At 38.7% G+C, this 57,671-nt stretch carries 50 protein-coding genes, 3 tRNA genes, 1 other RNA gene and 7 pseudogenes (1 of these 61 running past the window's edge); 6 read left to right on the forward strand and 55 right to left on the reverse strand.

The window, feature by feature from the left end:
* Nucleotides 1–95: 95 nt before the first annotated feature.
* The 4 genes and pseudogenes from JCM10596_RS17135 to zwf all read right to left on the reverse strand — a co-directional run bounded on the left by JCM10596_RS17135 (nt 96) and on the right by zwf (nt 2,089).
* Nucleotides 96–171, reverse strand: a tRNA-Ala gene (locus JCM10596_RS17135).
* Between the two features lie 49 nt (nt 172–220).
* Nucleotides 221–294, reverse strand: a tRNA-Gly gene (locus tag JCM10596_RS17140).
* Between the two features lie 68 nt (nt 295–362).
* Nucleotides 363–439: transfer RNA gene (locus JCM10596_RS17145), tRNA-Arg, on the reverse strand.
* Between the two features lie 115 nt (nt 440–554).
* Nucleotides 555–2,089, reverse strand: a pseudogene (zwf, locus tag JCM10596_RS26175) (glucose-6-phosphate dehydrogenase).
* A 345-nt stretch (nt 2,090–2,434) separates the two neighbouring features.
* Here zwf and JCM10596_RS17155 point away from each other — a divergent pair.
* Together JCM10596_RS17155 and speD are read left to right on the forward strand one after the other, a co-directional pair.
* Nucleotides 2,435–3,016 carry a hypothetical protein gene (locus tag JCM10596_RS17155; protein ID WP_025028185.1) on the forward strand — a complete coding sequence of 194 codons (582 nt, stop codon included), beginning with the start codon at nt 2,435–2,437 and terminating at the stop codon, nt 3,014–3,016.
* Nucleotides 3,017–3,232: 216 nt separating this feature from the next.
* Nucleotides 3,233–3,634, forward strand: a complete 402-nt coding sequence (gene speD / locus JCM10596_RS17160) for an adenosylmethionine decarboxylase (protein ID WP_025028186.1) — start codon at nt 3,233–3,235, stop codon at nt 3,632–3,634.
* Nucleotides 3,635–3,788: 154 nt separating this feature from the next.
* Here speD and rnpB read toward each other — a convergent pair.
* Nucleotides 3,789–4,205, reverse strand: an RNA gene (rnpB, locus tag JCM10596_RS28140) — RNase P RNA component class A.
* A gap of 216 nt (nt 4,206–4,421) precedes the next feature.
* Here rnpB and JCM10596_RS17165 point away from each other — a divergent pair.
* Both JCM10596_RS17165 and JCM10596_RS17170 read left to right on the forward strand, forming a co-directional pair.
* Nucleotides 4,422–5,678, forward strand: coding sequence for a hemolysin family protein (locus JCM10596_RS17165; protein ID WP_025028187.1), 1,257 nt, complete (start codon nt 4,422–4,424; stop codon nt 5,676–5,678).
* 69 nt (nt 5,679–5,747) lie between these two features.
* The gene (locus tag JCM10596_RS17170; RefSeq protein WP_025028188.1) at nt 5,748–6,695 is read left to right on the forward strand and encodes a 4-hydroxy-3-methylbut-2-enyl diphosphate reductase; all 948 of its coding nucleotides are present in this window, start codon (nt 5,748–5,750) and stop codon (nt 6,693–6,695) included.
* A 171-nt stretch (nt 6,696–6,866) separates the two neighbouring features.
* Here JCM10596_RS17170 and JCM10596_RS17175 read toward each other — a convergent pair whose 3' ends face one another.
* From JCM10596_RS17175 to JCM10596_RS17340, 31 genes and pseudogenes are all read right to left on the reverse strand, one after another.
* Nucleotides 6,867–8,261 carry an MATE family efflux transporter gene (locus JCM10596_RS17175; RefSeq protein ID WP_025028189.1) on the reverse strand — a complete coding sequence of 465 codons (1,395 nt, stop codon included), beginning with the start codon at nt 8,259–8,261 and terminating at the stop codon, nt 6,867–6,869.
* A 192-nt stretch (nt 8,262–8,453) separates the two neighbouring features.
* Nucleotides 8,454–9,569, reverse strand: a complete 1,116-nt coding sequence (locus JCM10596_RS17180) for a Nif3-like dinuclear metal center hexameric protein (RefSeq protein WP_025028190.1) — start codon at nt 9,567–9,569, stop codon at nt 8,454–8,456.
* A complete protein-coding gene (locus JCM10596_RS17185; protein ID WP_025028191.1) occupies nt 9,566–10,279 on the reverse strand; it encodes a tRNA (adenine(22)-N(1))-methyltransferase in 714 nt (237 codons plus the stop codon). Before JCM10596_RS17185 ends, JCM10596_RS17180 begins: the two co-directional genes overlap by 4 nt.
* Before the next feature lie 120 nt (nt 10,280–10,399).
* Nucleotides 10,400–10,729: a c-type cytochrome gene (locus JCM10596_RS17190; RefSeq protein ID WP_025028192.1), complete on the reverse strand. Its 330-nt coding sequence runs from the start codon at nt 10,727–10,729 to the stop codon at nt 10,400–10,402.
* A gap of 113 nt (nt 10,730–10,842) precedes the next feature.
* A complete protein-coding gene (locus tag JCM10596_RS17195) occupies nt 10,843–11,982 on the reverse strand; it encodes an acyl-CoA dehydrogenase family protein (protein ID WP_025028193.1) in 1,140 nt (379 codons plus the stop codon).
* A gap of 95 nt (nt 11,983–12,077) precedes the next feature.
* Entirely contained in the window at nt 12,078–12,803 is a 726-nt protein-coding gene (locus JCM10596_RS17200; protein WP_025028194.1) for a hypothetical protein, read from the reverse strand.
* 217 nt (nt 12,804–13,020) lie between these two features.
* Nucleotides 13,021–14,152, reverse strand: a pseudogene (rpoD, locus tag JCM10596_RS26180) (RNA polymerase sigma factor RpoD).
* Between the two features lie 41 nt (nt 14,153–14,193).
* Nucleotides 14,194–16,014 (reverse strand): DNA primase, encoded by a 1,821-nt coding sequence (gene dnaG, locus JCM10596_RS17215; protein WP_025028195.1) that lies wholly within the window; start codon nt 16,012–16,014, stop codon nt 14,194–14,196.
* Between the two features lie 439 nt (nt 16,015–16,453).
* Nucleotides 16,454–17,272, reverse strand: coding sequence for a pyruvate, water dikinase regulatory protein (locus JCM10596_RS17225; protein WP_025028197.1), 819 nt, complete (start codon nt 17,270–17,272; stop codon nt 16,454–16,456).
* Between the two features lie 17 nt (nt 17,273–17,289).
* Nucleotides 17,290–17,925 (reverse strand): transcriptional regulator CcpN, encoded by a 636-nt coding sequence (gene ccpN / locus JCM10596_RS17230; protein WP_081792088.1) that lies wholly within the window; start codon nt 17,923–17,925, stop codon nt 17,290–17,292.
* A gap of 85 nt (nt 17,926–18,010) precedes the next feature.
* Nucleotides 18,011–20,098 (reverse strand): glycine--tRNA ligase subunit beta, encoded by a 2,088-nt coding sequence (gene glyS / locus JCM10596_RS17235; protein WP_025028199.1) that lies wholly within the window; start codon nt 20,096–20,098, stop codon nt 18,011–18,013.
* Entirely contained in the window at nt 20,091–20,987 is an 897-nt protein-coding gene (gene glyQ, locus JCM10596_RS17240; protein ID WP_025028200.1) for a glycine--tRNA ligase subunit alpha, read from the reverse strand. The genes glyS and glyQ overlap by 8 nt, the downstream gene beginning before the upstream one ends.
* A gap of 235 nt (nt 20,988–21,222) precedes the next feature.
* A pseudogene (gene recO / locus JCM10596_RS26185) lies at nt 21,223–21,971 on the reverse strand (DNA repair protein RecO).
* A gap of 57 nt (nt 21,972–22,028) precedes the next feature.
* Nucleotides 22,029–22,169 carry a YqzL family protein gene (locus tag JCM10596_RS28875; protein WP_081792090.1) on the reverse strand — a complete coding sequence of 47 codons (141 nt, stop codon included), beginning with the start codon at nt 22,167–22,169 and terminating at the stop codon, nt 22,029–22,031.
* Between the two features lie 115 nt (nt 22,170–22,284).
* A complete protein-coding gene (era, locus tag JCM10596_RS17255; protein ID WP_025028201.1) occupies nt 22,285–23,187 on the reverse strand; it encodes a GTPase Era in 903 nt (300 codons plus the stop codon).
* A 15-nt stretch (nt 23,188–23,202) separates the two neighbouring features.
* The gene (locus JCM10596_RS17260) at nt 23,203–23,619 is read right to left on the reverse strand and encodes a cytidine deaminase (protein ID WP_025028202.1); all 417 of its coding nucleotides are present in this window, start codon (nt 23,617–23,619) and stop codon (nt 23,203–23,205) included.
* 7 nt (nt 23,620–23,626) lie between these two features.
* A complete protein-coding gene (locus JCM10596_RS17265; RefSeq protein WP_025028203.1) occupies nt 23,627–24,394 on the reverse strand; it encodes a DUF502 domain-containing protein in 768 nt (255 codons plus the stop codon).
* Nucleotides 24,395–24,436: 42 nt separating this feature from the next.
* Nucleotides 24,437–24,955 carry a diacylglycerol kinase family protein gene (locus JCM10596_RS26190; RefSeq protein WP_081792092.1) on the reverse strand — a complete coding sequence of 173 codons (519 nt, stop codon included), beginning with the start codon at nt 24,953–24,955 and terminating at the stop codon, nt 24,437–24,439.
* Between the two features lie 5 nt (nt 24,956–24,960).
* Nucleotides 24,961–25,389 carry an rRNA maturation RNase YbeY gene (gene ybeY / locus JCM10596_RS17275; protein WP_025028205.1) on the reverse strand — a complete coding sequence of 143 codons (429 nt, stop codon included), beginning with the start codon at nt 25,387–25,389 and terminating at the stop codon, nt 24,961–24,963.
* Between the two features lie 34 nt (nt 25,390–25,423).
* Complete coding sequence (locus tag JCM10596_RS17280) at nt 25,424–27,640, reverse strand: HD family phosphohydrolase (protein WP_025028206.1); 2,217 nt, start codon at nt 27,638–27,640, stop codon at nt 25,424–25,426.
* 31 nt (nt 27,641–27,671) lie between these two features.
* On the reverse strand, nt 27,672–28,640 hold the full coding sequence (locus tag JCM10596_RS17285; protein ID WP_025028207.1) for a PhoH family protein: 969 nt from the start codon (nt 28,638–28,640) through the stop codon (nt 27,672–27,674).
* 5 nt (nt 28,641–28,645) lie between these two features.
* Nucleotides 28,646–29,839 (reverse strand): sporulation protein YqfD, encoded by a 1,194-nt coding sequence (gene yqfD, locus JCM10596_RS17290; RefSeq protein WP_025028208.1) that lies wholly within the window; start codon nt 29,837–29,839, stop codon nt 28,646–28,648.
* A 17-nt stretch (nt 29,840–29,856) separates the two neighbouring features.
* Complete coding sequence (yqfC, locus tag JCM10596_RS17295) at nt 29,857–30,144, reverse strand: sporulation protein YqfC (protein ID WP_025028209.1); 288 nt, start codon at nt 30,142–30,144, stop codon at nt 29,857–29,859.
* 130 nt (nt 30,145–30,274) lie between these two features.
* On the reverse strand, nt 30,275–30,811 hold the full coding sequence (locus JCM10596_RS17300; protein ID WP_025028210.1) for a hypothetical protein: 537 nt from the start codon (nt 30,809–30,811) through the stop codon (nt 30,275–30,277).
* Between the two features lie 46 nt (nt 30,812–30,857).
* Nucleotides 30,858–31,861: pseudogene (floA, locus tag JCM10596_RS26195) on the reverse strand (flotillin-like protein FloA).
* Nucleotides 31,862–31,924: 63 nt separating this feature from the next.
* The gene (locus JCM10596_RS17310) at nt 31,925–33,283 is read right to left on the reverse strand and encodes an NfeD family protein (protein WP_025028211.1); all 1,359 of its coding nucleotides are present in this window, start codon (nt 33,281–33,283) and stop codon (nt 31,925–31,927) included.
* Between the two features lie 142 nt (nt 33,284–33,425).
* On the reverse strand, nt 33,426–33,869 hold the full coding sequence (locus JCM10596_RS17315) for a GatB/YqeY domain-containing protein (RefSeq protein ID WP_025028212.1): 444 nt from the start codon (nt 33,867–33,869) through the stop codon (nt 33,426–33,428).
* A 15-nt stretch (nt 33,870–33,884) separates the two neighbouring features.
* On the reverse strand, nt 33,885–34,058 hold the full coding sequence (rpsU, locus tag JCM10596_RS17320; RefSeq protein WP_025028213.1) for a 30S ribosomal protein S21: 174 nt from the start codon (nt 34,056–34,058) through the stop codon (nt 33,885–33,887).
* A 111-nt stretch (nt 34,059–34,169) separates the two neighbouring features.
* The gene (locus JCM10596_RS17325; RefSeq protein WP_025028214.1) at nt 34,170–34,484 is read right to left on the reverse strand and encodes a histidine triad nucleotide-binding protein; all 315 of its coding nucleotides are present in this window, start codon (nt 34,482–34,484) and stop codon (nt 34,170–34,172) included.
* Nucleotides 34,485–34,561: 77 nt separating this feature from the next.
* On the reverse strand, nt 34,562–35,821 hold the full coding sequence (locus tag JCM10596_RS28135; RefSeq protein WP_025028215.1) for an HD-GYP domain-containing protein: 1,260 nt from the start codon (nt 35,819–35,821) through the stop codon (nt 34,562–34,564).
* A gap of 254 nt (nt 35,822–36,075) precedes the next feature.
* On the reverse strand, nt 36,076–36,708 hold the full coding sequence (locus JCM10596_RS17340) for a hypothetical protein (RefSeq protein WP_025028216.1): 633 nt from the start codon (nt 36,706–36,708) through the stop codon (nt 36,076–36,078).
* A gap of 181 nt (nt 36,709–36,889) precedes the next feature.
* Between JCM10596_RS17340 and JCM10596_RS17345 the strand changes: the two genes are divergently transcribed.
* A complete protein-coding gene (locus JCM10596_RS17345) occupies nt 36,890–38,152 on the forward strand; it encodes an MFS transporter (RefSeq protein WP_025028217.1) in 1,263 nt (420 codons plus the stop codon).
* Between the two features lie 111 nt (nt 38,153–38,263).
* Here JCM10596_RS17345 and gnd read toward each other — a convergent pair whose 3' ends face one another.
* Nucleotides 38,264–39,160, reverse strand: a complete 897-nt coding sequence (gnd, locus tag JCM10596_RS17350; protein WP_025028218.1) for a phosphogluconate dehydrogenase (NAD(+)-dependent, decarboxylating) — start codon at nt 39,158–39,160, stop codon at nt 38,264–38,266.
* An 88-nt stretch (nt 39,161–39,248) separates the two neighbouring features.
* On the opposite strand from gnd, the gene JCM10596_RS17355 reads away from it, so the two are divergent.
* Nucleotides 39,249–40,184, forward strand: coding sequence for a Na/Pi cotransporter family protein (locus JCM10596_RS17355; protein WP_148302629.1), 936 nt, complete (start codon nt 39,249–39,251; stop codon nt 40,182–40,184).
* Nucleotides 40,185–40,241: 57 nt separating this feature from the next.
* Here JCM10596_RS17355 and deoC read toward each other — a convergent pair whose 3' ends face one another.
* From deoC to JCM10596_RS17445, 18 genes and pseudogenes are all read right to left on the reverse strand, one after another.
* The gene (gene deoC / locus JCM10596_RS17360) at nt 40,242–40,922 is read right to left on the reverse strand and encodes a deoxyribose-phosphate aldolase (RefSeq protein WP_025028220.1); all 681 of its coding nucleotides are present in this window, start codon (nt 40,920–40,922) and stop codon (nt 40,242–40,244) included.
* 44 nt (nt 40,923–40,966) lie between these two features.
* A complete protein-coding gene (locus JCM10596_RS17365) occupies nt 40,967–41,389 on the reverse strand; it encodes an NUDIX hydrolase (RefSeq protein WP_025028221.1) in 423 nt (140 codons plus the stop codon).
* 34 nt (nt 41,390–41,423) lie between these two features.
* Nucleotides 41,424–41,723, reverse strand: a complete 300-nt coding sequence (locus tag JCM10596_RS26205) for a DUF1294 domain-containing protein (protein ID WP_234410546.1) — start codon at nt 41,721–41,723, stop codon at nt 41,424–41,426.
* Nucleotides 41,724–41,778: 55 nt separating this feature from the next.
* Nucleotides 41,779–43,104, reverse strand: coding sequence for a tRNA (N(6)-L-threonylcarbamoyladenosine(37)-C(2))-methylthiotransferase MtaB (gene mtaB / locus JCM10596_RS17375; RefSeq protein WP_025028223.1), 1,326 nt, complete (start codon nt 43,102–43,104; stop codon nt 41,779–41,781).
* Complete coding sequence (locus tag JCM10596_RS17380; protein WP_025028224.1) at nt 43,101–43,868, reverse strand: 16S rRNA (uracil(1498)-N(3))-methyltransferase; 768 nt, start codon at nt 43,866–43,868, stop codon at nt 43,101–43,103. Before JCM10596_RS17380 ends, mtaB begins: the two co-directional genes overlap by 4 nt.
* Nucleotides 43,869–43,887: 19 nt before the next feature.
* Nucleotides 43,888–44,829: a 50S ribosomal protein L11 methyltransferase gene (gene prmA, locus JCM10596_RS17385; RefSeq protein ID WP_025028225.1), complete on the reverse strand. Its 942-nt coding sequence runs from the start codon at nt 44,827–44,829 to the stop codon at nt 43,888–43,890.
* 38 nt (nt 44,830–44,867) lie between these two features.
* Nucleotides 44,868–45,985 (reverse strand): annotated as a pseudogene (gene dnaJ, locus JCM10596_RS26210) (molecular chaperone DnaJ).
* Between the two features lie 96 nt (nt 45,986–46,081).
* Nucleotides 46,082–47,929, reverse strand: coding sequence for a molecular chaperone DnaK (dnaK, locus tag JCM10596_RS17395; protein ID WP_025028226.1), 1,848 nt, complete (start codon nt 47,927–47,929; stop codon nt 46,082–46,084).
* A gap of 37 nt (nt 47,930–47,966) precedes the next feature.
* Nucleotides 47,967–48,596, reverse strand: coding sequence for a nucleotide exchange factor GrpE (gene grpE, locus JCM10596_RS17400; RefSeq protein ID WP_025028227.1), 630 nt, complete (start codon nt 48,594–48,596; stop codon nt 47,967–47,969).
* A 53-nt stretch (nt 48,597–48,649) separates the two neighbouring features.
* Nucleotides 48,650–49,689: pseudogene (hrcA, locus tag JCM10596_RS26215) on the reverse strand (heat-inducible transcriptional repressor HrcA).
* Between the two features lie 139 nt (nt 49,690–49,828).
* A pseudogene (gene hemW, locus JCM10596_RS26220) lies at nt 49,829–50,976 on the reverse strand (radical SAM family heme chaperone HemW).
* A gap of 159 nt (nt 50,977–51,135) precedes the next feature.
* Nucleotides 51,136–52,023, reverse strand: coding sequence for a thiopeptide-type bacteriocin biosynthesis protein (locus tag JCM10596_RS17415; RefSeq protein ID WP_025028228.1), 888 nt, complete (start codon nt 52,021–52,023; stop codon nt 51,136–51,138).
* A gap of 34 nt (nt 52,024–52,057) precedes the next feature.
* A complete protein-coding gene (locus tag JCM10596_RS17420) occupies nt 52,058–54,022 on the reverse strand; it encodes a TOMM precursor leader peptide-binding protein (protein WP_025028229.1) in 1,965 nt (654 codons plus the stop codon).
* Nucleotides 54,019–54,492: a hypothetical protein gene (locus tag JCM10596_RS17425; protein ID WP_025028230.1), complete on the reverse strand. Its 474-nt coding sequence runs from the start codon at nt 54,490–54,492 to the stop codon at nt 54,019–54,021. The genes JCM10596_RS17420 and JCM10596_RS17425 overlap by 4 nt, the downstream gene beginning before the upstream one ends.
* Complete coding sequence (locus JCM10596_RS17430; RefSeq protein WP_025028231.1) at nt 54,447–55,652, reverse strand: hypothetical protein; 1,206 nt, start codon at nt 55,650–55,652, stop codon at nt 54,447–54,449. The genes JCM10596_RS17425 and JCM10596_RS17430 overlap by 46 nt, the downstream gene beginning before the upstream one ends.
* Before the next feature lie 62 nt (nt 55,653–55,714).
* Complete coding sequence (locus tag JCM10596_RS17435; RefSeq protein ID WP_025028232.1) at nt 55,715–56,476, reverse strand: class I SAM-dependent DNA methyltransferase; 762 nt, start codon at nt 56,474–56,476, stop codon at nt 55,715–55,717.
* Nucleotides 56,477–56,495: 19 nt separating this feature from the next.
* Nucleotides 56,496–57,647 carry a hypothetical protein gene (locus JCM10596_RS17440; protein WP_025028233.1) on the reverse strand — a complete coding sequence of 384 codons (1,152 nt, stop codon included), beginning with the start codon at nt 57,645–57,647 and terminating at the stop codon, nt 56,496–56,498.
* Nucleotides 57,641–57,671, reverse strand: partial view of a hypothetical protein gene (locus tag JCM10596_RS17445; RefSeq protein ID WP_025028234.1) — the end only. Its footprint extends 1,028 nt past the window's final position; only the last 31 of its 1,059 coding nucleotides appear in the window; its start codon lies off the right edge, out of view; it ends in the stop codon at nt 57,641–57,643. The genes JCM10596_RS17440 and JCM10596_RS17445 overlap by 7 nt, the downstream gene beginning before the upstream one ends.

Genomic DNA, 57,671 nt, shown 5'->3' on the forward strand with positions numbered 1-57,671 from the left:
GTGCTTCTTTATTTCGTCGCTCTCTTGCGGCGACAAAAACTATCTTATCATATTCTTCTTATGAAAAGCAACAACTATTTTTTGGAATTTCTTTTTGGTGGAGCCAAGCGGGATCGAACCGCTGACCTCCTGCGTGCAAGGCAGGCGCTCTCCCAGCTGAGCTATGGCCCCATAAAAAAATGGCTTCTTATTTAAAAGAACCATCTTTACAATGAGAATATGGAGCGGGTGATGGGAATCGAACCCACGCTACCAGCTTGGAAGGCTGGAGTTCTACCATTGAACTACACCCGCTTAAACATTTTACATCGTTTCTTTCTAAAAAACATTCTTTAATGAAAGAAACCGTTTCTAAAATAAAATGGCGTGTCAGGAGGGATTCGAACCCCCGACCCACAGCTTAGAAGGCTGTTGCTCTATCCAACTGAGCTACTGACACAGTTATTATTTGTTGTCCTTCTTGCGAGGGACGATTACTAATATAACATGTCCCTAAATAGAAATCAACTACTAAATAATAACTTTTCATCTTTTCATTTTCTCTTTTTCAACATTTAAAGAGAACATTCTTTTTTTCGTCTATTTGGATCTTCTCCATAAACTGGCCACCACTTAAACCCATCACGTTCTAATAATTGCTTAGCCTCAAGAGGTCCCCACTCACCTGCACGATAGTGATGAAGTGCAAAATCGCTATTGGACCATTCCTTAATAATGGGGTCCACCACTTTCCATGCAATAGAAACTTCATCCCAACGAGTGAAGAACGTAGAGTCTCCTTCTAAGGCATCTTTGATAAGTCTTTCATAAGCCTCTGGTGTACGTCCTTCCACAGTGTTCTTGTGACAAAAGTCCATGGAAATAGGAAGAATCGTTCCATCGGTCCCTGGATTCTTAGCATTCAGCTTTAAATGAATTCCTTCCTCTGGGTGAATTCGAATCACAAGTAAATTAGGCTCTAATGTCTTTTGCTTATTAAAATACAGATTGGGTAAGTTTTTAAATTCAACTATAATTTCGGTCGCTTTTTGTGGCAGTCTTTTTCCGGTTCGAATGTAGAATGGGACTCCTGACCATCTGAAATTATCAATCATAATTTTCGCTGCTACAAAAGTCTCTGTATTACTTTTCGGAGATACGTTCTCTTCTTCCCTGTACCCACTAACAGATTGCCCTTGAATTTCCCCAGAGTTATATTGACCACGGACGATATTCTGATGGATCTCTTCCGCTGATTCAAAACGGCGAATGGATCTTAACACCTTCACCTTTTCGTCTCTAATGGCCTCTGCCTTTAGTCGGCTTGGCGGTTCCATTGCATCATAGTAACCATCTGTAACATATGATTTTGAACCATATCCCTTAATGCTCCGACCTGATCGTAATAATCTCCACGCGCTTCAACTCCAACTGTTTCACTTGATGTTAGTTGAATATTAGAGATATAACGATTGTTCCATACAGGTTCAAAAAAAGCGTTAGCAAATCGAATAACCTCAATATTTTGGACCATCTCTTTACCAAGATAATGATCAATTCGATATATTTCTTCTTCATTAAAAACTTGAGTAATCTTATGATTTAAATCTTGTGCTGAATGATAATCCTTACCAAACGGCTTCTCAATAACTAACCGTTTCCATCCTTTGTTATCAAGTAAGCCTGTCTTCTTTAAATTAAACGATACTGGTTCAAACAGTTCTGGCGCAATAGCCAAATAAAAAAGTCTATTACCAGCAATGTTGTAACCTTCTTCTAAAGAAAGGGTTAGATTTAACAATTCCTGATATTCCATTGTGTTATGTATATCTACAGATAAATATTGAAAATGAGATACAAACTCATTAAACTCCTCATCAACATTGTAATCAGAAAAAAGCTCTAAAGCGTTTTTTATGTGTGCATAGAATTCTGATTTACTTAACTGCCGTCTTCCTACACCGATCACAGCGAAATTCTTGGCTAATTGTCCCTCACGAAACAAACTGTAGATAGCGGGGTAAAGTTTTCTTTTTGCTAAATCCCCTGTTGCTCCAAATAAAATTATGACAGCAGCTTCATCCTTTATCATTGACATCAAATCCTCCATGAAAAATCCTTGATTGAATAACAGACTTCTCTTTGTTTATCTTTGGATATTTTAAACTGATATATGAACTGATTTATCTACCATTCCTTATTGTAAAGAAACTATCCGAAAAAAACAAAGGAAATATTCTAAAAAGTAATAAATGAAATATTCAGTAAATAACGATCTAGATTAAGTAGCTCATTCTATATTGCAAGTCTGTTGGGTACTTAGTGTCGTAAGAAGGCGATAAATACTTTCTGTCTAGGAAACGACCTATTTTCATCTAGATTTGTTACCACTGTTTAAAAAAATCTGTTATAATAAAGAAAGAAATCAATCTTATCAAAATTAGGAGAGATATTTATGGCTCGTCGGATAGCCACAGAGTACAAATTATTGGAGTTGGATTTAAACAGTCAACAGCTACAGGAATTTATGAAGCTTTTTAGTAAAAGTGATTTTAAGACTGAAGTTCGAGTTTTTGAGAATGGTGATACTGAATTCATTCTGTTTGACGAAGGAAATGAAATCCCTCTCGCATTCCGAAATATGGGGTCCTTTTACAAGTTTGAAGGATCATACACGATTAAGAGCTGGAAACTAGCCCATATTATGCAAAAGGCTGTTAGAGAATTCAAGGGGCATGCCTATGTAGAACGTATTTATGAATTCCATAAAGTCGAATATAGGTATGAGTATGGTAATGTTGTACTAATAAAAGAAATAAACGGTGAAAATCAAAGGATTGTTTATGAATATAAGAATTTGATGAGCCAGCTACAGCAATTATTTAATGAACAAGTTATAGAGGATCATATCTCTTGGACCAAGCTACAGATCGATTTATTACTGCAGCAACGCCTGAATTCTGGAGAAGATGAAATTACTAAAATCGATGAGCAATTAAAGATGTTAAGCCAAGATCTATTTGTTTTGGAGGCATAATCACATACAGCTTATTTCGTTCAAAAGGTATAGAAAAAAATCTATATCTTTTTTTTTTGAAAAAACTATTGCGGAATAGGTCGATGCATGTTATCTTATTCTTTGTAATCAAATAGGAACCAGGATTCACTCAAGGATATTCTCCTCGATTAAAGTGAATGGCGTAGGTCCTAGCGATATTACTAACCATAATTTGCTAGGAGAGGGGGCCGAAAGATGGAATACTCTACTTTCGGAAGACACATTGCAATTGACACTTGGGGTGTAGACTTTAATTTGCTGAACAGTGCAGAAAAGCTACAGCATCACATGATTGAAGCTGCAGAAGCTTGTGGCGCTACAGTATTATCAGTACAAGCTAAACAATTTGATCCACAGGGAGCTACGGTTCTGGTTTTATTATCAGAGAGCCACCTCTCAATCCATACCTACCCAGAGAAAGGATTTGCTGCTCTCGATTGCTACACATGCGGTGAAACGGTTGATCCAGAAGTCGCCATTGATTTTATGGTAAAGGTACTTCAACCAAAGAAAGCTTACGCAAGAAAAATTATTCGCGGTGTTGGAGAATTAGAAGTAGTTACTCCTGAGATTGTAAAAGAGAAAGTAAATAATTAGTACAATTAAAGCCATCCTGAGATCGGATGGCTTTCTTTAATTATTTGGTTATTTCGTCATTTGGTTATTTGGTTTATATTTTTCTATTGTTTACTTTTGCGGGCATTGAAAAAAGCCATAGATATTGCTATCTATGGCTTTTTATAATTGAAACCAAGGGAGTAAGCCTATAAGCCGGGTTCTGTACTCCAAGTGGTTAAACGGCTCGCGCCTCCCACCATTGGAGTGACAATCATCTATCTAGGCTATACATCACTGCATAGCTCAAGCGACCAACCACGGATCACTTCGGGCAAAAGCTGTTGATCAAATCAACCGATCCTTATTAGGTCTTGCTCCAAGTGGGGTTTACCAGGTCGAAAGTTACCAGTCGACCTCGTGAGCTCTTACCTCACGCTTCCATCCTTACCTGTGAAGCTCATCATGAGCAACCATCGGCGGTCTATGTTTCTGTGGCACTATCCTTCAGCTCACGCTGACCAGCCATTAACTGGCACCCTGCCCTATGGAGCCCGGACTTTCCTCGAGTAAAGCCTTGCGGCATTTTACGCGCGATTGTCCAGCTTACTTCCTTTAAATTTTGTTATAAAAGATCAAGATCTACATGAGATCAGTCGTCAAACTAGGTGACGACATACATCAGTATACCATCTCATTCATAACACCTCAACCTATATTTTTTACCTTTGATACTAATCTGATCCAAAATGATTTCATACTAATACTTCTCACGCTGATAGTGAACACTATACGAAACATTGTGTTTTTATATTGGAGGATGATTGAGATGGAATCTGTTTCATTTGAATGGATCTTATTGCTCCTCATCTTACTATTTTTTTCAGCATACTTTTCTGCTTCTGAGACAGCGTTGTCCAGTGTTAACAGAATTAGATTGAAGCATTATGCTGACCTCAATCGTCGAGGAGCTTCAAAAGCCATTCGGTTCAGTGAAAATTTCGATCAAACATTATCGACTATCTTGGTCGGGAATAATATTGTTAATATTGCTGCGGCTGCCATCTCGACCAAAATCGCAACAGACCTTTTTGGCGGTACTGCCATGGCTCTATTTATTAGTACTGCCGTGATGACGATCCTGATCCTAACCTTCGGAGAAATCTTACCTAAATCCTTTGCGAAAGAACATTCTGAGCAATACATCATGACAACAAGCTCTTTTTTAAGTGTTATTATGTTTGTTCTTTCCCCTCTTACATGGTTTTTTGTTAGACTTAAACGCGGAACAACTCAGCTTTTTGGTTCTAAACAAAAGGAACCTTCTATTACTGATGAGGAATTGAAAGCCATGGTAGACATCGGTCAGCAGGAAGGAGTTTTTTTAGAGGGAGAAAAAAAAATCATCCACAGCGCTATTGAATTTGATGACATCTTAGTTAAAGAAATTATCAATCCAAGGACAGATATCATCGCTATTGAAAAATCCATGTCCCTAGATGAAATCAAAGATGTCTTTATTTATGAGAAATTCGCCCGAATTCCCGTCTATGATTTGACGATCGATAACATTATTGGTATTCTGTATCATCGCGATTTTTTTGCAGCTTTTGTCAATAATCAAGCATTCACTATTCAAGAAATCATGCGCAAGCCTTTTTTTGTGATCGGCACGAAAAAAATTTCCCACTTGCTAAGCGAAATGCAAAGAAATAAAGTACATATGGCTATTGTCTTGGATGAGTACGGGGGAACTGAAGGATTAGTGACGATTGAGGATATCGTTGAGGAAATTGTCGGAGAAATCTTTGATGAGCATGATGAGAATGTAACATTATATGAAGAGATTGAGGAAGACGAGTTCTTATATGATGCTATTATATCTATTGAACAGTTTGCACGCTCCTTAGATATCGAACTACCTGAAAGTGCCGCCCAAACGTTAGGTGGATTTATTATCGAGTTGCTTGGAAGATATCCCAAATTACATGATGAGGTGACTTATCACAACTTACGATTTGAGGTTTCTCAAGTGGATAAACGAAGAATAAAAAAAATAAGAGTCCAACGTCTAAGTCCTGTTTAATTCATTTCCCTTCATTCATCGTTCATGTTAGGATGTAAGTATGCTAGTACTAACAGGAGGTACGATTTTATGGAAGTGATTAAAATTTCACCTAGAGGATATTGTTATGGCGTAGTTGATGCAATGGTCATTGCAAAACAAGCTGCTGCTAACCTTAATTTACCACGACCCATCTATATTTTAGGGATGATCGTTCATAATAAACATGTTGTTGATGCTTTTGATGAAGAAGGGATTATCACGTTAGATGGTGAAAATCGCTTAGAAATTTTGGAAAAGGTTGAGAAAGGGACTGTTATTTTTACAGCACATGGGGTTTCTCCTCAAGTTCGCAAATTAGCGAAAGAAAAAGGATTAACGGTTGTAGATGCCACATGCCCCGATGTTACCAAAACGCATGACTTGATCCGTGAAAAAACAGCAGAAGGTTATAAGGTTGTTTACGTAGGAAAGAAAGGTCATCCGGAGCCTGAAGGTGCGATTGGAGTGGCACCAAATGATGTTATTTTGATTGACTCAGAGGAAGAAGCCGCTCGCCTTGAATTAACAACGGATAAAATCCTGATTACAAACCAAACAACGATGAGCCAATGGGATGTGGCTCATATTATGAACAAAGTGATTGAAATGTATCCTCATGCAGAAATCCATAACGAAATATGCCTTGCAACCCAAGTAAGACAAGAAGCTGTTGCCAATCAAGCTCAAGAAGCTGACCTGACGATTGTTGTAGGCGATCCCTTAAGCAACAATTCGAATCGCCTAGCTCAGGTATCAATGGATATAGCAGGAACTAAAGCATTTCGCGTGGGAGATGTAACTGAAATTGATTTAAAATGGTTAGAAGGAGTTAAGAAAGTAGCAGTAACCTCAGGGGCTTCAACACCAACACAAGTGACAAAAGAAGTCATTCAATTTCTAGAGGAATACGATCCTCAAAAACCTGAGACTTGGGATCCTAAAAGAACCTTAGATTTAAAACGTATTTTACCTAAAGCAAAGCAAAAGAAGAGCTAGATACATCGGAATACGATAAAATACTCCGCTTCATTCAACAAGGGTGATAAAAGATTCATAAACAAAAAACTCGGCATCTGCCGAGTTTTATTTATTGAATAAGAAAGTATAAAAGCTTCCTCTAAAGAAAAATAGACGACCTCTTCGAAAGGGCTTCGGTAGAAGCTTTTCTTATACCTTTAGACTTTTCCATTTTCCATTCTTAAACCGAGCATAGATAATAAAAGATCTAACAATCTGATCAACAGCAATCGCCAACCACGCCCCAACAATTCCCCAATCTAATACGAGTACGAATAGTAGGCATAAAGCCACACGAAAACCCCAAACACCAATAAATGTAGCGTAAAGCGGAAATTTAGTATCTCCTGCTCCCCTCAACGCACCTGATAAAATGAATTGCGTGGCTTGAGCAACTTGTACAAACCCAATGATTCTTAATGCTTTGGCACCTTGCTCTATAACTGAAGGGTCATTAGTATAGAGGATCATAATATAAGGGGCGAAAACGATAAAAAAGATCCCCAAGGTACCCGAAACGATCATTCCTATTTTTCTTGTTTCCCAGCCAAATTTCTCGGCTAATTGGGGTTTTTTAGCTCCTAAACCCTGTCCAACCAAAGTCGTAGCAGCCACAGCGAAGGCCATTCCTGGCATAAAAGTTAAGCCTAAAATACTAAAACAAATTTGATTAGCAGCAAAGGTGACAGTACCAAGCCCCGCTACAACCCTGGCGAAAATCATCTGTCCACTCCGAAGAGCAAGCTGCTCACCTGCTGCTGGCATTCCAATTCGTATGATTCTACGTATCATGGACTTATTGTAGATAAACAATTGATCAAGCGATAAAGTAATGATAAATTTTCCGCTAAACAATACATAGATTACCCAAACAGCAGATAGAATACGAGCTAATGCCGTGGCTATTGCTGCTCCAACCACTCCCATTTCCGGCAAGCCAAAGTATCCATAAATTAAGGGAAAGCCAATGACGACAACAATGATATTGGAAAACACATTGATTTTCATTGGTGTAACTGTATCTCCAGCTCCTCTTAACACAGCACTCAAGCTCATTGAAACAGCAATAAAACCTAAAGAAAGAAAAATGATTTGAGCATACAAAACCCCATCCTCTAAAACCTCTGGAGCCGCCCCCATGAGAATCATAATCTCTTCAGCAAAAATAAATGTAGGGATGATCATTATTATAGAAAGGACGATATTGATAAAAAATGTTTGTTGAGCTGCCTGATTTGCTTCCTCATACTTCCTTGAGCCTACAGCTCTAGCAATAATCGCTGTAGTTCCAACATTTAAAGCCATAAAGATAGCTAAAACCAAAAAAACAGGTTGATTGGTTAAGCCAACGGCTGTTACTGCTTCTGCTCCAACTCTTCCGACCATCATCATGTTTAGCATCTGAACAAAATTCAACAGGATCATCTCAGTTAATGACGGACCGGCTAATTGAAAAATCTTTTTCCTTATTTCTTTTTTTCCACCCGTTTCAAGCTTCACTATGTCTTCATCCGTTAAATTCGATGCATTTCCCTCTCTCTCCATTATGGTTTCTCCTCTAGTTTCTCTTTTTATTTAGTATACCGAAATATTTTATTTTTTTCTACCCCTTCTATGTCTTTCCTCTTCTTTTCATTTTATTGAGTTCCTTTTTCTGTTCCTTTTTCTGTTCTACTTGATTCCTTTTTGTAGAAACAAAAAACTTGTAGACTTCGCTTTGTCTACAAGCTTACTTTGTTAGATTAAGGTAAAGGGTTCTGTATGAGCCTTTGGTATAAGAACCTCTATATTCACTTTTTGCTCGGAAGCTGTTTGTTGTAATACCCGCTGTACGCCTACCATCATTACTTTTTCCACATGATGTCCAGGATCAACAAGCTGTAATCCACTCATCATTGCATCATGAGCAGTATGAAAATAAACATCGCCAGTAACAAATACATCTACTCCTTTATATAAGGCAGCATTAATATATTTGTTGCCATCTCCACCCAGTACCCCTATTTTCTTGACCTTAGAGTCAAGGTTCCCAACAACACGACAAAAAGGAACGTCAAATACCTTCTTCACATGCTCAACAAATTCCCTCAAGCTCATTTCTTGTTCTAATAAACCTGTTTTTCCTAGCCCATAAGCGTCACCGGTTTGCTCCAATGGATAGATATCATAAGCAACTTCTTCATAGGGATGCACCTTAAACATAGCTTGAAGGATTTTTTTCTCCAGGCCTGAAGGAAAGATCGTTTCAATTCTTAACTCCTCTACTTGCTCAAGCTGATCTTTTTGACCTATATAGGGCGTAGAGCCTTCGAGAGGCAAGAAGGTTCCTTTGCCTTTAGAGCGAAAAGTACAATGACTATACTTCCCGATTGCTCCTGCTCCTGCTTTTCCTAAAGCTTCCCTTACTTGTTTTTCATGATCCTTCGGGACAAAAACCACTAATTTTTTTAGAGGTTCATGGTACGTTACACTTAAGATCTCTTGATTAACTAAACCCAGTTTATCTGCTAGCCAATCATTAACCCCACCTTTTGCAATATCAAGATTGGTATGGGCGGCATAGACAGCAATATCATTCTTGATGATTTTTTCAATCAATTTCCCCATCGGTAAATCCGTTCGTAGCTGTGCCAATGGACGATAGAGAATAGGATGATGAGCAATGATTAAACCGACCTTTTGTTCTATCGCTTCATCTACAACGTCCTCCGTTACATCTAGAGTTACCATAACTTTATCAATTTTTTTCTGTAAGGTCCCTATTTGCAAACCAATTCGATCTCCCTCAACCGCTAAATGCTTAGGAGCAAATTGTTCTAGCCACTGAATAACAGTTTGAGCATGTACTGTCATTCTTGAATCCCCTCCTCCAAGAGTTTAATCTCTGACTGAATCTCTTGTTCACGCACTCCCTTATCTTCTGCATTCTGTAGAGACAATAGGATTTTTTTCTTTTTCTCAATTTCAGCTGACCATTTTTTCTTGAAAACCTTTGATTTCTCCTGTAAAAGAAAAGGCCCTAACAGAATGGCTTTTTTTCTTTCCATTTCATCTAATCCCAAATAAGGTTTCTCAGGATCCCCCGGTTCTGCCATTAGAATCTCATAGATTTTATGATCCTCTTCGATCACTTTTTCTTCTTTAAGCTCCCAATGATGATCAATCAACCATTGTCTGATCAAATGTTCAGCCATATTTGGTTGTAAAATAAGCCTTTTGACCTTAGACAGCTTCTCTATTCCTTCCTCAAGAATCTGGCAGATTAGAGCTCCTCCCATGCCAGCTATCGCAATCACATCTACCTCTCCATCTCTAATAACCTCAAGTCCATTTCCCTTACGCACGTCGACAACCCCTTTTAAACCAAGCTTTTCTACTTGATTTACAGCGGATTGGTAAGGTCCTTCATTGATCTCTCCAGCTACAGCGGTACATATTTTCCCTTGAATTAAAAGATGAACAGGTAAATAGGCATGATCAGTCCCAATATCAGCTAAGCGGCTTCCAGCAGGAACCAATGATGCAACTTCAGCAAGTCGCTTGGAAAGTTGATGTTCATTCATAAATAATCGATTTCTCCTTGCTATGGTATGTAGTAAAAGAGAACCTCTTTCTTAAAGAAGTTCTCTCTGTTTTTGGGCGATCTTCCACATAGGGAAACACTCACTATGTCGAGCTAGCCACTATTGATTTAATGATAGTAAGTATTCTGCAATTTCCGCTTCTCTTCCTTGTCCGAGATTCGGAGGCATTGATCCTGGTCCAGAAATGATAATATCGATGATCTCTTCTTCAGTAAGAGTAAGTCCTAAGAGACTTGGAGCCATACCACCTGATAAGTCCCCCCCGTGACAGGACGCACAGTTTTTGGTGACAAATTCAGAAATCTCTACTGCTTCTCCCTCTCCTTGAGCCACATCTTCTGGATTTGCAGGATAACCCATGATACCTAACGCGAATGTTAAGAGAATTCCTGCAGCAAAAATGGTTAGAAATACTTTAATCGGATTCATGTACGAATTATTCCTCCTCGCTAGTAAAACTGTTCACTTTGAAGATTATACCACGATATTTATATTCTATCCATAAATACCACATTTATATTGCAGGATTCTTTGTGACATTTTTAACACCCGATCTCACGGGCAATAACATTTCTTTGAATTTCTGACGTCCCTTCACCAATTTCTAATAATTTGGCATCTCGGAAGTAGCGTTCCACTTGATATTCTCTCATGTAGCCATATCCGCCATGAATTTGAATAGCCTGATCACATGCCCTCATACAAATCTCTGAAGCGAATAATTTTGCCATAGAAGCTTCCTTCGTAAACTTCTTCCCTTGATCTTTTAACCAGGCTGCTTTATAAACCATTAATCTCGCCAATTCAATATTCATAGCCATATCCGCTAGTTTATGTTGAATAGCCTGAAACTTGGAAATGGAATGACCAAACTGTATTCTTTCTTGAGCGTATTGCAATGATTTTTCATATGCAGCTTGTGCAATACCGACTGCCATCGCTCCGATTCCGATTCGTCCTCCATCGAGAGTAATCAAGAATTGTTTAAATCCTTCTCCTTGCTTACCAAGCAAATTTTCTTCAGGTATTTTAACATCCGCCAAAACAAGCTCTGTTGTATTAGAGGAGTGTAGACCTAGCTTCTCATAGTTATCAATCACCGTGAACCCTACAGCATCTGTCGGAACAATGAACGCAGAGATTTCCTTCTTTTCTCCTTTCTGTCCAGTTACGGCAGTTAGAGCAAGGTTTTTGGCATAACTTGCATTGGTAATATAGCATTTATTCCCGCTAATAATCCACTGTTGATCTTTTTTTACAGCTGTCGTTCTCGTCCCAGCAGCATCTGAACCAGCGCTCGGTTCAGTTAGACCAAAAGCTCCTAGATATTCGCCTGTACATAATGGAGTTAAGTATTTTCTCTTTTGTTCCTCTGTCCCAAAAAGGTTTAGTGGAGCACCCCCCAGAGAAACATGAGCAGAATAGGTGATACCAGTAGACCCACATGCTCGACTTAGCTCCTCTACTACGATGGCAAAACTGATTGTATCCGCTCCACCACCACCATATTCTTCTGGAAAAGGAAGTCCCATGATGCCTAATTCAGCCAATTTAGCAAAGATCTCTTGGGGGAATATTTTGTGTTTATCTCTCTTTTCTGCTTCTGGAGCTACTTCCTCATTTGCAAATTCTCGAATCATCTTTTGTATCATCATTTGATCTTCTGTTAGTTGAAAGTTCATGATTTATATCCCCTCTCACCAATAAAATGAATGCGCTTTCAATAAGCGACCACTATTATTATATGTGATAAACGAATACGATTGCAAAAAATCTGCTAAATTTCCATTTTTGATAATTCCATGATCTTATTTCGATTTAGAAATAACAACATGGAGATCATAATGACCTTCACAAATATCATCAGTTGGATCATATCTAATGATGCCGCTGAAATATAAAAGGATTGTATTTCTGGAACAATCAACAATAGATGAGCGTGCAAGAAAACATTAAGGCTTGTTTTTTTACTTAGCTTTTTGAGAGGATAGGATACGGTGAAGAGAATTAGAAAAGCTAAAAACCATAATCCTTCAATATAAAACCAATTAAAATCATGAGCAAAAAACGGAAGCGTTACCCAACCTAAGATAAATATAAACGATAATAAAGCTAATGCTTGTAAATACAAAATATTGAAAACGATACCTGTTATAAGCCAAATCAAACAAGTTAATAGGAGAAATAATGAACGATACATGGAATCCTCAATGTGCCATAATGAAATGTACTGGGTTACTAAAAACATCAAAAGTACACAGCTTAAAGAAAAAATAAAATGTGCATAATGCTGCCGTTTTTTATATAAGATAAAACCCGTTAGATAACTGATGCTAAATAACAAGAGATAAAGTGCCATTTGCAATTCTCTGGAAAAATCGATAAAATAAAAAACAAATACAGAACCTAAGATCAAGGCAAGGGCTAGAAGAAGAATGATATTCTTTTTAGAAACAAACGAATTTCTCTGAAAAAAATTCTGTTTTGATTGATCATCATTCAATTCTACGGACCCTTCCATGTATAAACTGAGTAGAAAATCACAATAGTCTCAGGAAGCATTTTTGTTTTTTTCCATGTTTGTATTTCTTGAATTATGATTTTTCTTTTCATATCCATTAGACACTCACCCCCATCTTTTATCCTGTTAATAATTCAAAGGTACACCAAATCAAAGGTGAAAAAAAGACCTACTTTAAAAATAAAGTAGGCGAAAGTTTTTATTCTAAAAAGTCTTTTAACCTTTTACTTCTGCTTGGATGACGCAATTTACGAAGAGCTTTCGCTTCAATTTGGCGTATTCTCTCCCTTGTAACACCAAACACTTTTCCAACTTCCTCTAATGTACGTGTACGTCCATCATCTAAGCCGAAGCGAAGACGAAGTACGTTTTCTTCCCGATCTGTGAGTATCTAGAACATCTTCCAACTGCTCTTTTAGCAATTCATAGGCAGCTGCATCAGAAGGTGCCAAGGCATCTTGATCCTCGATGAAATCACCTAAGTGAGAATCATCCTCTTCTCCTATTGGAGTTTCTAAAGAAACAGGCTCTTGGGCGATTTTTAAGATCTCACGTACTTTTTCAGGAGTGAAATCCATCTCTTCTGCTACTTCTTCTGGTGTGGGTTCGCGTCCTAGCTCTTGTAGTAATTGGCGCTGTACTCGAATAAGTTTATTGATGGTTTCTACCATGTGTACAGGAATACGAATGGTCCTTGCTTGGTCAGCAATAGCACGTGTAATGGCTTGGCGTATCCACCATGTAGCATACGTACTGAATTTATAACCTTTCAAGTAGTCGAATTTTTCAACTGCCTTGATTAATCCCATATTTCCTTCTTGAATAAGATCTAAAAACAGCATACCACGGCCTACGTATCTTTTAGCAATACTTACAACCAATCGTAAATTCGCTTCTGCTAAGCGTCTTTTTGCTTCTTCGTCCCCATTTTCAATTCGTTTAGCTAATTCAATTTCTTCATCAGCTGAAAGCAAGGGAACACGACCGATTTCCTTAAGGTACATTCGAACTGGATCATTTATTTTAATACCAGGAGGGATTGATAAATCATCTAACTTAAAATCATCATCATCCTCTTCTTCTTCCTCGTTATTTATACCAATTGTTATATCATCTTCATCTTCAGATTCATTAATGACCTCTATACCTTGTTCACTTAAATATTCGTAATATTCATCTATTTGTTCAGAATCTTGATCAAATCCAGATAATTTTTCAATAATTTCTTTATACGTTAAGACGCCTCTCTTCTTACCAAGCTCCATCAGTTGATCTTTAACTTGATCTAATGTCACATCTGGATCTTGATGACGTGTCTGCTGATCTGCCATCATGAACCCTCCTTTCTAAAAATGTAAGCAAAACGGATAGGTCAAGACTTCATGCGTTGTTTCATCTTAATGATTTCAGTGGCAATGAGTGCGGCTTGTAATACATCTCCTTGACGTTCTGCTATTCTTCTTTCTTCTTCTTTTTGTTCTATTTCTCTAAGGACTGGATAGCTGAGGATTTGTGATACGTAATCTTCAAGCTCTTTTTCAGAAGGTTTCGGATTTATATTCATCAAAGATAATTCTGCTGCTAATTGAATTAACTCTTGATCTTGAAGTTTAGAGAGAAATAAATGTACATCTGGCGAATGCCCTTCTGCATAATAAGCATACAGATAAGCAGCCAATGCACTGTGTTCATCTATATTAAATTGACTTCCAACCTTAAGTTCAAGCCAATCAGAAACCTCTTTGTCACGCAACATATAGGCGATTACGATACGTTCGGCATTATGATAAGCTGGATATAGTTGCTTTATCTTAAACTGTTTTTCATTACGTACTATATTATTCCTATTACCTGGGTCCTTATCCCTACCCTCTTTTTTCTTTTCACTCCGATAAATTTGGAGCTGTTCTTGTTTCAGAGCGTCTAGTGATAAAGAAAATTCTTCTGCAATAGAGCGGAGATAATGATCTCGTTCTACTGCATGTGGAAGTCGACTGATCACCGTTAAGGCTTCACGAATATACCTCATTCGTTCTCCTTCGTCCTGTAAATTTCGACCTCTCTTAAGTACTTCTAATTTAAAAGATGGATAAGATCTAACTTCACCTATAATCTGTTTTCTAAAAGCAGCAGCTCCAAACTTCCTGATATAATCATCTGGATCAGATCCACTCGGCAACATCGCGACTTTGATTAATAACCCTTGTTTCTCTAAAACCTCTGCTGCACGAGATACCCCTTCGATACCAGCCTGGTCCCCATCAAAACATAATATAACCTGCTCACTATTTCGTCTGATCATCCGCGCCTGTTCATCTGACAGTGACGTCCCCATTGTTGCTGTAACGTTAGATACTCCAGCCTGCCAAGCAGAAATCACATCAACATAGCCTTCAAGCAAAATAGTGGTTTGCTGTTTTCTTATTTCTTGACGAGCATGATGAAAATTGAACAATTGTTTGTTCTTTCTAAAAATAAGACTTTCTGGACTATTCAAATATTTTGGTTGACCATCTCCCAACATTCTTCCGCCAAAAGCAATCACATTTCCTTGCGTGTCCCATATAGGAAATATGACCCTATTTCGGAATCGATCAAAAAATTTCTCATTTTCACTTTTGGCAATCAATCCTCCCTTTTCCATTATGGAAAGAGGGTAGTTTCTCTTCTCCAAAAAGTTCACCAAGAAATCCCATGAATCAGGGGCATATCCAATTTGAAACTCTTTCAATGTTTCAAGGCGAAATCCCCTCTGTTCTAAGTACTCTCTTGCTTTTATACCTTCTGTTCTCTCCATTAGAACATGATGAAATAACTGAGCTGCTAAATGATGGGCCTTCAATACTACATCTTTTTCTTCATTTTTTTGTTGCGTTTCTGTGTTTGATGATGCTGGAACATGTAGATTAATTCCAACCTTTTCTCCTAGTACTTGCACCGCCTGAGGAAAAGAGTATCCCTCAATGTCCATTAAAAAAGATACAGCGTTGCCAGCAGCACCGCATCCAAAACAGCGATAGAACTGTTTTTCTACATGGACAGAAAAAGATGGTGTCTTTTCTGCATGAAAAGGGCACAATCCTAGGTAGTTCTTCCCACTTTTTTTCAAGTGAACATATTCACCAATCACATCGTTAATGTCAATTTTACTAAGAATTAATTGCAAGGTTTCGTCGGAAATTGAAGGATTCATTCGATCATCCCACCAGTGATATTAATACATTCGCCATAGCAGCTAATCTTCCTGCTAATTCGACAAAAATTCAGCCCCTCATTATTTCGACCCTTAAAAAAGACCGAGTAGTTCAATGAGTTTAGGGAATGATTATTCTTATTCTCCTTAATTCTACATCTAATGCTAATTTCCTTCTTAAAACCAATTGTTTTAATAATCCGAAAATTGTCGTATGTTGTCGAAAGGAAAGACTTGACTTTTTTTCTCTTTACTATCATAACCTCTTTTCATAAAAAAAAACTTGACTTTTATATTTTTTTTGTTCTTTTTCTTCTCACCTTCATTTTATTCTATATTAATAACTACATTCCTTCTTTTTTGCTTAAACTTTCTTTAGCAGAAAAAAAGAGCCTCATATCGCCTCCTTTATCTAAAAGGGAACGATATGAGGGGGGGTTTATGCCTTTGACTTACGGATGCTTTCCAAAATAATATTGGCCGTTTCTTCTACAGCCTTATTCGAAACATCAATAACTTGACAGCCAATTTGGTCCATTACACGTTTAGAATATTCTAATTCCGCTGTAATTCGCTCCATATTAGCATAGCTTGCTTGAGCCTGCAGTCCTAAAGCCTTCAGTCTTTCAGATCTGATTCCATTCAATGCCTCTGGATTAATTGTGAGTCCGATACATTTTTTTGGATTCACTTTGAATAACTCTTCAGGCGGAGCTACTTCAGGTACAAGCGGAACATTTGCCACTTTGACTCTTTTATGAGCTAAATACATAGATAACGGGGTTTTTGATGTTCTAGAAACCCCAATCAAAATAATATCCGCTCTTAGCAGCCCTCTTGGATCTCGCCCATCATCATATTTAACTGCAAATTCAATGGCTTCTACCTTTCTGAAATAATCCTCGTCTAAACGATGAACCATACCAGGTCGAAACTTAGGTGGAGACTTAACGAGCCCTTGTAAACCATCTAACATAGGACCCATTATATCTACAGCTGGAATGCCTTCTTTCACCGCCTGCTCTTTCAAATATTTTCTTAGCTCAGGCACAACCAAAGTAAAAGCAATAATAGAATTCGATTCTTTTGCCATACTTAGTACTTCATCAAGGGTACTTATATCTTCTATATATGGAATTCTTCGCAGTTCAAGCTCGCTTGATTCAAATTGGCTTGCAGCTGCTTTTGTCACTAGCTCAGCCGTTTCTCCAACAGAGTCTGATACAATATATACTTTTAGTTTTTCTGTCTGTTCCATTGTCACCCTCCCTCACCTTATATTTCTTCATTCCCCAATTCTACATAAGCTCTTGTGATATTTGTTTTTGTGATTCGACCTATGATTTCATAAGGGTTTATATCTGATTGATCCTCATTAACTCGAACAACAGGGAGTGCATCTATTTGATATTGGATCATTTTAGAAGCGGCATCATGTAAACTTTCATCAGGATAAGTTAATATCAAGTTTGGCATGCGTGTCATAATGACACTGACGGGAATATCTTCTAGGCTCTGCTTGCCTATCGCAGATCGTAATAAATCTTTTCTAGAAACGACTCCTACTAGCCTATTATCTTGATTAACTACAAAAAGGGTCCCCACATCCTCTAAAAACATCGTACAAATCGCATCATATACCTTAGAACTATCACGAATCAAAATGGGTACAGATTTATACTCATTCACTTTTTTCTTCTTGATGCTTTCACCTATGGCTTGGATGGTTGATTTCCCAGAATAAAAGTATCCCACCCTTGGACGCGCATCAAGAATTCCAGACATGGTTAATATCGCTAAATCAGGTCGCAAGGTTGCACGAGTTAGATTCAGTTTTTCAGCGATGCTCTCCCCCGTTATAGGACCATGATCTTTCACTATTTGAATAATTTTCTCTTGCCTATTCGTCAGTTCGATGATCGTTCACCACCTTCATCTACAAAGGACCATTATAGCTTCTATACTATCTCTTGTACTTTAAGTATTCAAGTTTTATCTATGAGGGAAACACGATTTTTGAAAAGTCAGCGTAGTGCTGAACTAACTTAGAAATCTGCTGCAATAAGGTCATTCGGTTTTGACGTATTTTTTCATCATCTACCATCACCATGACTTGCTCAAAAAATTGATCGATCGGTGCCTTTAGTTTACCCAACTCAGCAAGAGCTGCTGCCCATTCTTTTTCATTTGTATTTTGACTATATGCTGACTGGGCTTCTTGTATAGCTCGGTATAATTCTCTTTCAACATCCTTTTCAAATAACTGTTCATCTACAGCTCCTTCTATCCAAGCGTGCTTCTGAGCTAGGTTGTTGACTCGTGTGAAGGTTTCTACCCATAATTTAAATTCAGGTTCTTCTACTTTGACTGCTAACACTTCAGCCTTTTTAAATATAGAGTCTAATTCTATGTGTTGATGTTCAGAAACGGCATCAATCACATCATAACGAATTCCTTGTTCTTGTAGGCGGTTCTTTATACGAAGCTGGAAGAACTGCTGGAGATCCTGTAATACCTCTTGACGATCTCGTTTCAGTAATTCCTTGGCCTGAAAATGCTCAATCGCTAGTTGAAAAAGCTGATCTAGAGAAAGTCCCCATTTACGATCAAGAATAATCTGGACAATCCCTGTTGCTTGCCTGCGTAAGCCATAAGGATCCTGTGATCCTGTAGGTACAATTCCTAGACCAAAAGAACCTACAATAGTATCTAATTTATCTGCTACGCTGACAATGGCTCCTATCTCACTTGCTGGAAGAATATCACCAGCATAACGCGGTAGGTAGTGTTCAAAAATCGCATTTGCTACCTCTTGATCTTCCCCTGCTAAATAAGCATATTCCTGACCCATACGTCCCTGAAGTTCAGGAAACTCATAAACCATCTGTGAAACCAAGTCGAACTTACAAATCTCCGCTGTTCGAGATACAAATTGAGCCGTTTGACTGGAAAAATTCAAAGCCGTACTTAATTGAGAAGAAAACTCTTTAATTCTCTTCACCTTGTCCCCAATGGTTCCAAGCTCCTCATGAAAGACGACCTGATCTAGTTTAGCTAAAGCAACTTCAATCTTTAGCTTTTTATCTTCTTCATAGAAGAAACGAGCGTCCGCCAGTCTAGCTCTCAGTACTTTTTCATTTCCTCTCACTACAATTCCTTCACTGTCAACTCCCCCATTTCGCACCGTAATAAAATGAGGTAAGAGTTTACCCTCCTGATCTTGTACCGGAAAATAGCGTTGATTCTCTTTCATTGAGGTAATCAAGACCTCCTGGGGAATCTGTAGAAAATCAGCATCAAATGATCCAGAAAGAGCCGTTGGATATTCCACTAAATGAACAACCTCATCTAACAGCTCTTGATCAACCGGAACCACCCAGCCTTTTTCCTCAGCAAGCATCGTGATTTGTGCCTGAATAGATTTTCTCCGTTCACTTACAGAAGCAATAACATACTGCCCCAGAAGCTGTTTTTCATACTCGCTTGGTACCTTAATTTGAATACGTTCTCCTAAAAAGCGATGTCCTTCAGATATGTTACCTGAGGTAATATTGGTAATCGTAATAGGAATGATTTCCTGACCAAACAAAGCAACAATCCATCTCAGCGGTCGTACAAATCTTTGTTCGTGAGTACCCCACTTCATATTTTTAGGGAATGTCATCCCAATAATTAAATCTTGTAATTGAGGGAGAAGCTCTCTTGTTTCAATTCCTTTGATTTCTTTCGTAGCATAAATATATTCTACTCCTTTAAGCTCTTGAAAATAAAAGTCCTCTGTAGCTACTCCCTGTGATTTGGCAAAGCCTTGAGCAGCCTTGCTCCAATTCCCTTGCTCATCTAAGGCTATTTTCTTAGCAGGGCCCTTCACTTCTTCTTTGATATCCTCTTGCTTTTCTGCCATTCCCTGAATAAGAAGAGCTAGACGGCGAGGCGTTGCATAAGGAGTCACTAACTCGAAATGAATATTATTTTCTTCTAACCAACGTTTGACTTTATCTTCAAGCTGTTGGATAGCACCGTCTACAAAGCGAGCAGGAATTTCTTCTAAGCCTATTTCTAATAAAAAATCTCTTTTACTCATCGCTCGTAGCCTCCTTCTTGCTTTGTTTTAATAGAGGAAAACCTAAACGTTCACGTTCTTCATAATAGCCCTGAGCACAAGCGCGCGCTAAGTTACGAACTCGCCCTAAATACCCAGTACGCTCTGTGACACTGATTGCTCCTCTAGCATCGAGTAAATTGAAGGTGTGTGAACACTTAAGCACATAATCGTAGGCTGCAAAAACAATTTTCTCCTCTAATGCTCTCTTCGCTTCTTGTTCATACATCGAGAATAATTGAAAAAGCATAGCTGTATCTGAAACTTCAAAAGTATACTTAGAATGCTCGTATTCTGGTTGCTTAAACACGTCTCCATAAGTAAAACCATTGACCCACTCTAAATCGTACACACTTTCCTTATCTTGTATGTAAGATGCAAGGCGTTCAAGACCATATGTAATTTCGACTGATACAGGGTTCGCATCTAATCCTCCGATCTGTTGGAAGTAAGTAAACTGTGTGATTTCCATCCCATCAATCCATACTTCCCAGCCCAAGCCCCAAGCTCCCATTGCAGGATTCTCCCAGTTATCCTCGACAAAACGAATATCGTGCTGCAAGGGGTCAATCCCAAGCTCTTTTAGGCTCTCTAGGTATAGTTCCTGAATATTGTCTGGGGATGGCTTCATAATCACCTGAAATTGATGATGCTGATAGAGTCGATTTGGATTTTCTCCATATCGGCCATCTGCTGGTCTTCTAGAAGGCTCCACATAAGCCACATTCCATGGCTCGGGACCAATCGTCCTTAAAAAAGTCATAGGATTCATTGTTCCTGCTCCAGTTTCAACATCATAAGGCTGAACAAGAATACAGTTTTGCTTACTCCAAAAGTTTTGAAGCGTTAAAATCATTTGTTGAAAGTTCAACGTAAGCACCTCCATCTGTTTGTTAGAAAAAATAAAAAACTCTCATCCTTAACTATGCCATAGATGACATAGGGACGAGAGTAACCCGCGGTTCCACCCTATTTGATTATCGACAATGAAGTCGATAATCCACTTTTTATGAATGCTCAGGAACGCCACTTCCCTCATTGCATATCAATATGTAAATGATATAGAATATCTTACTCATTTTCTTTTCTCTTGTCAATGGCATGAATTATAGGAAATCACCCATCTGTTCAATAAATGATCTGGATTTCAGTCGTAAGGGAGTATGATGATCCATAAATAGCCACATGACTTTTTGTAACTCGTCTTTTATTTCTTTTCTTACTTTTATATGACCTATTCGATCCATTTGAATATGGTAAAACAACTGTAGCAGTTTGACAGTAGAAGGATGAATCGAAATCGCTTGTAAATCTATGTGGCACATTGCCGGCACAGCAAGCCACCTTCACGTATACTAAAGTGCTGTAGAGGTTCTGGACATGCACAATTGACACAGTTTAAAACGACTGGTCGATAGCCACTGGCCATTAACATTTTCATTTCATACAATCGGGCAAGAATCTCAGCATCTTTTTCCTCTTCAAGATAAGTAAAGATTGTTAATAGCAGGTTAAATAACGAAGTGCTTCGTTCGTTATCCTCTACAAGCTTGTCTAGTAATTCAGCAAAATAGGCAGCATAGGCTGTAAGTGTAAGGTTATGCCTTAATTCTCTGAATGATTGAACAATCTCCCCTTGGGATAACGTTCCCAAAGAATGACCAGAGCCTTTTTGAATAAGGAAAGAACCGTATGTAAAAAGCTGAGAAACTGAAGAGAGGCGACTCTTTGTTTTTTTCGCCCCCCTAGCCATCACACTTATTTTCCCCATCTGTGATGAATAGATTGTAATGATTTTATTTCCCTCTCCATAGTCCTTTGAACGAATAATAATTCCTTCTGTTTTGATTAACATTTTGACACCTGCTTTTACCTAAAGTAATAGCACGATTACTTATTAAAGCAGGACAGGTTAGTTCATCTCCGATTGCTCCTCTGTCATTTGAAGATTCTCATCCTCTTCCTGACAGTTTGGTCCCTCACATTCTCGATACAATAAATAAGCCTCAATATTACCAGTCACCGCAAAAACATTCCACGAAAACTCACGCATCGTATCATTCCTTTCGCTTCGACTGAATTCCTGACCCGTATCTATAAGTTGTACTTCCCTGCCCACATCTATGCTAAGAAAACATTAACATTTTTTGAGATGAATAATTGAAAAATTACTCCTCTCTAAATCCAAAGTTCCGTAATTGAACCATTTTATTACGCCAATCCTTTTTCACTTTGACCCATAGCTCTAGGTAGATTTTTGAACCCAAAATAGACTCAATGTCATATCTTGCCTTCTTCCCTATTTCCTTTAATAACACTCCGTTTTTGCCAATGATAATGCTCTTCTGTGAATCTCTCTCAGTATAAATCACAGCGGATACATAAATCGTTTCGCTGTTTTCTCTCGCCTTCATTTGCTCGATTTCTACTGCTATTGAATGAGGGATTTCTTCTCTGGTTAGCTCAAGGATCTTCTCTCGTATCAGTTCAGCAACAACAAACCTCTCAGGATGGTCTGTTATTTGATCCGTTGGATAATATTGAGGTCCTTCGGGTAAGCGATTCAAAATCTGCTCTAGCAATGTATTCACGTTATTTCCTTGAAGTGCAGAAATCGGAATAATTTCAGCAAAAGAAAGAAGCTCAGAATACTGTTGTATAATGGGTAAGAGCTTATCAGGGTGAATTTGATCAATTTTATTTAAGATAAGAAAGATAGGAGTCTTTACTTGAGCCAGCTGGTCAATGATAAATTGATCTCCCGCTCCATACCCATCGGCTACATCGACTAGGAAGAGAATCAAATCAACCTCTTTAAAGGTGCTTGTAGCGGCTTTAACCATGTAGTCCCCTAGCTTTGTTTTAGGTTTATGAATACCTGGGGTGTCAATAAATATAATTTGACCTTCCTCTGTTGTATACACACCCTGTATCTTGTTTCTTGTTGTTTGAGGTTTGTCCGACATAATGGCGATTTTTTGACCAATGATTTGATTCATCAGTGTAGACTTACCAACGTTTGGTCTTCCTAGGATCGAAACAAAACCTGAACGAAATGCTTTATTACTCAAATCAAATCCTCCTCGTTATTCGTTAGTAAGATCAGTAGCAAGAAAGGCACCTGGTAATAATTCCGCTACCGTCGTTTCTAGAACATCACCTTTCAAATTGGTTAAATAGACGGGCATTGTAGGAGGGCAAAATTCAGCAATAACCTGTCTGCACGCACCACAAGGCGGAACAGGACGATCTGTATCAGCAATGACAGCTAATGCCTTGAAGCTTTTTTCCTCTGCTTTCTCAGCTGATGAAATCGCCTTAAAAATAGCCGTTCTCTCAGCACAATTACTCAAACCATAAGAGGCGTTTTCTATATTACAGCCTGTAATGATGGTATCATTTTCTGTGAGAAAGGCAGCTCCTACCTGGAAACGGGAATATGGAACATATGCTTTTTTTCTAGCTTCTGATGCTTTTTGAATTAATGTTTCGCGAATCTCCATTTTCTACTCATTCCTTTTTTGTTATATTTACTTTCACTTCATGACTTGCCTTGTTTTCGTCAACCTTGATTTGCGTTAAGATTTTTTCAAAGTTTTCTTCTTTTGTTGTTATGGTTTCCATCGGATAGCCTTTAGGTACAACTACACCACCCGATATAATAAATTTTAACCCTTGTTCTACACTCATGTCCAACAACATTATGTCTTCTTTAGGAACAATGACAAGCCAGCCAGAAGTTGGGTTCGGAGTGGTAGGGAGAAAAACATTGACACATTCACGCTCTGTTTTCTCCTGTACCTCTCCCTGTGATTCCCCTGTTAGAAAACCTACTGTATACAATCCTTTACGGGGGTATTCAACCAGAACGACTTTTTTAAATGATGTTCGATCCTGAATAAAGGCGGTTGTCACTTGCTGAACGGTAGAATAAATACTCTTGACTACTGGAATTCTTTTGAATGCCCTCTCTGTGATACGGATCGCTCTCTTTCCTATAATGCCTCTAGTAGCATACCCCACTCCTATAAGGATCAGGATCATAAAGATAAAGCCAATTCCAGGTATTCGTTCCTCAAAAACGAACCATAGAAATTCGACCTTACCAGTAGCAGCTCTTTCATGCACCACACCAAGAGCAATCAACACTCCTGTTAGAAAGTTACCCAGAATTCGATCAATAAAGCTAAAACCAAGCTGAAGTATGTACAAGGTTGCAATGGCTGGTAATAAGACAATAAAGCCCATAACAAGATTACTGCGTATTTGTTTTACCATCACTTTTTTAATTCACTCCTAAATGTACTAAAAAGATCTCAACTAGATCAATAAGCTAATGATAGCGATCAATGTCGTTACAATGATAAAAAGGATGAAGAATGTAGCTTTTCTCAGAATAAAAGAGAGCAGAAGCCCCAGTATGCAGACAATCACAAACCGATCAAGCTGATAATCAAGCTGTATGGAGAATAATTGGAGAAGTGGTTCAACAAAAACGTACAATCCAATTATAAAAGCGAAAATAGCCGCAAATAAAACTGCTCCTGCAGCAACATCTTTGGCGATTTTCGCTAATGGATGAAATTCAGTCGTAATCATATCGACTGTTTTTTCTACTGCTGTATTCATTAATTCCATACACATAACAAAAACAATAGAGAAAAATACTAACAAAAGCTGATACTTGGGAACATTGAAAAGAATAGAGAGAAGGAGTACGATAATCGCTACTCCTAAATGAACCTGCATATTTCTCTGTGAAGTAAAAACATAGCTGATACCAGCAATCGCATACTTAAAGCTGTTCATAATCCTTTTTACTTCTTGAAAAAGATTCATTTTTCTCACCTAACTAATCCATGTGCTAGTAAAATCTCCTCTTGCCTCGCAAACATTTCCTGTTCTGCCTTCTCATCCTCATGATCATAGCCTAACAAATGCAGAAAACCATGTACGAGCAGAAAGCCAAGTTCACGTTCAAAACTATGGCTATATTCTTCCGCTTGTTTTTTCGCACGAGGAACTGAAATAATAATATCTCCTAGTAGAAGAGGTTCATCCTCATCAAATACTTCTATCTCTGTTTCGTCAGCCTCATACATCGGAAATGAAAGGACATCTGTAGGTTGATCTTTTTCTCGATACGTTCGATTGATTTCCTGAATCTCTGCATCATTAACAAAAGTAACAGATACCTCTCCTTCCTCTAGCTCTTCTTTTTTTGCCGCCGTTTCAATGAGAGAATGAAGGATTCTAGAAATGTCTTCAGAAATATATTGATGATCATCTAAAAATGAACAGTTATACTCACTGGCTTTCCACCTTTGGTATCGATTGATTAGCCTCTGATTTGTCAACTGGTGCCTGATTAGAGGCTGGTGCCTTCTCCTTCTCTGTTTCTTTCTCCTTTGACTTTGCCTTTTCTTTATCCTCAGGATACTCGATACGAGAATGGAATATACCATGTAGAGTCTGACAAATCACCTTAGCTATAATATCTAATTCTTTTAACGTTAAATCACATTCATTAAATTGTCCATCATCCAAACGATCGCGAATAATATTTCGAACCATATTCTCGATTCTCTCAGGAGATGGTTTAGATAATGAACGAACAGCAGCCTCGATGCAATCGGCTATTCCTACAATAGCAGATTCTTTAAATTGAGCTTTCGGCCCTGGATATCTGAAATCACTCTCAGCAATTTCAGACTCAGATTCTTCCTTCGCTTTTAGGTAAAAATATTTTAATAGAGTGGTTCCATGATGCTGTTCTGCAATATCTTGTATTGCTTTAGGAAGACCATACTCTCGAAGCATATCAGCTCCGTCTTTGGCGTGAGCTGTTATGATCGTTTTACTTAATTGGGGAGCAATCTTATCATGCGGATTCCCCATATTCATTTGATTTTCAATAAAAAAGTGAGGTCTCTTTGTTTTTCCTACATCATGATAATAGGCTCCTACCCGTGCAAGAAGACCATTCCCCCCTACTGCTTCGGTGGCGGCTTCAGCTAAGTTGGCTACCATAATACTATGATGATAAGTGCCTGGAGCTTCAATTAATAGCTTTCTTAGTAATGGGTTATTCGGATTAGAAAGCTCAATTAGCTTCATCGAGGATAAGATTCCAAAAGCCGCTTCAAAAAACGGAAGCAACCCTATCGTTAAAACAGAGGCTAACAACCCATTGAGAAAGCCATACAATAAAAATTGAGAAAGCTCAAACCACCCTACAGGAGTATTCTTAAGCAAAGTAACTGTCAAGATTGCCATCATCATGACAATCGAAATGACAAATCCTGCTTGCAGAATCTTTGTTTTGCGTGTTGCTTTTCCTAGAAAGAAGGCTCCCGCTGCTCCACTAAAAATAGTGGCTAAGCCATAGGTGAAATCCATATGACTCGTCGATTCTCCATTCAACAGAACTGCCGCAATAATTCCGAAAATAAAGGAGCTAAAAATCGCCAGTCTTTGATGAATAAGCATGGTAATCAACATGGTTGCGAAAGCGACAGGTGCTAGGAATCCAAATCCTGCATACTCTAGGGTTTGTCCCACACTAATAATTTTCATCACAATCACATTTAAGACAAAAATCATCATATACATCAAAAACTGAGTGTTGTTTTTACGGATCGGAAGGTCTGAGAAGGAAATATAGAAGTAAAGAAAGAGCAAAATTAATCCAATCAGTAAAGCTAGTCCAAACAAAGGGCGTAAATTAGCTGATTCACTTAATAAACCAACTAATCGTATTTTGCGATACGCTTCACCTGTGATCGTTTCTCCTTCTGCTACAATAATTTCGCCTTCACGTATTTCTATATTTCGAACCTTTTCACGTGCATTTTCTCTTGCTAGCTCTGTATCCTCTTGATTGATTAAAAAGTTAGGTACAATGCTGGCAATTGCCATTTCCCTGGAAATGATCCTCAGCTTATTATCCAAGCTGGAAAGGACTAGGGAGTCATTCACTTGTTGAGTAGCCTCTTGAATCCCATTATTGCGATCACTTACACCGTTTTCAAGAATTTCTTGCACAATACTCTTCGTGATTCTTCGTAAGGTTTCAATTTCTTCAGGTGAATAAGTGAGGAATACTTCATAAGCCGCTTCATTAAATTTGTAGGTTGTAATTTCATCTAAGCGCTGAATCCGTTCTTCCTCACTTAGTTCCACGCTATTATTAATTTCCATTATTTTTTGAAACGCTTTATCTAGCTTATCAAGCTGGTTTTTGGTGATGGTATCTTCTTTCGTATAGATTGGTTTCACTTCACGCGCAGCTCGATCTTTTGCTATTTTGGTCGCGTGTTCATCCACAATTGTAATGGGTGAAACAATATCTTTCTCGGCTTTTGAGCCTTCCGTTACTTCTACAATTTCCGGGGTAATATTCCCCACCATGAATAAATAAAGAACGATTCCCAGTGTAATATACAAAAACAAACGTAATAAGGGATGCTCTTTGAATTTATTCCACAGCTTACTTCTTTCATCTAAAGCTAGTTTTCTCCTCATTAATCATCGCCCCCCGAATAGTCAGCATGGTCTATTTGTCTGTCTGTTCAATCTCGTAGGCTTCAATGATCCTTTTGACTAATGGATGTCGGACTACATCTGCTTGTTGCATGTAAATAAAGCTTAGTCCTTTTACAGGCCGCAAAATTCTTTCTGATTCTATTAAACCAGAGCGTTTCCCCTTTGGTAGGTCAATTTGAGTCACATCCCCTGTAATGACCATCTTTGAACCAAAGCCTAATCTGGTTAAAAACATTTTCATCTGCTCAGGAGTTGTATTCTGTGCTTCATCCAAAATAACAAATGAGTCGTCTAGGGTTCTACCTCGCATATAAGCTAGAGGAGCCACCTCAATAATTCCACGCTCAAGGTATTTCGTTACATGCTCAACTCCTAAAATATCGTGTAGTGCATCATAGAGAGGTCTTAAATAGGGATCTACCTTTTCTTGCAGGTCTCCCGGTAAGAATCCAAGATTTTCTCCTGCTTCTACAGCCGGTCTAGTCAATACAATTCTTTTGACCATTCCTCTTTTTAAGAACATGGTAGCTAAGACCACAGCCAGATAGGTCTTTCCCGTCCCAGCAGGTCCAATTCCAAAAACAATATCATTTTTTTGAATGGCAGTAACATAATGTCTTTGCCCTAAGGTTTTTACACGAACGGGTTTTCCTTTTACATTGTTTGTTAATTCCTCTTCAAATAACTCAATTAATTCATCAACTACACCTTGCTTGGCAAGTTGTGTAGCATAAATAATGTCCCTCTCAGATAACTGATAACCAGAACGAATGAGCCTCAATAGAGTTTGGAATAATGCTTGAGCAATTTTAATCGCGGATGAAGAACCAGAAATCGTTACTTCTTCATTACGAATGACCACCTGAATGTCTAACTCCTTCTCAATTTCAGCTAAAAAACGATCTGAGGGTCCAAACAGTTTTTGTGCTTCATCTGTATCTACAACTGGTAGATTAAATTGTTCGATATTTTCCTGCAAAAGCCTCAATCTCCTTGGATAATTAATTGTTCAGATGCGATATCTTCGATCACAGAATAATGCATCTTTATATACACTTTACCATTCTCCAGATGCTTTCGCAAAACATTTTCCTCTTTTATGACTGCTTCTGGCTGTAACTTTCTGTAAAGATTGTTTCTGCTTATTTGTTTCCCTATCTCTAGAGCTTCTTGCTCATTTATTTCTGTTTTCTTTTTTTCTGTTGCAGAAATGGTTTCTTTTGCCCATGTTATAGGAAAAGTCCATCCTTTAATATTCACGCTATAGTCCTGTGTATCTGACGTATGACTGGCAAAGGAAATGGACTCAAATCCCCACACCCTTAGTGAAAGCGGACCTACCTTTACATAGAAACGCTCCAGTGCTTCTCCAGTCAACACTTCTTTTTTCTGAACGAGAGGAACTTCGATATTGCCTTCATACCATACTTCACCCCATACTTTCCCTTGGGCTGACACAATTTGTTGCTGCTTTTCTGTTCCTAGAATTCCCGAAACTAATAGATCGCCCGGCTTCACGTATTGATTTATTTTAACCATTGTTTGTCCCTGCTCCACAAAGTAATCATGGATGATGGCTTTTTTCTTGGCTACCAAATGCCTTGGATTTGTTTTTGTCTGTATTTCAGGTAAGGTTTTTTCTACTACTTTAAGATGGACGGTTGTTCCTTGATATTTATAACCTACCCAAGTTACACTCGGCATTTGCTCCATTAGCTTGCGTTGAATCGTTTGTCCATTTTCTGCCCTAAATTTAAAAGCTCCCGGCTTGACTCCAAGCTGAGCAAGCTCACTTCTTATCGCTTGCTCTGTTTCAGGAAGCTTGACCCCTTCAATTTCAATATTCCAAATCATAGAAGAAAGCATGTACATAATTAGAACAAAACATACGGCGCCTCCAAACAGTCCCCCTCTTCTTCTGACACTTTTAAAGAAAAAGGGAAGTCCTCTTTTTTTTATAATATGGACTCGACAGTCTGTTTCTTTTAACAAAGCACGAAGGTGGAAAAAATGAGGTAAAGCGATGGAGAAACGCGCTTCATCTTCACTGCTTCTTACTAGATTCCAAGCAGCAAAGCGTTGACTCATCATCCTATTAATAAGTCTTTCGATTTTTTTTCCTTTGACTCGAATTATTATGTACCCTTCCCACCAATGAATCATCTCTTTATTCCCCATCGAACTCAACTCCTCTGCTACTTAATTTGGTCTAAGTAATGAACCTCTCGAATAAATCCTTCTAGTAACACTTCTTCAGGCAAGATTTGCCTAATGATTAAATTCTCACCTTTGATTAATAGCTGACCCTTATTACTCAACAAAAGCCGAAGTTCATTTTTATGGAAAACGAGAACGCCTCTATGGTTTTCTACATACATTTGTAATGGACCAATCATGGTAATGCGAGGCATATCCAGTACCACATCTTTGGGTAAATCAAGGACTCCTGCCATCCAACGTTTTAATTTTTGAAGTTTTCTCATTCGACAGCCGCCTCCCTCTCTTATTGATGTTATGCTGTAAAGTAGAGGCATATGCCTTAAAAACGAAAAAAAGTCGCCCAAATCGGACGACTTTTCTTCATTATACAAATTCATTTTTTTATCGATTCGTTCATCTGCGACGCCCTATCATTGCTCTGTTCGAACGATGAGGCTCCTTCGCTCTCGGACTGCCTAAAACCTGTGACCAAATAACCCCTTGCATAACATTAGTAGATTCTACCCGCTTAAAATCAACTAACCCTGGCGGGAGAGCTGAAGCGGGTTTCCTTGCTGAAGAATGCGCTTCATGATTGATTTCACTGGGGTGAGGCTGACGAATAGAATCAGTCGCTCTCTCTCGTGCAGAGTGTTTCTTCTGAGGCGCTTCTTCTCTTTTGATCTCCAGCTTTTCTACCCTCGTAGGCTGTGGTTTGGGTTTTGGATCTAAGAGCTCCTCAACCTTCTCCCAAGGAAACTCCACAGGGAAGGCTGTTGGTTTTGGGTTGGCAGGATGTGTTTCTTGTTTCGGATTTTGACCCTGCCTCTGGCGCTGATTGGGCTTAGTCGGTTCTTCCGTTGGTTTGCGACGAAATAGACCAAGCAATACCCAACCAATTAAGATCACAAAATAAAAGTTTTTAAATATAAACTCGATTATATTCTCCACTGGACATTCCTCCAGTTGATTAATTTATTCTTAGTTTCACACTTCATCATTTCTTTGGATTATTATTATGGTGATCATCTTGATCCGTTACCTTACCAATGGAGGTACGCATGTCGGTATCAGCCATGATATTTTGCAGGTTCATATAATCCATAACACCTAATTTACCAGATCGAAGAGCTTCAGCCATTGCAAGCGGAACTTCTGCTTCTGCTTCCGTTACCTTCGCTCTCATTTCCTCTACTCTGGCTTTCATCTCTTGTTCTGTAGCGACAGCCATTGCACGGCGTTCTTCCGCTTTCGCTTGGGCAATCTTCTTATCTGCTTCAGCTTGATCTGTCTGTAACTCAGCTCCAATATTCTTACCGATGTCCACATCTGCGATATCAATCGATAAGATCTCAAAGGCAGTTCCTGCATCAAGACCTTTATTTAGTACTGTAGTAGAAATCATATCAGGGTTTTCTAATACTTGTTTGTGTAAGTTAGCAGAACCGATCGTTGATACAATCCCTTCCCCTACACGAGCAATAATTGTTTCTTCACCCGCACCACCGACGAGTCGATCAATGTTCGCACGTACTGTAATTCTGGCTTTTGCTTTCACTTCAATTCCATCCATCGCTACACCGGCAATAGAAGGTGTTTCGATCACCTTAGGGTTAACACTCATCTGTACCGCTTCTAATACATCACGACCTGCTAAGTCGATAGCTGCAGCACGCTCAAATGTTAAATCAATATTGGCACGATGAGCTGCAATAAGGGCATTAACCACACGGTCCACATTACCTCCAGCTAAATAGTGACTCTCTAGCTGATTAATGCTTATTTGAAGTCCTGCCTTCCTCGCTTTTACTAAGGGATTAACAACCCTTGCTGGAATAACTCGGCGGAGCTCATTCCGATTAGAGTAAAGATTCCTACTCTTACCCCTGCAGCTAAAGCTGAAATCCACAGCATCACAGGAACAAATGTGAAAAATACTGACAGTGCAATAAATGTGAAAATAATGATGACGATGAAAAACAACACATTTATATCTTGCATTTACCTTCCTCCTCAATTATGTATTTATATTTGAAAGGGCTATGCCCTCAAATAACCATTGTTTTATTTTGTTTCGTCAGTAAGAGTATCAGCGAATGGACTAACAACTATTCGAGTTCCATCAACATAAATAACACGAATCAGTTGATCCTTTTCAATGATTCCACCTTCACTGACTGCATCAAAACGCCTGTCCTCGATTTGGATGGCTCCAGCAGGGCGAAGCTTAGTTAAGGCTCTACCTGTCTTACCCACCAGATCTTTTTTAGATTGAAATCTTTCCTGGCTCTCTTCTTCTTCTAAGCCTTCCTCTAACACAAGTTTCGTCCAGAGTCCTTTTTTGTTCGTGTATTTCAGTAAAATACCCCCAACAATGATGGTGATTAATGTAGCCCAGCCTACTGATTGCAAGCCAACTACATAATCAAAGCTCGCTAAAGTCAGTCCCCCAATAATAGAAACAACACCTAGTATACCAAAGATTCCAAATCCGGGGACAAAAATCTCAATAATGATGAGAATAATTCCTACAATAAAGAGTAGGAGTGACTCCCAGCCAGCAAAGCCAGCAATCATATGTCCAAAAAAGAAAAGTAACAAAGCAGAAACACCAATGGTTCCAGGGATACCAAAACCAGGACTATATAACTCCAGCATAAGCCCTAAACTCCCAAGGGAAAACAAGATAGGCATCACGACTGGACTGGTGACAAATCGGGCTATTTTTTCTGCCACCGTGGTTGCTACCTCCACGATCTTAGCTTGCTCCAATTCTAAGAAATCGATTAACTCAGCTCTTGTATTTACTATCTTTTCGGCATAGCCATATTGAAGAGCATCATTTGCCCCGAAGGTTAAGACCTCACCTTTTTTTACAACACCCTCAATCTCCATGTCGATGTCAACCATGGCTTTCGCGTATTGTGGATCTCTTCCTTTCACACTTGCAGCTTCTGCCATTGCCTGAATCCAATAGGACATTGCCTTAGCCTCTCCTGCGTTCCCAGCAGAGTCTACAACGGTTGCTGCTCCCATCGTTGAACCTGGAGTCATGACAATCTGATCTGCATTTAGAGCGATATAAGCTCCTGCTGAAATTGCTTTTCCACGTACGAAGGCTGTAATGGGAATTTGAGTTTGCTGGAGTAGGTCTCCAATTCCAGCTGCGGCATCAACAGCTCCTCCAAAGGTACTAATCTCCACAATAATATGGTCCGCCCCTGCTTCTTCAGCTTCTTGAAACGCTCTCTCCATAAAAACCTGCAGGCCACGTTCAATGTTACTTTCCACTGGAACCACATAGACTAGTGACTGTTGATTAGTTGCTTGAATCGAAGGCTGTAGTACCGAAAATAAAAATGGAATGAGTAAGGTTATGTAAAAAATAACTCTAAAGCCCTTCATCATCGTCGACCTTTTCATTTTACACCTCCTCTTCTATCTTTATTATACCAATTTTTTATTAATTCAATCGAATCCTCTTTACTGTATACGTTAGTGATCCTAAAAGGTTTCACAGAAAATAAAAAAATCCTGATACCTTTTAATCGGTATCAGGACTTTTTTAAGTTAACAATTGTTGTACAAGTTTATTGACAAGGGCGCCATCTGCTTTACCTTTAACTTTAGGCATCAAAGCACCCATTACCTTACCCATATCTGCTTTGGAGCTAGCTCCAACTTGAGCAATAGTTTCAGCAACAAGCTGACGAATTTCATCTTCACTTAATTGTTGAGGCATATATTTAGTCAATACATTAATTTCCTCTTGTACTCCATCGGCTAAATCGTCACGATCTGCCTTTTGAAACTCTTGGAGGGAATCTCTTCTTTGCTTCATTTCTCGCGTAAGAACAGTTAACATCTCATCCTCAGTCAATTCTCGACCCAGGTTGATTTGTTCATTCTGAAGAGATGATTTCAGCATCCGTATAACGGATAGCTTTTTCTTCTCTTTGTCTTTCATTGCTTGCTTCATATCGGAGTTTAATAATTCTAATAATGACATCCGAAAAAAGACCTCCTAGAATTTACGTTTACGAGCTGCCTCAGATTTCTTTTTGCGCTTCACGCTTGGCTTCTCATAATGCTTACGCTTCTTAATCTCAGCAATAACTCCATCCTTAGAGCAAGAACGCTTGAAGCGGCGAAGTGCTTGATCTAGAGATTCATTTTTACGAACACGAGTTTCTGCCATAATACTTCCCTCCCTCCGCTACAACCATCAAACAAAGTTGCTCTTGCAAATCTGTCAAAGTACATTATATTACACTTAGATATGATTGGTCAACTTTACTCTTTCATTCTTTTACCAACCTAATAAATGATAGTGGAGATGGAACACTTCTTGTCCACCTTTAGCCCCTACATTGACCTGCATTTTCCACCCTTCAAGTCCTAATGCCTTAGCTAAATGCTGAGCTACCTTATGTATATGTGTCACAAGATGCAAATCATCTTCTTCCACATCTGCTAATGTAGGAATTGGTTTCTTAGGAATGATGAGAATATGAACGGGTGCCTGAGGGTTAATATCATGAAAGGCTAGTGTTAATTCATCCTCATGCACAATTGTTGCTGGAAGCTCTTTGCGTATAATTTTACTAAAAATTGTTTCACTCATGTCTTGCACTCCCTCTACCTTTTTCCACATTATAACATGATCTTTCGCTCATCAAAATAGTAAACTCAGACCTTAGCTCAAAAATTAGAAACTTGTTTATCCCAGCCCTCAAAATGAATGCCATATTCCTTTTGTAACGCTCGTATAAATACTTCTACGATCCCAGGGTCAAATTGGGTCCCTGAACAACGTTTTAGCTCCTCTACTGCTTCTGCCATGCTCATTCCTTGTTTGTAGGACCTCCGCGAAGTCATGGCATCAAATGAGTCTGCCACGCACATGATTCGAGCGTGTAATGGAATCTCTTTCCCCTTTAGTCCTAAAGGATAACCCTTTCCGTCCATTCGTTCGTGATGATACCGAATCACAGGAAGGTATTTTTTAAAGAAATGCATGTCCTTGACCAGAAGAAAGCCTTTTTCGGGGTGAGATTTGATGATATCAAATTCTTCTTCGGTTAGTTTCCCCGCTTTATTAATCAGCTCATTCGGTATTTCTATCTTTCCAATATCATGCCATGAAGCAGCCTGCGATAATTCATGAATCTCTTTATTAGACAGCTTCATTTCCTTGCCAATGATGATCGTCCAATTTTTGACACGCTCGGAGTGGGAATGGGTGATAGGATCATAAAGTTTTATCACGTGTAACACAAACTGGGTAAAAGTAGCCATTTCATTATTAAGAATGTATCTGAAATGAATGGTTGGTTTTACAAAAATCATAAGAAAGGTAGAAATCGCCATCCCGATGATTCCAAAATGATGATAAACAAATACATTTATTAAGCCTAAAAAAATGGTGATGCTGCTTGTTTTTAATGTTGCAGAAAAGGCTGAAATGGATTGACTATCAAATCTTTGGTTTTGCAAAAGCATGGCTAAAAATGGTAACCCATTACTTAATACACTGTACATCATCCCAAGAACAATGATATACAGAAAATAAGCAGATGAAAAAATATTAAATTCACCAACAGCAAATCCTTTCTGAGCAAGAATAGCCAGTAACATAACAACCAATCCAGTAGCTGAAACATTAAATACCACTTTAATTAAGCTCTTCCTACTTCGGTTAATCATAAAAAATTCCGTAATCACCCCATAAAGTCCAGCCAATAATGGATCTAGAAATACAATAGCAGGTAAGGAAATTGGAATCGTAATGGATGTGCTGATGCTGTTTTCAATTAAGACAAAGTCTTTATTTAACATAATGCTTAATAAGATAAAGGAAAGAGGGAGAAGAAATAGGTTGGTTACACTTATAACTTCTAAATCTAAAAAACAGTATAGTGATAAAGTGATGAACACAGTAACGATACTGTAGACATACACTCTGACATACCTATTAATAAGAATCCCTCCTTCTTAATTAAATATTGCATAGCATAACAAATTTAAAAAAGTAATATTACCAAGACATTTTGTCTCCAGGAACAACAGTTGTACCTGATTTCTTAAATACTACATTAAGAACCTTTTTCATGAGTTCGCCCTCCCTTAAATGATTTTTACATTCATCTTTAAGTTCGGCTCTGCTCAGGGTTCGTCTCGTCTCTTCTGCTATGCTATGCAAACTGATAACAAAATTAAAGTGTTTCCAGCCTCCGGTTTAGGGCATCTAGTGTTGCTTTTGCCACGGAGGTTAAGAGGTCTTTAGACCTTGTACAAGCTCCGATATAAATACCATCATCTCGCTTGTTTTTATGGGTACAAGTAATGGATACACAAATAATGGGATGCATCCCCATCTCAATTTCCTTTACTTGATTCACTTTTAGTCGATGATCTGGAAGAATTTTCATTAAAGCTTCAGTCGTTGCTTGAGCAATGATATATTCCAGATCTGTTTCAAATTGAAGAGCTTCCACTTTCCCCTCCACAATCTTCTCTTCATGCTGAAGCTGAACAACTCCTTCAATCATCTCAGGTGTTTTAAATACTTGGTATGCAGTCAAAAACTTGATTCTAGGAAAAAAGGTTCTCTCATCTCCACGAATCTCTTCAACAATGCTGATTTTAGTATGGTTCACCCGATAACCCATTTGATTACGGAATACCTCTTCAACATCACGCTTGATTTCTTTCGGATGTCGGTTCCCATTTGAGAACACACCAATAGAAATTACTTCATTTTTATCATTTATATCAATGTGCGCGTCTGAGACATCTTTTAATAATCGCAATCGCTCCACGAGTAAATGCATCTCTACTTTCGACAAAATCCGCACCTCCTGCTTGTTCATAATACCAATTCTACAATTAACGACAAAATCCTCTTTCAAACTCATTGTTTTTTTACAATATTTAAGCTGAATTAAAGGACTTTTTTCCTAACAGATCGAATCATTATCATTATTGTCTTTAAAACGAGATAAATCATAAGTGAAGGGAATAAATGAAATGTTAAGTAAACCAAAAGTTGAGGGAGTGATAGAACAAAAGCATCCTACACTATGGAAAAACAAAAACTTTATTAGGTTATGGCTGGGTCAAACCATTTCACAATTTGGAGATAAGCTCTATTTGTTAGCTTTGCCCTGGCTCGTGTTAGAATTAACAAACTCCGTTTTATCAGCTACGTTAACACTAGCACTGGAAATTGTAACCGAAGTTCTTTTTGCTCCTTTTGTCGGGGTCCTTGTCGATCGCTTCAGTAGGAAGAAGATCATGATTTTTGCTGATTTGATGAGAGGGATATTAATGCTTTCGATTCCACTCCTCTTTGTACTTGATGCCTTATATATCAGTTATATCTATTTAGTAGCTATTGGCCTTTCTCTCTTAACCCTTATCTTTGATTCCTCCTCTCAAGCCTATCTGCCCTCTATTTTGTCGAAAGAGCAGCTTATGGAGGGGAATGCCAAGCTGACCATGATTGCAACCATCATGCGAATGGTAGGTCCCGTGGCGGCTGGAGTAAGTATTAGTGTATGGGGGGCTCATGTAACAATCGGTCTTAATGGGCTCACATTTTTATTATCTTTGTTATTTCTTTTAGGGCTTAGCCATACTCAAACACATTTCAGTTCCAGAAAAGAAAATCAGACCTATCGAGAAATTGTTGATTCCCTAAATCAAGAAATTAAAGAAGGATTCCTTTATTTGATCAAGCATCCTGTCCTCTGGCCGATCACCATCTTTAGTGCCATGATGAATATTAGTATTATGGGAGTCCAAGGATTATTTGTGTTTGAAAGTAAGATTGGACAAGGTGCCAGCTCGGATACAACAGCCATGATTTTCTGGATTAGCGGAATATTCGCCTTTATTGCTTCCTTATTGGTTAAACCGCTGAACCAATATGTAACAAAAGGACAATTGATACGCTTTGGTTCTATCATCGTTGGAATTGCTCTAGGATTGGTTGCCTTGTTTCCTTCCGTCTGGAGCATGATTGTCTGCTTCACCTTGTTATTGGTGGTTGGTCTTTTTGTTAATGTGAGCATGATGACCCTACGCCAAGAGATTGTACCCAATCACCTTCTGGGAAGAGTCATGACCACTACACGGGTTTTAAATCAAGCATTAGCACCACTAGCTATTATCTTAGGAGGGATTCTAGCCAATCAGGTAAGTGTCCAATTTACCTTTGCTATTGCCACGATCATCGTTGGCTTAAATGTATGTTTTGCTTGGTTTGGAAAGATGAAAAAGATAGCCTAAAAGACAGCCTAATCGAAACAAAAGGACTCATTTTTCTCGAGTCCTTTTGTTCTGTATCCTTATTTAATCCCAAATCGTTCATCACATAGAACGCCAAAATCGATTAGGGCTTTATTTCTTCTCTACAGCATGGCCTCCAAATTCGTTCCTCAACGCTGCTACGACTTTACCTGTAAACGTATCATCCTCTAAAGAACGATAACGCATCATTAATGATAAGGCAATTACAGGGGCAGCTGCTTGTAAGTCTAGGGCTGTTTCTACCGTCCATTTTCCTTCTCCAGATGAATGCATAACTCCCTTAATTGAATCAAGCTTGGCATCCTTGGAAAAAGCGCTTTGAGTCAGTTCCATTAGCCAGCCTCGAATAACAGATCCATGACTCCAAACCTTAGCCACATTCTCGTAGTCATATTCATAATCACTCTTAGAAAGAATGTCAAACCCTTCGGCAATGGCTTGCATCATGCCGTACTCAATTCCGTTGTGCACCATCTTCAAGAAATGTCCTGCTCCCGCTGCTCCAGCATAATGATAGCCGTTTTCTACACAAATATCCTTAAATACTTGCTCTACATGAGCAAATGCCTCAGCATCTCCGCCAATCATGGTACAAGCTCCGTGTCTAGCTCCAGCCATTCCCCCACTTGTTCCACAATCTAGGAAATGAATGCCCTTTTCTTTAAATGTATTGTATCTAGCTATGGAAAGCTTATAATGAGAGTTCCCACCCTCAATGACAATATCTCCTGCTGTTAGACCGGCATAGAGCTTATCTAATACATCCTCTGTAATTTCTCCTGCTGGAACCATGACCCAAACTACTTTAGGACTGTCTAGCTTCGCCACGACTTCCTCAATAGAAGATGCTCCAATCGCTCCTTCTTGCTCAGCTTTGGTCACCGCTTCAGAGGAAACATCAAATGCCACGACTTCGTGCTTATGTTCAATTAAATTCAATGTAAGATTATAGCCCATCTTACCTAGACCTATCATTCCAATTTTCATGTTGTACTCCCTTCTTCGATAAAAATCTAAAAGCTTGTCATGCTTATCCTACTCCACTCATAAAAATAAGATCAAGGAGGGATTCAGCATGTTTATGAAAGAATTTATGATTCCATTTGCTACTGGACTAACTATTTTTTTATTCGGGATGCAAATCATGAGAATAGGGTTTGAAAATTTATTTCTAGAAAAAATAAAATCCCTTCTAACGATTCTCACCCATCATCCAGTGATGGGATTTCTAACTGGTGTCATTTCTACGGCGATTCTACAGAGCAGCAGTGCTGTAACACTACTGACAATCGCTTTTACTCATTCCAAAATCCTATCTCTTAGACAGGCTTTAGGAATTATTTTAGGAACGAACATTGGGACTACTTTTACGACGGAACTGATTGCCTTCAAGGTTGAGCATTTAGGTGTATACCTATTTTTTCTTGGATTTGTTTTTTTTCTTTTTCCTAACATCAAGGTAAAAAGCAGTGGTTTTGTCTTGGGTGGCTTTGGCTTGCTTTTTATCGGAATGGAAATGATGCAATCTATTGCTCCAGTCATCAAAAGCTTTGGCTGGTTGGACCATTTATATGTATTTGGCCAAGAGGGGGTGATCAGTGGAATTTTAGCAGGAACCTTCCTTACTGCTTTGATCCAGAGCAGTACGGCAACCACTGCTATTACAATGAATTTAATTTATGATCAATTGCTCCCTCTTAGCATTGCTATTGCTATCATTTTAGGCAGTAATATTGGCACATGTATCACGGCCCTATTAGGAAGTATTGGAACCAATCGCGCCGCAAAACAAGTAGCCCTTTCTCACGTTATCCTAAATCTAGGCGGGGTCCTGCTTTTCATCCCTCTTATTCCCTTACTCCAACTGCTTGTGGAATGGATGTCTAGCTCTCCCACTCAGCAAGTGGCTCATGCTCAATTGATTTTTAATGTCCTTTGTTCTCTAGTGGTCCTTCCATTTATCAGACAATTTGAAGCCTTTATTATCTTCCTATCGCCTAAACAAAAATAACCTGTCTATGAACAAAAGATTCAGGATTCAGAATAAGCTTAGTTTACCCACCACTCATTAATAACCTGAGCTAGTTCCTGAAGCCTCTTTGGTTACGATCTTAATTCCGTTACTGGTCCCGATTCGAGTAGCGCCAGCCGTTACCATTTCTACAGCGGCTTGATGATCACGAACTCCACCTGAAGCCTTTACTCCCATTTCAGGTCCTACTGTTTTTCTCATTAACTCAACATCATTAATGGTTGCTCCTCCAGAGCCAAATCCTGTTGACGTCTTCACATAGTCTGCTCCTGCATTTTTACTAATGACGCAAGCACGAACCATTTCTTCCTCAGTTAAATAACATGTTTCAATAATGACTTTAACTAGTGCTTTTCCTTTTGCGGCTTCCACTACAGCAGCGATATCTCTTTCAACTAAAGCATTATCCCCCTCTTTTAGGGCCCCTATATTAATCACCATATCCACTTCTGTTGCACCATCTTCAATGGCTTTCTTTGTTTCAAAAGCTTTTACTTCAGGAAGTGTGGCTCCTAGTGGAAAGCCGATCACCGTACAAACCTTTACTTCTGAACCCTTAAGCTGCTCTGCGCAAGTGCGAATCCATGTCGGATTAATGCATACTGAAGCAAATTTGTACTCTAAGGCTTCCTTGCATAGTTGAATGATTTCTGCCTTGTTTGTTTCAGCCTTCAAGAGTGTGTGGTCAATAATTCCTGCTAGTGATTGGGTTGACATCATAAATCCCTCCAGATAATGATTAGTTATGTTATATAAGTCAACTATGAATTTCTAAGAAATTCATATGCTTTATTAAAAACCTCTTGATTATTTTCATATCCTTTACTTTTTTGGGCAGCTAGAGCTTCTTCGAGTTCCATCCAATGAACCTGATTTATCTCCTCTATTTGTACATTAACATATCCGCCCGTTTTTTGAACAAGATAATATGTAACTTCTTTGTCAATTTGTCCACGTTCAGGATCTGTGTATTGGTAATGAACCTTCTCAATATGATGGAGAATGCGTCCAATAATTCCCGTTTCTTCTTCAATCTCTCTTAGTGCTGTTTGTTCTAATGTTTCACCTGGTTCTTGCTTTCCTTTTGGAATCGTAATCTTCTGATATTTGTCCTCAATCATGAGGATTTCTATACATTCGTCTGTTTTTCTAAAAACAATTCCACCTGCAGAAATTTCTTTCATTACGCACCTCTTTCCATAATGAATTCTAACTTCCTTACTTCACACTTAGCAAATATGAAACAAGCAAAATTTGTATGATTATGATGGCAGGAATCCCTAATTTAAAAGAAAGATGCTTGGTTTTATGTCTGACTAAGAGAATGCCTAGGAGCGTGCCTATAGAACCGCCTAGAATTGAGAGAAGAAAAAAAGTTGTTTCAGGAATTCGATATGCCCCTGAATGTATAGCCAACTGCTTGTCCTTATAAATATAATAATACCCTACTATATTAATGATGAAAAAAGCAGCTACCCATACTTCTACGGCTTGGGTGCTATAACTCATTATACCCATGAAAACGTAAATCATCATTAGTATGTTACGTAGCTGCTTATGTTTCTTTACCTTCTTATGAAAGGACATGAGCGTGTACCATGGAACCAAGACTATACGGATAGCCAGACTGATCGATTCTTACTTTTACTAGCTTTCCAATTAAGTCTTCATCCCCCTTGAAAACCACTCTTAAGTAGTTGTCGGTATATCCCATGACAAGACCACTGTCTGGTTTTTCTGTGTAAATACTTTCTGGAATCACTTCTAATATTTCTCCCTCAAATTGGGAAGCATATTCCTTAGCCAGCTGATCCGATAAAGTGATGAGGCGATGGACTCGATCATTCTTGGCTTCTTCATCAACTTGATCTTCCATACGAGCTGCTGGGGTACCCGTTCTCTTAGAGTAAGGAAAAACATGCAGTTCGGCAAAGAGCATTTCTCGAATAAATTCATAGGTGTTCACAAACTGTTCTTCTGTTTCGCCAGGAAAACCTACAATCACATCACTAGTTAAAGCAAAGTTTGGCAGCACTTCTCTCACTTTTTCAATTCGTTCTCTGAACTGAGCAACTGTATATTTTCTCCTCATTCTTTTTAAAACAGAATCATCACCCGCTTGCAGGGGAACATGGAGATGACGACAGACCTTGGTCGAGTGTTTTAATACCTCGATCACTTCATCTGTAATTTGGCTTGCTTCAATGGAGCTAATTCTCAATCTTTCAAGTCCTTCAACCTGTTCGAGATCCATCAGGAGTTTGGCTAGGTTATATTCTTCTAGATCCTCTCCATAACCTCCTGTGTGAATTCCTGTTAATACAATTTCCTTATATCCTGAAGCCACTAAATTGTTGGCTTGGGCAATGACACTTTCAGGGTCACGTGAACGCAAGAGTCCTCTCGCCCAAGGAATAATACAAAATGTACAGAAATTATTACAGCCCTCCTGTATTTTTAAGGAGGCACGCGTGCGATCCGTAAATTCTGGTACATCTAATTCCTCGTAGGTACGAGCTTTCATAATGTTGCCTACAGCATTAATTGGCTCTCTATTCTGCTTATAATCCTCAATATAATCCAATAATTTAGTTCGATCTTGAGTACCTATGACAATGTCAACACCATCGATCGCCATGATTTCAGCTGGAGTTGTTTGAGCATAGCAACCCGTCACACATATGATAGCTTCTGGATTCCGTCTTATCGCTCTACGAATAACCTGTCTAGACTTCTTATCCCCTGTATTGGTGACTGTACAAGTATTGATCACATAGACATCCGCATCTTGCTCAAAATCCTTTTGCTGGTATCCTGCATTTTTAAATAATTGCCATATGGCTTCGGTTTCATAATGATTCACTTTACAACCTAATGTGTGAAAAGCTACTGAATTCATTGCTCTCTCCCTCCCATCTGTTCAAAATAAAATGATATAGCCGCAAGAACGTATTGTGAAGCCGTTTCCGTACGAAGAATCCTTCTTCCTAAAGAAATCGGTGTATAACCTGCTTCTTTTAACTGATTCACTTCTTCTATGTCTAATCCACCCTCAGGGCCGATAACAATCATGATGGTATCTCCACTCTTAAGCTGATTTAATTCTTGATATAAAACTGATTTTGAATGATTTGTAAGGTGTAGAGCTTCTTCTTCATAAGCAATCCATTTCGCCTTCACCTCGAAAGCGAGTAGATCCTTCAAGCTGCAAACAGCCTGCACTTGAGGTACATAATCTCTATGGGCTTGTTCTGCCGCTTCTTTGGCTATTTTGCCCCAGCGCTCCACCTTCTTTTGCCCTTTCTTCTCATCGTATTTAACAATCGAACGAGCAGAAGAAAAGGGGATAAAACTATGGGCTCCTAATTCAGTTCCTTTTTGGATGACCCACTCTAATTTGTCACCCTTGGGTAATCCTTGCGCAATTGTAATGTGAACGGGAAGCTCTCTTTGATCTGTTCTCTCATGAAGAATAAGGCATTCCACAGCTTCTTCACTGATTTCTTGAATTTCTGCTTGAACGCTTCTTCCCAGTCCATTACTACATATGATTTGATCTCCAGACTGATAGCGCATGACCTTGCGAATATGATGAGCATCTGCTCCCTCTACTCTACAGGTTGTATCCTGCATATGTTCTGGGGAAATGAAATATCTTTGCATAGTCTAAGCCCCTAATATCTTACTCTTTTTTTGAAATAAATGCTACCCAATCTTCCATGAGTAATGTTTCTACGATCGTAAATCCATTTTGAAGTAAGGCTTCTTTTACCTCTTCTTTTTTGTGAGCAATAATGCCTGAGGTTAGGAAGTAGCCACCTGATTTGACTCTCTTATAGGCATCGCCAACAAAGCGCAAGATGACCTCGGCTAATATATTGGCTACAATAAGGTCATATTCACCTTCAATATGATCCAATAAGTTATTTTGTTTTACTTCGATTTGTCTAGTAAGACCATTCATCTTTACATTTTCTTTCGTTACCTTTACAGCCACATCATCGAGATCTAAGGCAAGCGCTTTTTTTGCTCCCAACCGTATGGCGGCAATACTCAAAACACCTGATCCACAGCCAACATCTACCACAGCATCATCTTGGTGAATGACATTTTCCAAAGCTTGAATACAAAGCACAGTGGTTGGGTGAGTTCCTGTTCCAAAAGCCATCCCAGGGTCTAACTCAATGATCATTTCATCCGGGCTTTCTGGTTGATATTCTTCCCATGATGGAGAAATTGTAATACGATTTGAGATCCGAACAGGCTTGTAATATTTTTTCCAAGCATGTGCCCAGTCTTCCTCGTGTACCTCTGTCAATGTCACGGTTCCAAGTCCCAAATTAATGTTATGGATTAATAAATTGTTTAATTCCACTTTGATTTCCTCGACCGTTTCTCCTAGAAAGCTATTGACTTGCAGGTATCCTTTGACAATAACCCCTTCCGTAGGGTAATCATCTGGATTGAGTTGATAGAGTTCCCCAAACTCACCTGTAGAAAAATCTCGCTGTAAAACCTCTGGATCCTCGATCACAACTCCACTTGCTCCAGCTTCATGCAAAATATGTGCTACAGGCTCAATCGCTTCTTGAGTGGTATGAATACTTATTTCTGTCCACTTCACTCTCATCAACTCCATCCTTCATTATCGTCTTTATCGTCCTAATCACCACGGAATGCTTTCTTCACCTTGTCAAAAAAGCCCTCCGATTGCTCCTCGGGAATTTGATCTCCACTAATTTCAGCAAATTCCTTCAATAGATCCTTCTGTTGGTCTGTCAGCTTCTTCGGAGTGACTATTTTTACTCGAACATGCTGATCTCCCGACGTTTTTCCTCGTAAAGCAGGAACTCCGATTCCTTTAATTCGGAAAGAGGTTCCCGTTTGTGTGCCAGCAGGAATCTTTAGCTTGACTCTTCCGGTCAATGTAGGAACTTCAATTTCATCACCTAAGGCAGCCTGAACAAAGGTGATAGGCATGTCACAAAAGATATCCTGCCCATTACGTTCAAAAAACTCATGCTTACGCACCCGGAATACAATGTAGAGATCTCCTGATGGTCCTCCATTGACACCCGGTTCTCCTTCTCCTGAGATCACTGCCTGCATTCCATTATCTACCCTGCAGGGATATTGACAGGGATTTTTTTGTTAACTTTGACCTTTCCGGCACCATAACAAGAAGTACATTTTTCCTTGATCATTTTCCCTGTTCCAGAACACTTCATACATACACGGCGATTCACTACACGACCAAATGGTGTATTCTGAATCTGTTCCTGTTGTCCCGTTCCACGACAAACTGTACATGTTTCAGGCTTCGTACCAGGTTTAGCACCTGAGCCCATACAAGTATCACATGTTTCTTCTTTCGGTATGGTGATTTCTGTTTCATTGCCAAAAACAGCTTCCATAAAATCTATGGTCATTGTATATTGCAGATCTGCACCCTGCCTCGGGGCATTCGGATTTCTTCGACCGCCACCTCCGCCAAAGAACATATCAAAAATATCACTAAAGCCACCGAAGTCTGCTCCACCTGCTCCTCCAAACCCTTGATTCGGGTCCGCATGCCCAAAACGATCATACTGAGCTTTCTTCTGAGGATCTGCTAATGTTTCATAAGCAGCTTGAACTTCTTTAAATTTTTCTTCTGCATCTGGCTGTTTATTGACATCTGGATGGTACTTGCGAGCCAGCTTGCGGTACGCTTTCTTCACTTCATCGGAGCTAGCTCCCTTTTCTAAGCCTAATACTTCATAAAAATCTCGTTTACTCATCCTGCAAACCACTCCCGATTTATAACATAAAAATTATCATACCACGTTGCGCAAAAAAGTCAAAGCCAAGAATTCCTGACTTTGACTTGAATGCCATTACTTATTGTCTTTTATTTCTTCATACTCAGCATCAACGACATTATCATCTGTAGTCTGTGCTCCTTCAGCACCTTCCGCTCCTTGAGCCGCTTGTGCTTCTTGAGCTGCTTGCTCATAAAGCTTCATAGATAACTGTTGCACAATTTCTTGTAGGGCATCTTTCGCTGCTTTAATCGCATCAATGTCTGTTCCTTCAAGTGCGCTTTTTAGTTTATCCTTCGCTTCATTTGCTTTATCGATTTCTGCTTGATCCACTTTACCTGCTAGATCTGTCACGAGTTTCTCTGTGGAGAAAACTAATTGATCTGCTTCGTTTCTTGTATCTACTTCTTCACGACGCTTACGATCTGATTCTGCATTCGCTTCAGCGTCTTTTACCATTTTCTCGATTTCTTCATCGGAAAGACCACTTGAAGAGGTGATCGTGATTTTTTGTTCTTTTCCTGTTCCCATATCTTTTGCCGATACATTTACGATCCCGTTCGCATCAATATCAAATGTAACTTGGATCTGCGGAACCCCACGAGGTGCTGGCGGGATATCTGTTAATTGGAATCGACCTAATGTTTTGTTATACGCAGCCATTTCACGCTCCCCTTGCAGGACGTGGATATCTACAGAAGTTTGGTTATCTGCTGCTGTTGAGAAGACCTGTGATTTTTGTGTAGGAATCGTCGTATTACGCTCAATCAGCTTGGTGAATACTCCTCCAAGCGTTTCGATTCCTAGAGAAAGTGGAGTCACATCAAGTAATAATACATCAGTAACATCCCCTGTCAGAACTCCCGCTTGAACAGCTGCTCCAAGTGCCACTACTTCATCAGGATTTACGCCTTTGAAAGGATCTTTTCCTGTTAATTTTTTAATCGATTCTTGAACCGCTGGAATTCGAGTAGATCCTCCAACTAATACTACTTTATCAATCTCGCTTGGCGTTAAACCAGCATCCTGTAATGCTTGACGAGTAGGTCCTAGGGTTCTCTCAACCAAATGAGAACTTAATTCCTCGAATTTAGCACGAGATAAGGTAACCTCAAGATGCTTTGGTCCTGTCGCATCTGCTGTAATAAAAGGAAGAGAGATGCTCGTAGATGTCACACCTGAAAGATCCTTCTTCGCTTTCTCAGCAGCATCCTTTAAGCGCTGTAAAGCCATTTTATCCGCACTTAAATCAATGCCTGTGTCACTTTTGAAGGTTTTGATCAAGAAATCAATAATCACTTGGTCAAAATCATCTCCTCCAAGCTGGTTATCCCCGCTTGTCGCAATAACTTCAACCACACTACCTTCATCCTGAGATAGCTCTAGGATCGATACGTCAAAAGTACCTCCACCCAAATCATACACAAGAATTTTTTGATCTTGTTTATCGCCTTTATCAAAACCATAAGCTAGAGCTGCTGCTGTAGGCTCATTCACAATACGCTCTACCTCTAAACCAGCAATCTTTCCAGCATCTTTTGTTGCTTGTCTCTGAGAATCATTGAAATAGGCAGGTACTGTAATAACAGCTTTTGTTACCTTTTCACCTAAGTATGCTTCTGCATCAGCTTTTAGCTTTTGTAAAATGATCGCTGAAATTTCTTGAGGAGTATATTCTTTCCCTTCAATCACTTCTTTGTGATTGGTTCCCATATGACGCTTAATAGAAATAACTGTATTCGGGTTTGTGATGGCTTGGCGTTTCGCTACTTCACCTACTAATCTTTCATCACCCTTAAAGCCCACAACAGATGGGGTTGTTCTATTTCCTTCAGCGTTAGGGATAACGACAGCTTCTCCTCCTTCCATAACGGCTACACAAGAGTTGGTTGTTCCTAAGTCAATACCAATTACCTTACTCATTTTCTCGTTCCTCCTACTGTATTATGTAGTAATCTAGTTACATGCTTACTTTGACCATAGCAGGTCGTATTACTTTATCCTTCAATTTATAACCCTTCTGTAATTCTTCCACGACAATCCCCGACTCAAACTCGGAATCTTCAACCTGCATAACGGCTTGATGAAAATGGGGATCAAATGCTTCACCAACAGCAGGGATGACTTCAAGCCCTTCATTCTGTAAGGCTTGATCTAGTTGTTTAAAGACCATATCAATTCCTTTAACTAGAGAGTCAAAATCCTGCGTGGTTTTGCTTGCTTCAATCGCTCTTTCAAAATTATCTACAGCAGGAAGTAATTGCTCAAGTAAATTCAGAGAAGCATACTTCGCTTGATCTTCTTTCTCCTTGCGAGTACGTCTTCTGAAATTATCGAAGTCAGCTTGAGTACGCAAGAACTTCTGGTAGTTTTCTTCTGCTCTGTTTTCTGCTTCTGCTAGCTTCTGCTGCAATTCCTCCAGTGTGAAGGTGCCTTGCTCTTCTGTCATTTCCTCTCCTGCTTCCCTCTCATTTTCAGTTGTTGAAGATGAGCTATCCGCCCCAGAGTTTTCTATGTTTTCAAGCTCCTCCACTGTTACTTCCTCTTCTACACTCACTTGTGTGGTGTCTTTGTTATGTTCTGTTGTCATATCCTTCACCTCCCATTTGAAGTAATCCTTCACGTTGTCATTTGGAACAGCCCTTACGTCCCTCTTTTATACAGGTGATTCAAAATACTACTTAAGTCATGGGTTAAGTATTCAAGTAAACTAATGACTTTACGGTACTCCATTCGAGTTGGACCTAAAATACTTAACTGTCCCATTGATTTTCCTTCAATAAAATAGGATGCCGTAATAATACTGCAATGAGTCACTGCTTCATCCACATTTTCTTGACCAATCTTCACCTGAATACCCGATGAGCTTTGGTTAGCCGAGATGACTCCCTGCAATCGCTCATGCTGCTCTAACAGCTCAAATAAACTTCGAACCTTCTCCACATCTCGGAATTCTGGCTGAGCAAAAATATTGGTGGTTCCTCCCAGAAAGATACGATCCTCTTTTTCAGGAGTGAAGGTTCTTTCTAAAACCTGTAACGCTTCTTTGTATTGGGTAAAATGCTTCTTTAGTTCATCTGCAATCTCTGAGTATAACCTTGCCTTTAACTGATAAATAGGTACACCTTTTAGCCTATGGTTGAGCATATTAATCAGCTTCTCCATATCGGAAATCGAAACTTCCTCTGGAATCGAGATTTTTCGATTCTCTACCTGACCCGTGTTGGTGACAATAATCGTGACCGCAGAATCCGGACTTAGAGGCACGAGTTGAATATGCTTTAGCGTTGTATTGAACACATCAGGACCAAGGACAATAGCAGTGTAGTTCGTTAATTCAGAAAGTACAGACGCTGTTTGTTGAATAAGATGCTCAAATTCGACAAACTGTTCTGCAAACACCATTTTTACTCTATTAACATCCTCTATAGATAGCTTTTCAGGTTTAATAAGATGATCTACATAAAAGCGATATCCTTTGTTGGATGGAATTCGTCCTGCTGAAGTATGGGGCTGAGTCAAATATCCAGCTCTTCTAAATCCGCCATTTCGTTGCGGATTGTCGCTGGACTGAATGTGACATCACTTCGTTTTGAAATGGTTCTGGAACCAACAGGCTCTGCCGAACGCACATAATCATCAATCACGGCTTGTAGGATAAATTTTTGTCTGTCTGATAACATCTAGTCACACCCACCTTCATTGATTTTTCCTTATTCCATCCATCCATTCCCTAGGATGTTTGTAGGTTTGTTAGCACTCTGTTCTTATGAGTGCTAAATTCTAATACAAAAATACCAAAACCCTTAATAAATGTCAATCCTACACATGATCTTCTCGTAAAAAAGTTGCAAAAACCTCATTGCCAAGGAATTTCCCCTTTTTAGTCAGAGAGAATCGCTCTCCTTCTATCTGAAGAAGCCCTGCTTGGAGTAAGGTTTCAAGCTCTTTACCATAGATCTCCTCCAAAGAAATATGATACTTTTCAAAAAAGGTGTTTTTGGACACACCCTCTGAGGTACGAAGCCCCATGATCATCATATCTTCCATCGCTTCCCTAGGAGTGACCGAATGGGTTTCAATCTGAGGGAGCCCTCCTTCTTCAATCAAGTGTAAGTATTCCTTTAACGGACCCGCATTGACATGACGAATCCCTCTCAGATACCCATGAGCTCCCGCCCCTACACCATAATACTCTTCATTTCTCCAATAGGTTAAATTATGTTTGCTTTCGTAGCCCGGAAGCGCAAAATTACTAATTTCGTACTGGGAAAACCCTTGTTTTGCCATGCTCTCCATCAGGAAATCATACATCTGAACCTCTTCTTCTTCTGTAGGAAGCGGCAATTTGTCCTTACGATACAAGGTATGAAAAAACGTCCCTTCCTCTACCTTGAGGCTGTAGGCAGAGAGATGCTGCAATTCTAAGGCTCTAAATTGCTCTAGACTCTCTTCAAACATCGAAAGCGATTGACCTGGTAAGCCAAACATAAGATCTAGAGAAATATTGGAGAAGCTATTTTTTGAGCTAGCTCCACCCCTGTGTACACCTCTTGAGGAGTATGCATCCTGCCCAGTTTTTTCAACAAGGAGGGCTCAAAGGTTTGCACGCCAATAGAGAGTCTATTGACTCCCCCTGCTTTCATGACGGCAAGAAGCTCTTCTGTCATTGACTCAGGATTGGCTTCGACGGTGAACTCTCCCCCCTCAGATACGGTAGGAAACGATTGATACACGCTCTCCAGCAAAAAGTCCATTTGCTTAGGGGTTAGTGTAGTGGGTGTACCCCCGCCTATAAACAATGTTTTGATTTGTTCAGGTCGATGCTGTAAAGCTGTACGTTCCATTTCTTGTTGCAGTCCATGGAGGTAGTCTTCAACGGACTGTCCCTTGACTACATATTTGTTAAAGTCGCAATAGGGACAAATTCGACTACAAAAAGGGATGTGAATATAAACGGATTGAGCCATGTTGTCACTCTTTTCTATCTTGGTTCATGTACGATTGTACGAGTATTTACATTTCATTCTATCTATCATACCAAATCTTTTCACTTTTTTCAGAAGAAAAAGGCTACTGATCAGGAAATATCATCCTTACCATGTAGCCTTTTTAGTTCTACATTCATCTTAGATTTCTTCCTCAGAAGCCATACTCCCTAAGATTTCAGCAATAAAATATTCATAGACTGGCGGGACTCCTAATCTGTTATTTGTCATATGAATATGTGAGGCAACGATATAATCTAGATATTCCTTATCCTTTATTTCCTCTGCAATGACCTCTAGTTTTTTTTTCATACTACCTATCATCTCTTTAAATTCTAAGGAGTTGTTCATCATGCCAATCACCTTAACAATAGCACCTTTATTCTTGGAAAGGAATTCATAAATTTTTTGTTCATTTTCATTATGGTCCCTAAATGATTGCCATAATTTTTTATAGAAGTCTGTATACGGTTCTAACCCATTTTGGTGGTAAACCTCTCGTAATTGGTTCATCAAATGATAGGTAATACCACAGGAGTACAACACTTTCTTCAAAAAATTGTTTTGACTGGCTTCAATCATTTTCCAGACCATGAAGCTTGAATACATAAACATGGTTTCATTGTATGGCATCATCTTCTCTCCACCATATCGATCTATCTCCGGAATGTACTCGTATTGAACCACTTCTCCCTCTTCATGCCATGTTAGTTGATCTAATTCTAGAGCTTCTCCATCAAACTTATGATTTTTGTAGTATTCGTCTTTTGTCCATTTATGCTCACTTGGGTGTTCAACGATATATTCTGTGATCATTTGCTTTATATCATTTTCTATTTCACTTGATTTTGGATTCAGCATACGAAAACGTAAATGTGGTCCCCCTTCCCAATATCTGATAAAGAACCATTTTTCTATTTTTTCGTTCTTTCTATATTCTTCAAATTTTTTAATCACCCTACATATTAATTCATCATAGTGTTCTACATTGTGGAAAAAGGCATGGTACGCAATCCACTGATGATCCATATATTATCTCCTTTCATCATTTGCTCTCAATTCCTTATGGGAACGGATGCGGGAAAGGGTTCATGTGTTCTACTTCAATAGGCTTTGTTCTTCGACCAGCTAATACGGGACCCTGAAGGACTCTATCGAGAATGATTCGACGGTATTGATGTCCAAAGCTCATGGTCAACATCCCTGGAACGAATACTTTGACACAAGCTAAATTTGTCTTTTTTAATAGTTCACCAGTTAAATTGACTACATAGATGTCATCATAATAGTGGAAAACCTTACGTAGTAGACAATCTATATCATCCTTTAAATCATCATGATGAAATTTTTTTTCTTTGTACCATTCTGGAAATAGTTCTTGCAAAGATGCCTTTCCACCCTTCCCATTAAATAGAAAGTCAAAGCGTTCCAGTATCTCAGGGTGCGAGTATAGAAGCACGTGGTCTTCAAACTTTGTTGTTTCATCCGAGTTGTAGTACATCAAATCTCTACGCTCTTGAAGATCAGAGTCTAGAAATATCTTTTCATATACTGGAAGAGAACTAACCACCTCAATCATAGCTCCCCTTAAGGCATTCTCCGGATTAAAGTGTGCACCTGCTGCGCTATACGTTTTTACAATGGCATTTCTTTTACTATCTATAACCATTCCCCATATACTCGGCACCTTCAATTCCATCGACATATCAAAGAAATGCAATCGATATCCTTTATCCTCTAGAAACAACTTCATTTGAAGTACGTCTTTCAAATTTGACTTCTCAACATCTATTTCAACAAGTTCTAATTTGTTATACCAAGAAACAAGGAAATTATCTCTCTCGATCATTTCAAATAATCCATACAGCATTGCTTCGTCAAGTGAAGAGCCGAGAGCACAGCCATTTGATGTTTCATAGACAAATCGAGTCGTTCCTTCTCTAATTAAGTTATCACCATAGTAGACCATTTGTTCTGGCACTAAAACTTCTTTATTTTCCTTCATCGACCATCCCCAAACCCAGTAATACTCTAAATCATCATGATATTCTGGATATTCATACCCTTTATAGGATACTTGTTCTTTAGCATGAGGACCCAATCTCCTTGGATTAACTGCTTTATCTTTCAACTGATTATAGGAACCATAAATATGAGACACTGATTTTTTGTTATTAATATTAGAGTACCGTTCTAACGATTCTAAAAGAGCAAATTGTTCAGAGGAATGGTAATCATAGCTTCTGCCAAAGGCATGATCTAAGTTACCTTTTTTTCCGAAACTTTCTGTACCTAGCATAGGAATAAACTTGGATTCTATTTCTTTGTAGATGTGCTTTAATTTCCCTGTATCCTTATCTACAAGTAATCTCTTTAACACTGAACTATTTGGTGCTTCTCTCAACCGATGCTTTGTAGGACTTAGTTTCTTGCCGCCTGTTAGTTTAATCATGGCAAGTTCTGGATTATCATCTGGGAGGGTACTACAGGTGGAGCATTGCTCATCCTTGTCCATATAATGATTGATAAGATCAAAGGGCTCGTGCTTACACTCAATTACTCTATTACTAAACGAACACTTTCCTGTTGTTTGTATCTCTTCTATAGCATCCATCACTTGCCTACATATATAGTCAGTAAAATAGGAAGGCCAGGGTAGCAAAACTGTATCATCTATCTCACCGAGATAAGGAATATTTCTCATGTAGATCATCGGACTATCATGATTATTGGCAACGAGAGAATGATAAAGACAATCAATACAAGCACTATCTTGATCTAATACTGGTCCGATGAAGGCTTGATCCAACAACATATTGGCTCGAATATAGGGTATACTTTGATGACAATACTTGGTCACTTCTCGTTCGTAAGAATAATCAAAAAAATCATACATTCCTATCAGAATACTTCCTCTGGGTACATCCTGATAATCATTGATTAGTGTGTACTCCACCTGATGGAGCGTCATCTGGTGAATGAGTGTGTCCATCAAGTAACTTCCATTGTTTAGAACAAACAGATTCATGAACTCTCCTCCATGCCCATCAGTATTTTGTAACAGCTCATTCCTGCTTCTTTTAGATAATGATTATACTTCCATTCCACTAATTCAATTCGACATCCCATCTGATCGAGTACGTCTGAAACAAGTGTGAGTACATCTTTGCTTGCTGCCCCATCAAGCACCTGATCTATTAGGGCTTCCTGTACTGAATAATAGCCTGAATCTTTCTCTGTTAACATCTCGTTAGTTATACTCTCATTTTGATAGAATAAACCATAGAGTTGAACTAATCCCGCAAACAAGGCTTCCTTGAGATGAATATCGTATCGTTTCCACAGCACTTTATCCTGATCTATTAGACTTATTTCATACAGACCCGCATGAGGTATAGCGTCAATCTTAAACTTGAATCGATCCCCAAATCTATTTTCTTGTACCTCCTGTATTAAACGAACAATGATATGATCTCTAATTTCATTAGGTGGATGCACCAGCTTTTAGCTTTTTCAGGACTATGCTCTCTCACATATTGAAACACTAAAGGAATGATTCCCTCTGTGTATATCTGTTCTAGCTTTTCAGCAACAACCCAATTCGTGAACTGACCGATTTCTTTTTTATTTTCATCCGACATTTGGAGTACCTTCGTAAGCCCTTGTCGAAAAGCATCTTTGTACACCTCTTGCGGGCTCTCTCCACTTACATAGATTCTGTTTTTCTGACCGTTTACCCTAAAGCTACATGAAGCCACCTTATACGGCACTTGTTGCAGCTTCCCATATTCTAATTTTTCAATAAGATAAGGGAGTGATTTTACTAGCTTGTTTAATTGGAAAATGACAATATGATGGGCTTTCTCTGGTTCAAAAGTAATATCTTCCAGATTTGTTTTATCTGATCTGTATTCACAAGGATCGAGCAAATAAATCATTTCGGTGAAGATCTGTGATGTACTTAGATCTATCCTGAATACTTTTTCATCTTGATTTTTGGAATCATGTAGCAGTGATATAGCTTTATACAACGCGGCATCTAAATGAGGTGGATGGATGTCTTCATTCGTTTCAAAACAGGTCAAAAATTTCACGAGATTCATTAACCCTTCTAGTGTACCTTGATAGAGAATGACTTCTTGTTGAAAAGGGAATACAATAGATAGTTTCTCCAGCCCTCGGTAGCATTCAAATAAATGTTCTACTTGTTCTTGTACTTTTTCTATTGATTTGATTAACAATATAATGGGCCCCTTAGAACCAACTGCTTTTTCTTGATGAATTTGATACTTGCTCACTATCACATTGGTATATCTCTTGAACATCCACTTCTTCTCTAAACGTTCATCATCTAGAATGATTAGTTGAGGAGAGGGAGTTTTTAAGGCTTCTTCATCGACAATATATTGATTGGTCAAAATGCTTTGAACTTTTTCCTTTATTACTTCAAACTGCTTATATTTATTGTCCTCACAATATTTTTCAAAGTCTTCATTTGTCACAGCCTGTTCTTTAATAACTGGAAAGACATATTCCATTAAGTCAACAAAGGCTTTATTCGAAATTTTGTATGTTTTATTCCATTTTCTTATGTAGATAACCTTACCGTGCAAAAAAAACCATGTTTTGTTTTTATACCATGTTTTAGTTTGTAGCATTCTCTCATCTCCTCTACTCGAATCGTCTTCCTTATCCGCCATATCAAATGGCTGGAACGAGTTTATTTTTTAGCAATAACGAAGACTCGATGTACCGATTCTGGATCTTTTAGAACCTGATTGAGATCATGACTTAGTGTAAAGTCAACTTTGCTCCATCCTATATCTAATAAGTAATTTTTCACCTTGTCCAATTCGAAGATTGTATTATACACAATCTGTTGAAACCTCACATAGGTGTCATTATTCTTTTGTTTTACAAACCCACTAAAAACCGTGCACGCTTTTTGGAAGGAAGGATGATATTGTCGTTTAGTAATAAATAAACTATTTTGATCTTCATGTACACTCAACCCATCTGAAGTAGTAAGAGCTAGTCTAGTATTCAAATCGAATACAAAGGTTCCTTTTTCCTCTAAGACGTCATACACACATTTAAAACAACTTTGCAAGGCTTCATCGTTTTCCAAGTGATTTAGTGCATCATACGTTGATACAATCAAACTATAATGTTGGTCTAAAGCAAAGTTTGTCGCATCCCCTAATATAAACTGCGCTTGTCCAGCTTCAATATATTTCTCTGCATTTTTCATTGCATAGGTCAACATATGTTCTGAAATATCAATTCCTGTTACATTAAATCCTTTTCTTAGAAAATGAAGTGATAAACGTCCCGTTCCACAACATAAATCTAAAATGTTCTTATTTTGCAGGCTGATTTCTTGTTGCTCAATTAACGAATAGATTTGTGTGAAAGTATCATCTGCAAACTGAGAAAAGTTATTATTATAGATAGTAGCAAAAACATGTCCATATTTTTCCATAATATCACCCCTTCTTATTTCATGAGATATCTGTTATCAATTCATCAATAATATCTGAGTAATTTATCTTATAGTATCCTTCTACGCCTTTTGCTACATTTTTACACAATTTATGTTTTCGTAACGGAGAAACACTAAGTATCGGAAGCAGGGAGTAGAAAGAGTTAATGGAAAATCGATGCTTTAGGATTGCAAAAGAGCCAAAAAACTCCTTAAATTCTTGATCGGAAAAAATTCTTTTGTGGAACTCACTTAAATGTTCTTTGTTATGATCTAGGAAGCGATCAATACCTTGAAACTCATTCATTTCAACCTTCCCTGTTTCTAGAGCCTCTGCATAAATCTTCAAAAAGCTCTGTACTACATGGCTCCAGTCTACAAGGTACTTCTTATCCCGTTCCTCGTAACCGACTAAGTTTTCTCTAAACGAATTCAAAAATAGTGGGAATTCCTGATCAATAAAATGAATCATTTCTTTCGAATCACGATGTAGTTCCTCTCTAATTTTTTGATTAGCTGGTGTGTCATTTGCTTTTAATTGAGCCACAAACCCTTCATAATGAGATCTAAACGTTAAATATCGATACTTTATTTCATCATTACCTATTTCACTTGAGTGATTCGTGGGATCCTTTACATCCGTCATAATAACCATCAATTTGACAAGAAAAATATCTTTTTCCTCTTCTGAGTAAGAATAATAGTCTTGGTACATAGAAGAGATAAATCTGGACTTCAATTCTTCAATCATTAAGTATATTTCTTTATCATATATGGTTTGAATCGATTGAATATCGAAATCCTGACTGTATACTGAGAGGTGAGGTCTAAGCGGCAAAAAGGTTCCTTGGAAGTTTTCCAGCAAGGCGATCCTCTTATAGATATTCTCTTTCTTTTGAAAGTCAATCTCTATTGGAACATCACGATATTTTTCTAACGTAGATTCTACCTCGCTTCTGAATACTACATCAAAGCTTGGGTTCACATCCTTTTTTAGTGTGTAGATCATTTTTACGTGAGAACCATAGATCCACCCTTTGTGAATAACAAAATGGTCTATTTTATCTAAATGCTCATTCAGGAGGTTGATTTTATCCAAGAGAACGCTTTTAATCATCGAATTATCATAGACGTAGCTGGTAATTTCCTTCCATTCTTTATTGATTAACATTTTTCCGCCTCCAATATGGTATGT

The sequence above is a fragment of the Caldalkalibacillus mannanilyticus JCM 10596 genome, from assembly GCF_000615945.1.
GTDB classification, from domain to species: domain Bacteria; phylum Bacillota; class Bacilli; order Caldalkalibacillales; family JCM-10596; genus Bacillus_AT; species Bacillus_AT mannanilyticus.

Bases quoted from the DNA above. Each gene is read 5' to 3' on its own strand.
- JCM10596_RS17155 (WP_025028185.1), top strand. From the start codon at position 2,435: ATGGCTCGTCGGATAGCCACAGAGTACAAATTATTGGAGTTGGATTTA.
- speD (WP_025028186.1), top strand. From the start codon at position 3,233: ATGGAATACTCTACTTTCGGAAGACACATTGCAATTGACACTTGGGGT.
- JCM10596_RS17165 (WP_025028187.1), top strand. From the start codon at position 4,422: ATGGAATCTGTTTCATTTGAATGGATCTTATTGCTCCTCATCTTACTA.
- JCM10596_RS17170 (WP_025028188.1), top strand. From the start codon at position 5,748: ATGGAAGTGATTAAAATTTCACCTAGAGGATATTGTTATGGCGTAGTT.
- JCM10596_RS17175 (WP_025028189.1), bottom strand. From the start codon at position 8,261: ATGGAGAGAGAGGGAAATGCATCGAATTTAACGGATGAAGACATAGTG.
- JCM10596_RS17180 (WP_025028190.1), bottom strand. From the start codon at position 9,569: ATGACAGTACATGCTCAAACTGTTATTCAGTGGCTAGAACAATTTGCT.
- JCM10596_RS17185 (WP_025028191.1), bottom strand. From the start codon at position 10,279: ATGAATGAACATCAACTTTCCAAGCGACTTGCTGAAGTTGCATCATTG.
- JCM10596_RS17190 (WP_025028192.1), bottom strand. From the start codon at position 10,729: ATGAATCCGATTAAAGTATTTCTAACCATTTTTGCTGCAGGAATTCTC.
- JCM10596_RS17195 (WP_025028193.1), bottom strand. From the start codon at position 11,982: ATGAACTTTCAACTAACAGAAGATCAAATGATGATACAAAAGATGATT.
- dnaG (WP_025028195.1), bottom strand. From the start codon at position 16,014: ATGAATCCTTCAATTTCCGACGAAACCTTGCAATTAATTCTTAGTAAA.
- JCM10596_RS17225 (WP_025028197.1), bottom strand. From the start codon at position 17,272: ATGGAACAGACAGAAAAACTAAAAGTATATATTGTATCAGACTCTGTT.
- glyS (WP_025028199.1), bottom strand. From the start codon at position 20,098: ATGAGTAAAAGAGATTTTTTATTAGAAATAGGCTTAGAAGAAATTCCT.
- JCM10596_RS28875 (WP_081792090.1), bottom strand. From the start codon at position 22,169: ATGCGTGAGTTTTCGTGGAATGTTTTTGCGGTGACTGGTAATATTGAG.
- JCM10596_RS17260 (WP_025028202.1), bottom strand. From the start codon at position 23,619: ATGGAGATTCGCGAAACATTAATTCAAAAAGCATCAGAAGCTAGAAAA.
- JCM10596_RS17265 (WP_025028203.1), bottom strand. From the start codon at position 24,394: ATGGTAAAACAAATACGCAGTAATCTTGTTATGGGCTTTATTGTCTTA.
- JCM10596_RS26190 (WP_081792092.1), bottom strand. From the start codon at position 24,955: ATGAATCTTTTTCAAGAAGTAAAAAGGATTATGAACAGCTTTAAGTAT.
- JCM10596_RS17280 (WP_025028206.1), bottom strand. From the start codon at position 27,640: ATGAGGAGAAAACTAGCTTTAGATGAAAGAAGTAAGCTGTGGAATAAA.
- yqfD (WP_025028208.1), bottom strand. From the start codon at position 29,839: ATGGGGAATAAAGAGATGATTCATTGGTGGGAAGGGTACATAATAATT.
- yqfC (WP_025028209.1), bottom strand. From the start codon at position 30,144: ATGAGAAAACTTCAAAAATTAAAACGTTGGATGGCAGGAGTCCTTGAT.
- JCM10596_RS17310 (WP_025028211.1), bottom strand. From the start codon at position 33,283: ATGAAAAGGTCGACGATGATGAAGGGCTTTAGAGTTATTTTTTACATA.
- JCM10596_RS17315 (WP_025028212.1), bottom strand. From the start codon at position 33,869: ATGTCATTATTAGAATTATTAAACTCCGATATGAAGCAAGCAATGAAA.
- rpsU (WP_025028213.1), bottom strand. From the start codon at position 34,058: ATGGCAGAAACTCGTGTTCGTAAAAATGAATCTCTAGATCAAGCACTT.
- JCM10596_RS17325 (WP_025028214.1), bottom strand. From the start codon at position 34,484: ATGAGTGAAACAATTTTTAGTAAAATTATACGCAAAGAGCTTCCAGCA.
- JCM10596_RS17345 (WP_025028217.1), top strand. From the start codon at position 36,890: ATGTTAAGTAAACCAAAAGTTGAGGGAGTGATAGAACAAAAGCATCCT.
- gnd (WP_025028218.1), bottom strand. From the start codon at position 39,160: ATGAAAATTGGAATGATAGGTCTAGGTAAGATGGGCTATAATCTTACA.
- JCM10596_RS17355 (WP_148302629.1), top strand. From the start codon at position 39,249: ATGTTTATGAAAGAATTTATGATTCCATTTGCTACTGGACTAACTATT.
- deoC (WP_025028220.1), bottom strand. From the start codon at position 40,922: ATGTCAACCCAATCACTAGCAGGAATTATTGACCACACACTCTTGAAG.
- JCM10596_RS17365 (WP_025028221.1), bottom strand. From the start codon at position 41,389: ATGAAAGAAATTTCTGCAGGTGGAATTGTTTTTAGAAAAACAGACGAA.
- JCM10596_RS26205 (WP_234410546.1), bottom strand. From the start codon at position 41,723: ATGGGTATAATGAGTTATAGCACCCAAGCCGTAGAAGTATGGGTAGCT.
- mtaB (WP_025028223.1), bottom strand. From the start codon at position 43,104: ATGAATTCAGTAGCTTTTCACACATTAGGTTGTAAAGTGAATCATTAT.
- JCM10596_RS17380 (WP_025028224.1), bottom strand. From the start codon at position 43,868: ATGCAAAGATATTTCATTTCCCCAGAACATATGCAGGATACAACCTGT.
- dnaK (WP_025028226.1), bottom strand. From the start codon at position 47,929: ATGAGTAAGGTAATTGGTATTGACTTAGGAACAACCAACTCTTGTGTA.
- grpE (WP_025028227.1), bottom strand. From the start codon at position 48,596: ATGACAACAGAACATAACAAAGACACCACACAAGTGAGTGTAGAAGAG.
- JCM10596_RS17415 (WP_025028228.1), bottom strand. From the start codon at position 52,023: ATGGATCATCAGTGGATTGCGTACCATGCCTTTTTCCACAATGTAGAA.
- JCM10596_RS17420 (WP_025028229.1), bottom strand. From the start codon at position 54,022: ATGAATCTGTTTGTTCTAAACAATGGAAGTTACTTGATGGACACACTC.
- JCM10596_RS17430 (WP_025028231.1), bottom strand. From the start codon at position 55,652: ATGCTACAAACTAAAACATGGTATAAAAACAAAACATGGTTTTTTTTG.
- JCM10596_RS17435 (WP_025028232.1), bottom strand. From the start codon at position 56,476: ATGGAAAAATATGGACATGTTTTTGCTACTATCTATAATAATAACTTT.
- JCM10596_RS17440 (WP_025028233.1), bottom strand. From the start codon at position 57,647: ATGTTAATCAATAAAGAATGGAAGGAAATTACCAGCTACGTCTATGAT.